36 protein-coding genes (1 of these 36 running past the window's edge) are annotated in these 57,671 nt (G+C 62.7%); 21 read left to right on the top strand and 15 right to left on the bottom strand.

Features of this window, described 5'->3' with window-relative positions; genetic code table 11:
• The 3 genes from sov to IEW17_RS14030 form a co-directional block, all read left to right on the top strand.
• A protein-coding gene (sov, locus tag IEW17_RS14040) for a T9SS outer membrane translocon Sov/SprA (protein ID WP_229749005.1) crosses the window boundary here: on the top strand, nucleotides 1-5,750 show its 3' portion. It extends 1,828 nt beyond the left edge of the window; only the last 5,750 of its 7,578 coding nucleotides appear in the window; the start codon falls outside the window, past its left edge; it ends in the stop codon at nucleotides 5,748-5,750.
• Nucleotides 5,751-5,903: 153 nt separating this feature from the next.
• The gene (gene gcvH / locus IEW17_RS14035; protein WP_188562683.1) at nucleotides 5,904-6,284 is read left to right on the top strand and encodes a glycine cleavage system protein GcvH; all 381 of its coding nucleotides are present in this window, start codon (nucleotides 5,904-5,906) and stop codon (nucleotides 6,282-6,284) included.
• A 64-nt stretch (nucleotides 6,285-6,348) separates the two neighbouring features.
• Nucleotides 6,349-8,103 carry a VanZ family protein gene (locus IEW17_RS14030; protein WP_188562682.1) on the top strand — a complete coding sequence of 585 codons (1,755 nt, stop codon included), beginning with the start codon at nucleotides 6,349-6,351 and terminating at the stop codon, nucleotides 8,101-8,103.
• A 66-nt stretch (nucleotides 8,104-8,169) separates the two neighbouring features.
• On the opposite strand, the gene IEW17_RS14025 is transcribed toward IEW17_RS14030, so the two are convergent.
• Entirely contained in the window at nucleotides 8,170-8,706 is a 537-nt protein-coding gene (locus tag IEW17_RS14025) for a hypothetical protein (RefSeq protein WP_188562681.1), read from the bottom strand.
• Nucleotides 8,707-9,034: 328 nt separating this feature from the next.
• Complete coding sequence (locus IEW17_RS14020; RefSeq protein WP_188562680.1) at nucleotides 9,035-9,934, bottom strand: YicC/YloC family endoribonuclease; 900 nt, start codon at nucleotides 9,932-9,934, stop codon at nucleotides 9,035-9,037.
• 319 nt (nucleotides 9,935-10,253) lie between these two features.
• Here IEW17_RS14020 and IEW17_RS14015 point away from each other — a divergent pair, with 319 nt between their 5' ends.
• The 4 genes from IEW17_RS14015 (at nucleotide 10,254) to IEW17_RS14000 (ending at nucleotide 17,672) form a co-directional block, all read left to right on the top strand.
• Nucleotides 10,254-13,103 (top strand): TonB-dependent receptor, encoded by a 2,850-nt coding sequence (locus tag IEW17_RS14015; RefSeq protein WP_188562679.1) that lies wholly within the window; start codon nucleotides 10,254-10,256, stop codon nucleotides 13,101-13,103.
• Between the two features lie 130 nt (nucleotides 13,104-13,233).
• Nucleotides 13,234-14,961 carry a T9SS type A sorting domain-containing protein gene (locus IEW17_RS14010; RefSeq protein ID WP_188562678.1) on the top strand — a complete coding sequence of 576 codons (1,728 nt, stop codon included), beginning with the start codon at nucleotides 13,234-13,236 and terminating at the stop codon, nucleotides 14,959-14,961.
• A gap of 175 nt (nucleotides 14,962-15,136) precedes the next feature.
• On the top strand, nucleotides 15,137-16,330 hold the full coding sequence (locus IEW17_RS14005) for a glycosyltransferase (RefSeq protein WP_229749006.1): 1,194 nt from the start codon (nucleotides 15,137-15,139) through the stop codon (nucleotides 16,328-16,330).
• Between the two features lie 61 nt (nucleotides 16,331-16,391).
• Nucleotides 16,392-17,672: a lipopolysaccharide biosynthesis protein gene (locus IEW17_RS14000; protein WP_188562676.1), complete on the top strand. Its 1,281-nt coding sequence runs from the start codon at nucleotides 16,392-16,394 to the stop codon at nucleotides 17,670-17,672.
• A 205-nt stretch (nucleotides 17,673-17,877) separates the two neighbouring features.
• Here the strand turns inward: IEW17_RS14000 and IEW17_RS13995 are convergent, their stop codons facing one another.
• Nucleotides 17,878-21,231, bottom strand: a complete 3,354-nt coding sequence (locus tag IEW17_RS13995) for a DUF7948 domain-containing protein (protein WP_188562675.1) — start codon at nucleotides 21,229-21,231, stop codon at nucleotides 17,878-17,880.
• Nucleotides 21,232-21,397: 166 nt separating this feature from the next.
• Entirely contained in the window at nucleotides 21,398-24,940 is a 3,543-nt protein-coding gene (locus IEW17_RS13990) for a DUF7948 domain-containing protein (RefSeq protein ID WP_188562674.1), read from the bottom strand.
• A 211-nt stretch (nucleotides 24,941-25,151) separates the two neighbouring features.
• Between IEW17_RS13990 and IEW17_RS13985 the strand changes: the two genes are divergently transcribed.
• From IEW17_RS13985 to IEW17_RS13975, 3 genes are all read left to right on the top strand, one after another.
• Nucleotides 25,152-26,330, top strand: coding sequence for an endonuclease/exonuclease/phosphatase family protein (locus tag IEW17_RS13985; RefSeq protein ID WP_188562673.1), 1,179 nt, complete (start codon nucleotides 25,152-25,154; stop codon nucleotides 26,328-26,330).
• A gap of 149 nt (nucleotides 26,331-26,479) precedes the next feature.
• On the top strand, nucleotides 26,480-27,970 hold the full coding sequence (gene cysS, locus IEW17_RS13980; protein WP_188562672.1) for a cysteine--tRNA ligase: 1,491 nt from the start codon (nucleotides 26,480-26,482) through the stop codon (nucleotides 27,968-27,970).
• 112 nt (nucleotides 27,971-28,082) lie between these two features.
• Nucleotides 28,083-29,120: a M28 family peptidase gene (locus tag IEW17_RS13975; protein WP_188562671.1), complete on the top strand. Its 1,038-nt coding sequence runs from the start codon at nucleotides 28,083-28,085 to the stop codon at nucleotides 29,118-29,120.
• 86 nt (nucleotides 29,121-29,206) lie between these two features.
• Here the strand turns inward: IEW17_RS13975 and IEW17_RS13970 are convergent, their stop codons facing one another.
• Nucleotides 29,207-30,109 (bottom strand): S66 peptidase family protein, encoded by a 903-nt coding sequence (locus IEW17_RS13970; protein ID WP_188562670.1) that lies wholly within the window; start codon nucleotides 30,107-30,109, stop codon nucleotides 29,207-29,209.
• A 145-nt stretch (nucleotides 30,110-30,254) separates the two neighbouring features.
• On the opposite strand from IEW17_RS13970, the gene IEW17_RS13965 reads away from it, so the two are divergent.
• Nucleotides 30,255-30,431: a hypothetical protein gene (locus IEW17_RS13965; protein WP_188562669.1), complete on the top strand. Its 177-nt coding sequence runs from the start codon at nucleotides 30,255-30,257 to the stop codon at nucleotides 30,429-30,431.
• A gap of 127 nt (nucleotides 30,432-30,558) precedes the next feature.
• On the opposite strand, the gene IEW17_RS13960 is transcribed toward IEW17_RS13965, so the two are convergent.
• Complete coding sequence (locus tag IEW17_RS13960) at nucleotides 30,559-30,840, bottom strand: LysM peptidoglycan-binding domain-containing protein (protein WP_188562668.1); 282 nt, start codon at nucleotides 30,838-30,840, stop codon at nucleotides 30,559-30,561.
• Nucleotides 30,841-31,034: 194 nt separating this feature from the next.
• Here IEW17_RS13960 and IEW17_RS13955 point away from each other — a divergent pair, with 194 nt between their 5' ends.
• The 3 genes from IEW17_RS13955 (at nucleotide 31,035) to IEW17_RS13945 (ending at nucleotide 34,171) form a co-directional block, all read left to right on the top strand.
• Nucleotides 31,035-31,454 carry a hypothetical protein gene (locus IEW17_RS13955; protein WP_188562667.1) on the top strand — a complete coding sequence of 140 codons (420 nt, stop codon included), beginning with the start codon at nucleotides 31,035-31,037 and terminating at the stop codon, nucleotides 31,452-31,454.
• Nucleotides 31,455-31,608: 154 nt separating this feature from the next.
• Nucleotides 31,609-32,526, top strand: a complete 918-nt coding sequence (locus tag IEW17_RS13950; RefSeq protein WP_188562666.1) for an erythromycin esterase family protein — start codon at nucleotides 31,609-31,611, stop codon at nucleotides 32,524-32,526.
• Complete coding sequence (locus tag IEW17_RS13945; RefSeq protein WP_188562665.1) at nucleotides 32,516-34,171, top strand: carboxypeptidase-like regulatory domain-containing protein; 1,656 nt, start codon at nucleotides 32,516-32,518, stop codon at nucleotides 34,169-34,171. Before IEW17_RS13950 ends, IEW17_RS13945 begins: the two co-directional genes overlap by 11 nt.
• Nucleotides 34,172-34,365: 194 nt before the next feature.
• On the opposite strand, the gene IEW17_RS13940 is transcribed toward IEW17_RS13945, so the two are convergent.
• Together IEW17_RS13940 and IEW17_RS13935 are read right to left on the bottom strand one after the other, a co-directional pair.
• The gene (locus tag IEW17_RS13940) at nucleotides 34,366-35,445 is read right to left on the bottom strand and encodes a lysylphosphatidylglycerol synthase transmembrane domain-containing protein (protein ID WP_188562664.1); all 1,080 of its coding nucleotides are present in this window, start codon (nucleotides 35,443-35,445) and stop codon (nucleotides 34,366-34,368) included.
• 83 nt (nucleotides 35,446-35,528) lie between these two features.
• Nucleotides 35,529-38,480, bottom strand: a complete 2,952-nt coding sequence (locus IEW17_RS13935) for a TonB-dependent receptor domain-containing protein (protein ID WP_262891834.1) — start codon at nucleotides 38,478-38,480, stop codon at nucleotides 35,529-35,531.
• Nucleotides 38,481-38,790: 310 nt separating this feature from the next.
• Here IEW17_RS13935 and dxs point away from each other — a divergent pair, with 310 nt between their 5' ends.
• Nucleotides 38,791-40,737, top strand: coding sequence for a 1-deoxy-D-xylulose-5-phosphate synthase (gene dxs, locus IEW17_RS13930; protein ID WP_188562663.1), 1,947 nt, complete (start codon nucleotides 38,791-38,793; stop codon nucleotides 40,735-40,737).
• A 246-nt stretch (nucleotides 40,738-40,983) separates the two neighbouring features.
• Here dxs and IEW17_RS13925 read toward each other — a convergent pair whose 3' ends face one another.
• Complete coding sequence (locus IEW17_RS13925) at nucleotides 40,984-41,337, bottom strand: ASCH/PUA domain-containing protein (protein WP_188562662.1); 354 nt, start codon at nucleotides 41,335-41,337, stop codon at nucleotides 40,984-40,986.
• 425 nt (nucleotides 41,338-41,762) lie between these two features.
• Here IEW17_RS13925 and IEW17_RS13920 point away from each other — a divergent pair, with 425 nt between their 5' ends.
• On the top strand, nucleotides 41,763-42,809 hold the full coding sequence (locus tag IEW17_RS13920) for an aldose epimerase family protein (RefSeq protein ID WP_188562661.1): 1,047 nt from the start codon (nucleotides 41,763-41,765) through the stop codon (nucleotides 42,807-42,809).
• 130 nt (nucleotides 42,810-42,939) lie between these two features.
• Here the strand turns inward: IEW17_RS13920 and IEW17_RS13915 are convergent, their stop codons facing one another.
• Nucleotides 42,940-45,765, bottom strand: a complete 2,826-nt coding sequence (locus IEW17_RS13915; RefSeq protein ID WP_188562660.1) for a bifunctional transaldolase/phosoglucose isomerase — start codon at nucleotides 45,763-45,765, stop codon at nucleotides 42,940-42,942.
• Between the two features lie 174 nt (nucleotides 45,766-45,939).
• Between IEW17_RS13915 and IEW17_RS13910 the strand changes: the two genes are divergently transcribed.
• The gene (locus tag IEW17_RS13910) at nucleotides 45,940-46,707 is read left to right on the top strand and encodes an alpha/beta fold hydrolase (protein ID WP_188562659.1); all 768 of its coding nucleotides are present in this window, start codon (nucleotides 45,940-45,942) and stop codon (nucleotides 46,705-46,707) included.
• A 44-nt stretch (nucleotides 46,708-46,751) separates the two neighbouring features.
• On the opposite strand, the gene IEW17_RS13905 is transcribed toward IEW17_RS13910, so the two are convergent.
• The 3 genes from IEW17_RS13905 to IEW17_RS13895 all read right to left on the bottom strand — a co-directional run bounded on the left by IEW17_RS13905 (nucleotide 46,752) and on the right by IEW17_RS13895 (nucleotide 50,808).
• Complete coding sequence (locus IEW17_RS13905) at nucleotides 46,752-47,204, bottom strand: hypothetical protein (protein WP_188562658.1); 453 nt, start codon at nucleotides 47,202-47,204, stop codon at nucleotides 46,752-46,754.
• A gap of 237 nt (nucleotides 47,205-47,441) precedes the next feature.
• Entirely contained in the window at nucleotides 47,442-48,011 is a 570-nt protein-coding gene (locus IEW17_RS13900; protein WP_188562657.1) for a DUF1800 family protein, read from the bottom strand.
• A gap of 202 nt (nucleotides 48,012-48,213) precedes the next feature.
• Complete coding sequence (locus IEW17_RS13895; protein ID WP_188562656.1) at nucleotides 48,214-50,808, bottom strand: lamin tail domain-containing protein; 2,595 nt, start codon at nucleotides 50,806-50,808, stop codon at nucleotides 48,214-48,216.
• A 171-nt stretch (nucleotides 50,809-50,979) separates the two neighbouring features.
• On the opposite strand from IEW17_RS13895, the gene IEW17_RS13890 reads away from it, so the two are divergent.
• From IEW17_RS13890 to IEW17_RS13880, 3 genes are all read left to right on the top strand, one after another.
• Entirely contained in the window at nucleotides 50,980-51,981 is a 1,002-nt protein-coding gene (locus tag IEW17_RS13890) for an aspartate-semialdehyde dehydrogenase (protein WP_188562655.1), read from the top strand.
• Between the two features lie 46 nt (nucleotides 51,982-52,027).
• A complete protein-coding gene (locus IEW17_RS13885) occupies nucleotides 52,028-53,998 on the top strand; it encodes a carboxypeptidase-like regulatory domain-containing protein (RefSeq protein WP_188562654.1) in 1,971 nt (656 codons plus the stop codon).
• A 188-nt stretch (nucleotides 53,999-54,186) separates the two neighbouring features.
• On the top strand, nucleotides 54,187-54,795 hold the full coding sequence (locus IEW17_RS13880) for a DNA-3-methyladenine glycosylase (protein ID WP_188562653.1): 609 nt from the start codon (nucleotides 54,187-54,189) through the stop codon (nucleotides 54,793-54,795).
• Nucleotides 54,796-54,874: 79 nt separating this feature from the next.
• Here the strand turns inward: IEW17_RS13880 and IEW17_RS13875 are convergent, their stop codons facing one another.
• Together IEW17_RS13875 and IEW17_RS13870 are read right to left on the bottom strand one after the other, a co-directional pair.
• Nucleotides 54,875-55,228 (bottom strand): hypothetical protein, encoded by a 354-nt coding sequence (locus tag IEW17_RS13875; RefSeq protein WP_188562652.1) that lies wholly within the window; start codon nucleotides 55,226-55,228, stop codon nucleotides 54,875-54,877.
• Nucleotides 55,229-55,359: 131 nt separating this feature from the next.
• Complete coding sequence (locus IEW17_RS13870) at nucleotides 55,360-55,821, bottom strand: GNAT family N-acetyltransferase (RefSeq protein WP_188562651.1); 462 nt, start codon at nucleotides 55,819-55,821, stop codon at nucleotides 55,360-55,362.
• Nucleotides 55,822-55,946: 125 nt separating this feature from the next.
• On the opposite strand from IEW17_RS13870, the gene IEW17_RS13865 reads away from it, so the two are divergent.
• On the top strand, nucleotides 55,947-57,362 hold the full coding sequence (locus tag IEW17_RS13865) for a PQQ-dependent sugar dehydrogenase (RefSeq protein ID WP_188562650.1): 1,416 nt from the start codon (nucleotides 55,947-55,949) through the stop codon (nucleotides 57,360-57,362).
• The last annotated feature ends 309 nt before the right edge of the window (nucleotides 57,363-57,671 follow it).

Raw genomic sequence — 57,671 nt, 5'->3', positions numbered from 1 at the left:
TGGGCCTGGACCGCGTGAATCCCAACAACGACCGCAACCCGGACGGCAACTTTGACTATTTCCCCGGCGTGACGATTGACCCGGAATTGGGCAAAATCATTTTTCCGACCGTGCAGCCGTTTGGCTCTTTCCTGCAAAGCCAGCTCGCGGGCGAACCGGATTTGATAGCCAAGTATGTGTACTCGGAGCTGTATGACCAGACTCAGAGCGACGCCCAGCAGCGCCAGGAAAAGGACAAGTTTTTTCTGCGCGGGCGCTTTCAGGGCGGGGCCGGGTCCGACGAAATCAGCTTGCCGGGCATCGGCATTGCGCAGGGCTCGGTGCGGGTGCGCTCGGGCTCGACGCTGCTCACGGAGGGCGTGGACTACCAGGTGTTCTACGACCAGGCCAAGGTAAAAATCCTCAATCCGGCCTACCTCAACTCGGCCAACGAGCTGCGGGTGGAGTTTGAAAAAAACGCCCTGGTGCAGGTGCAGCCCCGCCGGATGGTGGGCGTGCGCCTCGACTACAAGCTGAACAGTGACGTGACCATCGGCGGCACGGCCCTGAGCCTGCTGGAGCGGCAGGCCCCCGGTATCAACCGCGTCAACATTGGCGATGAGCCGGGCAACAACACCATCGTGGGCCTCGACGGCAGCATTCGGAAAGACAGCCGGGTGCTGACCAAGTACCTCGACATGCTGCCCTTCGTCTCGACGAAGGAGATTTCGACCATTGCTTTCAGCGGGGAGTTTGCTAGGCTGCTGCCGGGCCGCTCGCGGCTGGGCAACGGCGAGGACGGCGTGTCGTACATCGACGACTTTGAAAATGCCCGCACGCCCTACACGCTGGGCGGGCTGGCGTCTATTCCGGCCTGGCGGCTGGCCTCCACGCCGCTGCCCATCGGGGGTAGTACGGCCGTGGGCCTGGGCTACAACTACCAGCGCGCTAAGCTGGCCTGGTACACCGTGGACCAGAGCTACTACACCGGCGGCCCCAGCGTGCCGGGCAACATTGGCGCGGCCGACCTGACGAACCACTACACCCGCGGCGTGAAGCGCGACGAGGTATTCCCGAATAAGGACTTGGGCGCGACCGGCAACGGCTACGAATACACCTTCGACATGGCCTACTTCCCGGGCGAGCGGGGGCCGTACAACTACAACCCGAGAATCGACGCGGCGGGCAAGAAATTCACGGGTACCGAGCGGCCCCAGGACAAGTTTGGCGGCATCAGCCGGGCCATCACCTTCGATACCGACTTCGACAACGCCAACATCGAGTACCTGGAATTCTGGATGATGGACCCGTTCATCAAAACCACTACGGACCGAGGTAACGTCTTCGATTCCGACGGCAACAACCAGCCCAACACCACGGGCGGCGACCTCATCATCAACCTCGGCAACGTGAGCGAGGACGCCCTGAAGGACAACAACCAGCACGAGTTTGAGAACGGCCTGCCCGTGCCCGGCACCGACAGCACGGGCCAGACCCGCCGCACGCCGTATGGCCTAGTCACGCGCCAGCAGTTCCTCACCGATGCCTTCAATGCTGCTCCCGGCGCACGCACGGCCCAGGACGTGGGCCTCGACGGCGTGAACAACGACGCCGAGCGGGTACAGGCCGCCCGGTCCAACGGCTATGGTCCCGCCTTCGCGAACCTGCCCGACCCTTCGGCCGATGACTTCCGCCACCACCTCGATGCGAGCTATGGGCAGACCAACGCCAAGATTCTGGGCCGCTACAAGAATTACAACGGCTACGAGGGTAACTCGGCCGAAAACAGCCAACTCAGCTCCACGGCCTTTCCCGATAAGGAGGACCTGAACCGCGACAACGTGGTGCAGGAAGTGGAGCGCTACTACGAGTACCGCCTGCGCCTCGGGGCCACGCCCGGTGCGCTGCAAGTGGGCCAGAACTTCATCATCGATAAGGTGACGAACAAGGACCAGCGCACCAGCGGCGACGAAGTGACGTGGTACCAGTTCCGCATTCCGATTCGGGAAGGCTACCGGCTGCGCGGCACCACCCAGGAGTTCGGCTTCAAGAACATCCGCTTCCTGCGCATGTACATGACCGGCTGGGAGCAGCCCGTGGTGGTGCGCCTGGTGCAGCCGCAGTTCGTGGCCAACCAGTGGCGCCGCTTCCTGCCCAGCATCACCGACCCGCGCCTGGGCACCGTTATCGGCCAGCTGACCGATGCCGACGCCTTTAATATTTCGACGGTGAGCGTGGAGGAAAACGGCCTAGCCGTCGCCTCCGGCACGGGTAAAATCCCCTACGTGTCGCCCCCCGGCATTCTGCGCGACCAGGAATACGGCAGCAGCAGCACCTCGCGCCTGCAAAACGAGCAGAGCCTGCGCCTGTCGGTGACCAACCTGCGCGATGGCTACGCCAAGGCTGCCTACAAGAATATTACCATCAACATGCTGCGCTACAAGCGCCTGCGCCTATTTCTGCACGGTGATAGCGACGACCCCACTACCATGAACGGCGACGTGCAGGCCTTTCTGCGCATCGGCACCGACTATACCCAGAATTACTACCAGTACTCGCTGCCGCTGATTTTGACCCGCGCTGGTGACACCGGCGTGAACCAGGTGTGGCCCGATGCCAATCGGCTCGACGTTTCGTTTCAGGATTTCATTGATGCCAAGGCCGAGCGCAACAAGCGCAGCCCCATCAATTACCTGGTGCCCTACATCAAAACCTTGCCCAGCGGGGCCACCATCACGGTGGTCGGCAACCCCGACTTTTCGGCGGTGCAGGGCGTGATGCTGGGCATTCTCAACCCTGTCACCGACGGTTCGGACCCCAGTACCAGCGCCAAAACCGTGAGCTTGTGGGCCGATGAGCTGCGGGTGTTCGACTTTGAGCAGCAGGCCGGCTACGCCGCCACGGCTCGTCTCAATGTGAAGATGGCCGATATCGCCAATATCACGGCCACCGGCAGCTACACCAGCGTGGGCTTTGGCGGCCTGCAGGACAAGGTGCAGCAGCGCTCGATTGACGACGTGTTCCGCGGCGACCTCAACGCCACCGTGGCCCTGGAGAAGTTCTTGCCCCCGCAGATGAACCTGCGCGTGCCCGTGCTGCTGCAGCTGGGCCACGAAAGCCGCTCGCCCCTCTACGACCCCCTCGACCCCGACACCAAGCTGAAGCAGAGCCTGGAGAAGTTTAAGAATGCGGCCGGCGAAACCGATGTGACGGCCCAAACCGGGTACCGCAACAAGGTTATCGACCAGACCACCAGCCGCAGCATCGCGGTGCTGAACGTGCGCAAGGAGCGCGGCACGCCCAAGCCCGGCGCTCCGCCCCGCACGGCCAAGCCCTGGGACATTGAGAACGTGGCCGTGAGCTATTCCCTCACCGACCGCCTGCACACCGACATCCGCACCGACCGCGACTACACCAAGTCGTACACCGCCGCCGTGGCCTACGTGTACCAGACCACGCCCAAGAACTACACGCCGCTGAGCAAGTTCAAGGCCCTGGACAATCCGTACCTGAAGATTTTCCAGGAGTTGAACTTCACGCCGCTGCCTTCGCGCTTCTCGTTCCGCACCGACATTGACCGGCGCTACAACGAGCGGTTCCTGCAGCGGGTGCGGGAGCCGGGCACCGTGCCCACGCTGGCCGGCCTGCCGGTGGTGCAGAAATCCTTCTACATCAGCCGGATTTACGACTTGAAGTGGGACCTGACCAAAAGCCTGATTTTCGACTACACCGCCACCAACCGTGGCGTGGTGGACGAAGGCCGTGGCCGGACCATCGGCGACAGCCGCGAGGCCCTGGATAACCGCGACCTGCTCCGCAAAAACCTGTTGCAGGGCGGCCGGACTGTCAATTTCAACCAAGTGGCAGCCCTGACCTACCGGCTGCCGCTCGACAAATTTCCACTCACCGACTGGCTGAGTGCCGATACCCGGTACGCGGCCAATTACACCTGGCAGGCTTCGTCGGTGTCGTTGCGGGCTCCGCGCTTCCCGGTGCCCATAGGCAATGAGGCGCGGGATACCCTCACCAACGAAATCAAGCTGGGCAACACCATTCAGAACAACCGGGAAATCAGCGCCAACGGCCGCATCGACCTGGTGAAGCTGTACAACAAGGTGAAGTTTCTCAACATCATTAACAACGCCCCGGCTCCGAATGCCCGGCCCCGCGCCGACCTCACGAACCCCAACCGCATCGGCGAGGAAACTGGTCGCCCGCAAGCCGCTGCCGCCACCGACACCACCCGCGAAAAGAACCGCTTCGTGAAAGCCGTGCTCCGCTCGCTGATGACGGCCCGCTCGCTCAACTTTACCTACATCCGCTCTCAGGGTACGCTGCTACCCGGCTACCTGCCCAAAACCAATATTTTCGGCCTCGACCACGACCTGTCGGCCCCCGGCCTGCCGTTCATTCTGGGTGAGCAGCCCGAGCTGGCCGGCCTCTACAACCGGGCCATCGACAACGGCTGGTACACCAACAGCAGCGAATACCTGAACACGCCGCTGAGCTCGCTGCTCACCCAAACCATCACGCTGCGTACGGCCCTGGAGCCGTTCCGGGGCTTCAACATTCAGGTGGATGCCCGCCAGCAGCTGGCTCGCAACCGGGAAGTTTACTACCGCAACCTGCTCGACAAGGACTCCTTGACAATAACCCCGGACCCGCTCCGGCCGGGCCGCTTCCTGCTGGCCCCGCCGCGGCTGCTGGGCACCGGCTCGTTCCAGACCTCGACCATCACCATTCAAACCCTGTTTGGCGACCTCGGGGCCAACGGCGAAACGTCGCGGGCCTTCGAGCAATTCGTGAAAAACCGCAGCTTCGTGCGCCAGAGCCTGACAGCGGCCAACACCAACCCCAGCAACCCTGGTAACCTCGGCAGCCCTACCCCCAGCGGCCCCAGAGGCAGCTACGGCTTCAACTCGCAGGAAGTGCTGGTGCAGAGCTTCGTCGACGCCTATCACGGCCGGTCGTCGGACGGGTACAAGGCCAAGAAGTTCGACCCGTTTGCCATGCTGCCGCTGCCCAACTGGACCGTCAGCTACAACGGCTTTTCTGACCTGCCCTTGGTGAAGAAGTACTTCTCGTCCTTCACCTTCAACCACGCCTACCTCTCTACCTACAGCGTGGGCAGCTACACCACCGCCACCGACTACGAGCGCGAGCCCGACTTCACCGACCCTGGTGCGCCCTATCTGCTGAGCTCCGCTACCCGGCAGTTTCTGCCTTACTACGTGGTGGGCCAGGTGAGCATTGCCGAGCGCCTTTCGCCGCTCGTCGGCATCAATTTCCAGACTGTGAGCCGGGCCACCGGCCGCCTCGAATACCGCACCGACCGCACCGTGGTGCTGAACACCACTAACGCCCAGGTAACCGAGCTCTACACCCAGGAAATCGTGGTGGGCTTCGGCTATGCCACCAACAGCCTCAAGCTGCCCTTCCGCATCGGCGGCGAGCAGCGCGTGCTCAAGAACAACCTCACCGCCCGCCTCGACCTGAGCATCCGCGACAACATCACCATCCAGCGCAGTATTCTCGATGTGGTGGAGCCCACCAGCCCCACCGACCTTGGCAAAGAAGGCCGCGCCCAGGGTCAGATTACCAACGGCTCGAAAACCTTCCAGCTGCGCCCCACCATCGATTACCTGCTCAATACCCGCCTCAACCTGCAGCTCTACTACAGCCAGACCATCACCACGCCGCGCATCAGCAACGCCTTCCGTAACGCTACGTCCGAAGGTGGCGTGCAGCTCCGCTACAGCCTCACGCAGTAGTAATCATGAGTTAGGAGTGATGAATTATGGGTTAGTAATGGAGAATTATGGAGCGGAGAAGTTTGTCGTTTCTACTTTTGAGGTACCGCCGCAGTTGGTCACCGGTCCAACTCAACTCGTAACTCATCATTCACAACTCATAACTTCTTCAAGATGAACCTGCCCGCCACCCTGCACTACACCAAGGACCATGAATGGATTCGCGTCGAAGGCGACGTGGCCTTTATCGGTATCACCGACCACGCTCAGAAGGAGTTGGGCGACATCGTGTACGTCGACATTGACACCCTCGACAAAGACGTCGCTCAGCACGCCGTGTTTGGCACCGTGGAGGCCGTAAAAACGGTTTCGGACCTGTTCAGCCCCATAACCGGCACCGTGCTGGAAATAAACGACAAGCTGGCCGATGCTCCCGAAACCGTGAATTCGGACCCGTACGGCGACGGCTGGATGGTGAAAATCTCCATCGCCAAGCCCGAGGAGCTGAAAGAGCTGCTGACTGCTGAAGCCTACGGCGAGCTGGTCGGCGCGTAATAATTAACTGGGTGAGGCATAAGCTTCGGCTTGTGCGCCATTCGTCACGCACAAGCCGAAGCTTATGCCTCACCCACTCCGGCCCCGCCGGTCTTACGCTGCCCTGCCTTTGCTGTGGGCGGCCCTGGTGCTGGTGCTCACCCTCACCCCGGCTGCCGATATGCCCATCACGCCCGTTTGGGAGCTGCTGTCTTTCGACACGGCGGCCCATGCGGGCGTGTTTGTCGTTTTGGCGGGGCTGAGCTGGTTTTCGTTGCGCCGCCAAACCCGCTGGCCCCTTTTGGCTCGGTACGCCGGAGCAATTGCTCTATTGGCCAGCATCTTGTTCGGTGGGCTGATTGAGGTGTTGCAGCACACCATGCACCTGGGTCGTCACGGTGATTGGACTGATTTGCTGAGCGACGCCATTGGGGCGGCGCTGGCGGTGGGCGGGGCCACGCTGTGGGCCGCCCGCTACAAGCCGCACCAGTTGCCCGTTGCGTCTTTGTTGCTGCTGGGAATGCTGCTGGCCACGCCCAACGCCCAAGCCCAAGACCTGCCCCGCGCCCGGCGCACCATTGAAAGACTAGCCGCGCCGCAGATGTACGGGCGCGGCTACGTGCAGCAAGGCGAACGTATCGCGGCCAATTATCTGCGCGACCGGCTTAAAGCACTGAAAATTGAGCCGTTGGCCGCGGACTACATACAGCCATTTACGCTGGACGTAAATACGTTTCCGGGGAGCATGTCGCTGGAGCTTAGTCAGAGCCGGGTACCGCAATTTGGACGCCGTAGCCGGCTGCGAGCGGGCCAGGACTTTATTGCAGCACCCAATTCAGGTGGTGGGCAACTGCCCATTGGCCAAGTGTTGTGCTACTTGGATAGTGCGACAGTTGTTACCCCTGACCGGCTGGCGTATTTTCTGCAATTCACTCGCAAAACACCGTGGAGCGTCGTGCTACTTGACCCCTACGTACAGCAGCCGGCACGTCTGCCCGCCCGGCTTCGCAGTCGGCTTGATTCCGCTGCGGCTATCATCAGCGTGGTACCCAAGCTCACCGCTTCGCTGGCTTCCACAGCCGGCTCTGTCATCCGCATCGAAGCGTTGCCGCACCCAATGCTACAGCCGGCAGAACGCAACAAGCCCAGTTTAGCTGCTTCCTCGGCCGGTATGGCGATAGACGCCCAGCTCCAGCGCAACTACCAAACCCAGAACCTCGCAGCTATCATCCGCGGCACGGCGCAGCCCGATTCCTTCCTCGTCGTATCGGCTCACTACGACCACCTGGGCATGATGGGCCGCCGCACTTACTTCCCTGGGGCCAACGACAATGCCAGCGGCGTGGCCTTGCTCCTGGAACTGGCCGCCCACTACGCCCGCCCCGAAAACTGGCCCGCTTTTTCCGTCGTGTTCCTGCTATTCGGGGCCGAGGAAGCTGGTTTGGTCGGTTCGCGCTACTTTGTGGCGCACCCGCTGGTACCGCTCAAAAGCATCAAATTCCTGGTTAACCTTGACCTGCTGGGTACCGGCGAAGAGGGAGCGACCATCGTCAACGGCCGCGTATTTGAAGCGCCCTACCGTCGCCTGCTAGCCCTTAATAACGCCCACCATTACCTGCCCGCCCTGGGGGCCCGTGGCCGCGCCGCCAACTCCGACCACTTTCCCTTTTCTGAAGCGGGCGTGCCGGCCTTCTTTATGTACACCCGCGGCGGCAGCCCGGCTTACCACGACGTAAACGACAAGCCGGCCGCATTGTCGCTGGCCGGTTTTGCGGGAGCCTTTGGGCTGGTGCGCGATTTTCTGGGCGAGCTGGGGGCCGCGCCGGTCGCAAAAAAATAGTCGGTGGCCGAACCTGCGTTCAACCACCGACCACTAAATAATATAATGTTAATTACCTGGTGCTAATTAGCCTTTGGCTTTCAGCGAGAGCATGATTTGCTTGGCAATGGGCTCCCACTCGGGCTTCTGACGGTCGGCGCAGTTGAAGGTGCAAATCATCAGTTTGCCTTCCACGTCGGTGAAGAACACCAGCGTGTAGACTTCGTGGCCCATTTCAGGCTTCATGAATTCGAGGTAGCCCACCTTGCGGTTGTTGATGTTCTTTACGCCATCGCCGAACCAGGTGGCGTCCTTGTACTGCTTGTGGTAAGTCTTGCCAAACGAGGCGGCGTAGATGTCGACCATGTCCTGGTCCGAATCGTTGTCGCTGTAATTGAAGGCGAGGGTGATGAGGTTGTTGTTAGTGAAGATGACGCTGGGGCGGCTCTGGGCTTTGGCGTAGGCAAAGTCCATCTGCTGCTCGCTCATTACTTCAAAGCCCTTGGGAATCAGAATTTCCACCCGCTCGCTGAGCACGCGTTTTTTTATCAGTTCAATTTCGGATGCAGGACGTGCTGCCGTAAGTAACAGTCCCAGGATACAGAGTAAAAATGTAGTTTTCATGCCTAATGGGGATAAAAGGTGGGTAACTAAGTCTTCTTGATGAGCCCAAGTTAGATACAATATTTAGTTTTCCAACTTTCGAACAACAAATATTGCGAATCTTTTTGATACTGCCGAAGAAGCAGTGCTTAATAAGTCAATAAAGTCTTAGTATTCCGCAAGTTGGGAAGATTAAGCTATGAGCATTGACCCAAATATAAAATCGTAGTCAAGCAGTGGCATGCAGATGTTTGATTGCGAATTTTAATCAGATAGTGCAAAATCATGCCAAGAATTCTGAAAAATTAGCAATCCTCCAGTCGCCGGCGAGCGGGTGGTTGGCCGGGTACTAGAGGATATTATTTAATTGTTCTTTTATTTTTTCCAGCTCTTCTTTCATGCCCACCACCAGGTGTTGCACGGTGGCATCGTTGGCCTTGGAGCCGATGGTGTTGATTTCACGGCCGATTTCCTGGGCCAGGAACCCTAGCTTCTTGCCCACGGCCTCATCGGGCTGCAGCACGGCCTGCTGGAAGTAGGCCAGGTGGGCAGCCAGGCGCACCTTCTCCTCGGCGATATCCAGCTTTTCGATATAGTACAGCACTTCCTGCTCGAAGCGGGTGGTATTGAACTGCTCGTGGCCGGTGAGCTCGGCCAGGTGGGCGGTGAGGCGCTGGCGCACGTGCTCGATGCGGGCGGGGTCGTGCTGCTCTACGGCAGCCAGCTGCTGCCGGATGGTGTCCAGGTAGCCCAGGATTTCGGTGGTGAGGGTGCGGCCTTCGTCTTGCCGGAACTGCTGCATGGCCGCCAGCGCCTCGGCCAGCAGCGGCTGTAGTTCTACCCAGGTTACGTCTTCGGCCAGGGGCTCTGCCTCGCGGGCCTCCGAAGCGCTGGGAATAACGCCGGGTAGGCGCAGAGCCGCTAGTAAAGTGTCTTCGCCGGTGGTGAGGCCCAGGCTTTGGGCAATGGCTAGCAGCTCGTGGTAGGCCGCCACGAGGGCTTCCTTGTTAAGCGCCGTGGCGGTGCGGGTGACGACGGGCCGCGCAAAATCCAGGTTCAGGTTGATTTTGCCGCGCAGCAGGGCTTTAGCTACGGTGTTGCGCACTTCCAGCTCGTGGGCCTGCAGGAACCGGGGCAGGCGTAGCGTGAGGTCGAAGGTTTTGGAGTTGACGGACTTTAGCTCGACGGTGGCGGTGTAGCTGTCGGTTTCGCGGTGGGCCTGGCCGTAGCCGGTCATGGATAGAAGCATCGGGGAATCAATTAACGGGTATCAAGAGGCCGGGGAACAGCGCGCCGCGCGGGGCGGTGCCTTGCTCATTGGCACTGTAAAGGAACGGCATTGCCGGGAACCGGGCCCGGAGCCACTGCCAGCAGCTGGGTGGTGGCCTCGAAACCCCATGATTCCGAGGCCACTGGACCAACCCGAATTTTGAAAAAGGCCGCAAAAGTAGTCCCTCCAGTCGGTGTTGGAAACAGGTGGAACGGGCAGTAACAATAACATAATCATCCGGCTATTTTGTCATAATAGAGCCCCGGTACTTTTGTACTGTAAAACCAACTTTCGTTGTATGCGCTTTGCCCTACTAGGATTTTTATTGTTGTGGATGAATATGCTGGCCTTCGGTCAGCAGGGGACACTATCCGGAAAAGTGACGGATAAAAAGACCAGCGAGGGCGTTATCGGCGCTACGGTGCTGGTGACCGGCACCATCCAGGCGGCCCCCGTGAACGTGGACGGCAGCTACACCCTGCCGCTGGAGCCGGGCACCTATGACATCACGATGACCTACGTGGGCTACAAGCCGCTCACCTTCCCGGGCATCGTGGTGAAAAGCGGCGCAACGACCACCCTCAACGGCCTGATGGAGGAAAGCGCTACCAGCCTGACCGAAGTAACCGTGACCGGCGTGAAGCAGACCGGTACCGAAGTGGCCCTGATTCAGGACCTGCGCCGAAGCGAAGTGGTGGTGAGTGGCATGAGCAACGACCAAATCGTGAAAACCCTGGACCGCGACGCCGCCGAAGTGGTGAAGCGCATTCCGGGCGTCACCATCCAAAACAACAACTTCATCGTGATTCGCGGCCTGGCCGAGCGCTACAACACGGTGCTGCTCAACGATGCGCTCACGCCGAGCGCCGAGACGGACACCCGCTCGTTCTCGTTCGACATCCTGCCCAGCTCGGTGATAGACCGGGTGCTGATTTTCAAGTCGGGCTCGCCGGAGCTGCAGGGCGAGTTTGGCGGTGGCATCGTGAAGGTGTACACCAAGAATTCGGTGCTGGAAAACAGCACTTCGCTGAGCGTTTCGGGCTGGGCGCGCAGCACCAATACTTTTAAAGACGGCTTCCTGAGCACCAACCACAGCTCGACCGACCTGCTGGGCTTCGACAACGGGCAGCGTACCATTCCCGGGCTGCTGAGCAACCTGACCCGCGAAACCACCAGCACCACGGCCCCGCAGCTGGCCGATGGCCGCGCTAGCCTGCGCAACGAGTTTCTGCCGCGCTCCATCACCTCGCGGCCCGATATGCGCTTTTCGTTGGGCATCAACCGCAAGTTTGAAATCGGGAAGGTGTACGTGAGCAACGTAACGTCCATTTCGTACTCCAACACCCAGGAGCAGTACACGTCGGAGCGCCAGCGCTACGATTTCTACGACCCTAAATTTCCGGACCTGATGCCCCTGCCCCAGTTTCGCTATCAGGACAATCGTTCGCTGTCGGCGGTGCGGCTGGGCGTGATTCATAACTACCAAGTGCGGCTCAACGACCGCAACCGCCTGGAGTTCCGCAACTTTTTCAACCAGTACGGCACCGACGAGGTAGTGAACCGCCGCGGCCCCAACTACAGCGAAGCACCGGATGGCAACGAGCATAACGACTACAGCCTGCACTACCAGAGCCGCAGCATTTACTCGGGCCAGCTGGGCGGCACCCACGAGGTGGGACCCGCCAACCGCACCACCCTCACCTGGGCGGGCGGCTACAACTACGTGAACCGCAGCGAGCCCGACTACCGCCAAAACCAGCAAACCCGCGCCTACAACCCCAGCAAGCCCGGCGACCTCAACCCGGCCCCTTTCGAGGTACAAGTAAATAGCGTGCCCCAAACCAGTTCGCGCTTCTACGCCACGCTGAACGAGAACACCTACATGGCCAGCGGCCAGGCCGAGCACCGCTTCACGGGCCGCGACACGCTCAGCGCCAACCTCTACAAGCTGCGGGTGGGCTTCTACACCGAGCAGAAGAAGCGCAACTACGACAGCCGGATTTTCAACTACACCCGCGCCCGCAACTTCGACCCCGCCATCGGCAGCCAGCCGCTGGCCACCATTTTCAACTCCGAAAACCTGAACACCACCACGGGTTTCGTGCTGAAAGAAAACACAAACGACTTCGACCGATACACCGGCGAAAACACCCTGGCTGCCGGCTACGTGGGCGGCGTGGCCCCGCTGTCGGACAAGTTTAACCTGACCGGTGGGGTGCGCGTGGAATACAACCGCAAGTCCCTGGATTCGCCGGGCTCAAAGAAGCCCTACGAAGAGAAACGGACGTTCGTGCTGCCGTCGCTCAATGCGACGTATAATTTCGACGAGCGCAACCTGCTGCGGGCCGGCGGCAGCATTTCGGTGAACCGGCCCGAGTTCCGGGAAGTGGCCCGGTACACGTACTACGATTTCAGTAACAACTTCTTCATCACGGGAAATGACTCGTTGCGCACGGCCAAAATCTATAATGCCGACCTGCGCTACGAATTCTACCCCACTCGTTCGGAGATGATTTCGGTGGGGGTGTTCTACAAGCATTTCACCGACGCTATCGAACAGATGACCACCTCGATAACCGGCAGTGATATGTACCTGGGCTTTCAAAATGCCCCCAAAGCCTACGACCTCGGCGTGGAAGTGGAAGCCCGCAAGTCGCTGGTGGGGCTCACCGAAAACCCCTTTCTGGAGCGCATCTCGTTTATCCTGAACGCCTCGCTGATTAAGAGCCGCGTGCAGGTGGACACCGCCGCCCGCGGCAACACAAACTTTGCCCTCACCGACCGGCCTTTGCAAGGGCAGTCGCCCTACGTGGTGAACGCCGGGGTGTTCTATCAGGACGACGCCAACCACTGGCAGGTGTCGGCGCAGTACAACGTCATCGGGCCGCGCATCTCCTTCGTGGGCGACAAGCTCAACAACCCGTCCATCATCGAGCTGCCCCGCCACGTGGTGGACCTGGCCGTGACCAAGGGCATCGGTACGCACTTCGAAGTGCGCGCCGGGGTGCAAAACCTGCTGAACCAGCTGGTGCGCCAGAACTACGACTTTGACCGCAACGGCAAAATCAACGGCATCGAAAACGAAGCCTCGTTCAACCGCTACCGCCGCGGTACCTACTCTACGCTGGGCCTGACCTACCGCTTTTAACGAGCCTTCGTAACAATTTCTTAAACGAAGACAGACAATATGATAACGGCCACCGGGTTCCGGTGGCCGTTCTATTTTCGGACCTTTGCAGCATCAATTTCCGCTGCTCATTTCCACCCCCTTGTCGCATATGAAAAAGATTATACTCCCGGCCCTGCTCGCTCTGGCCAGCCTCGCCGCCCACGCCCAAACGCCTTGCCCGGCCGCCGGTGCCGTTATATCCATCGGCCTCGGCAGCACGGTTACGTCGGGCGTTGAAATCACCTCCAACACGACCTGGACCAGCAACAACATCTACCTGCTCGACGGCTTCGTGTACGTGAACAGCGGTGTGACCCTGACCATCCAGCCGGGCACCATCATCAAGGGTAGCCTGTCCAACAAGGGTGCTCTCATCATTCGGCAGGGCGGCATGCTCATCGCTGATGGCACGCCCACGCAACCCATCGTCTTCACTTCGAACCAGCCCGCCGGTTCGCGGGCTCCCGGCGACTGGGGCGGCCTCATCATCGTGGGCCGGGCCCCGGCCAACCTGCCGGCCGTCACCAACGTGGAAGGCGGCGTGGTTGCCACCTTCGGCGGCCCTTCGGCTAACCAGCCGGCCGATAACTCCGGCATCATCCGTTACGTGCGCATTGAGTACCCCGGCGTGGCCTTCCTGCCCAACAGCGAAATCAACGGATTGACGCTGTGCGGCGTGGGCTCGGGCACCACCATCGACCACGTCCAGGTGACGGGCTCGGGCGACGACTCGTTTGAGTGGTTCGGCGGCACCGTGAATGCCAAGTACCTGATTTCCCTGGCCGGCACCGACGATGACTTCGACACCGACAATGGCTACTCGGGCCGGGTGCAGTACGGCCTCAGCCTGCGCGACCCGCGCCGCGGCGACATCGCCACGGGCGGTGTGTCCAACGGCTTCGAGAGCGACAATGATGCCACCGGCACCAACAACGCCCCGCAGACCTCGGCCGTGTTCGCCAACATGAGCGTGTTTATGCCCACCACGCCGGCCGCCGCCACCCCATTCGCCAACGCCAACGCCGCCCTGATTCGCCGCAATTCGGCTCAGAGCATTTTCAACTCGGTGTTCGCTGGTCGTCCCTTCGGCCTGGAGCTGAACAGCGGTGCGAGTGGCAACACCCAGAGCAACGCCCAGTCGGGTTTGCTGGCTTTCCAAAACAACGTGCTGGCCGGCTACAGCCCCCGCGCGGCCCGCGCCACGGGCGGTGCCCTTGCCGGCTTCAGCATCAACGCCTTTGTGGGGGCCAATAACGACACCACCCGCACCGTGGCCGGCCTGGGCCTGAATGCTGACAACTTCGCTTTCGAAAGCAACTGCCCGGCCAACCGGCAGTGCGCACCTGCGTTCAACCTGCCCGCTGCTTCGCTGCTGAACACCGGCGCGGCCTTCACCAATGCCAAACTGACTGGTGCCGGCAACGGCGGTCCGAACAGCACCTTCGACGTGGTGACCTACCGCGGTGCCTTCGGGGCTACCAACTGGGCTACTGGCTGGGTGAATTTTAACCCCCAGATTACTTGCTACAACGTGGCCGGCCAGACGCTGGCGACCCGCGAAGTGGCTAACGCCCCGCTGCAAGCCCTCTCCGTGTCGCCGAACCCCACCGACGGTGCTGCCGCCACGCTGGGCTTCGACGTGACCCGCGCCACTACCGCCACCGTGCGCGTGGTGGACATGATGGGCCGCCAGGTAGCCACCGTGCTGAACGCCGGTAAGCTGGCCGCCGGCCCGCAGCGCCTGAGCCTGCCCGCTACGCTCGCTCCCGGCGTGTATGTGGCCACGGTAGCCACCGGCGATACCGTGCAATCGGTCCGCTTTGTAGTAACCAAGTAATTCGCTGTTATTGAATAGCTTATCAAATAGAAGTGTTTTTGGTATTGGTTATGAGCCTGCCCCCTGCAAGGGGCAGGCTTTTTTTATGGATTGCGGTCACTCAAGGCCCAAGCGCAGCCAAAGCCGTAATTTGGCAGGAATTCTTCATTTCCTAATCGTCCTTTCTTTCGTGAAAATGCTCCGCGTGCTGATGCTGCCCAAGTGGTACCCGCACCGCTACGACGACCAGGACGGGGACTTTGTGGGCCGGCACGTGGCGGCCATCGCGGCCCACGGCGGTGCGGACGTAGCCGTGCTGTTTGCCGCCGTGGCCCGCGGGCCGCTGCCGGGCCTGATTGAGGCGGAGGAGGATTTCGTCGGGCCCTGGCCCACGTTGCGCTACTACTACCGCGCCGCCCCCACCGGCCTCGCTTTCATCGATAAGCCGCTGAAGCTGCTGCTGTATTTCTGGTGCCTGCGGCGCGGCTACCGGCGGCTGCGGCAGCACTGGGACGGGGCCGCGCCCGATGTGGTGCACGTGCACGTGCTGCTGCGCACGGGCTTGTTTGCGTGGGCGCTGCAAGCCGTGCGCGGCATCCCGTTCATCATCACCGAGCACTGGACGCTGTATTTGCCCCTGCGGGCGGGTGGTATCTCGGGGCTGCGGCGGGTGCTCACGCGGGCCGTGGTGCGGCGGGCGGCGGCGCTGCACACCGTGTCGGGCGGCTTGCGCGATGCCATGGCGGCGCTGGGCTTCGTGAATAAAAATTCCATCGTCATCGCCAACGTAGTGGATACCGCGCTTTTTCGGCCCGCCGTTTTGGCCCCTCTGCCAGCTCACTTTTCGCTGTTGCACGTTTCTGCTTTCAACGACGAGGTGAAGAACCTCTCGGGCGTGATGCGGGTGGTGGCGCGGCTGCGGGCCAGTTGGCCCGGTCTGCGCCTGCGCATTGCCGGCTACGGCCCCGATGAGCAGCCGCTACGCGCCTACGCCGCCCAACTGGGCCTGCTGGCTGATGGCACGGTGGTCTTCCTCGGCAAGCTGGCGCACGCGGCCGTGGCTGCCGAAATGGCCCAAGCTACCGCGCTGGTTTCCTTCAGCCGGGCCGAAACCTTTGGCTGCGTGCTGCTGGAAGCGCGGGCCTGCGGCTGCCCCGTGGTAGCCCCCCGCACCGGCGGCGTACCCGAGCTTTTTCAACCCGAAAACACCTTCGGCCTGCTGGTAACCCCCGACGACGAGCCTGGTCTGGAAGCCGCCCTGACGGCCGTGCTCAGCGGCACTGTCACCTTCGATGCCGCCCGGCTGCGGGCCGATGCCGCCGCCCGCTGCGCCCCGGCGGCCGTGGGCCAGGCATTCGGGGCCGTGTACCGGCAGGTGCTGAAAGGTTGAACGCAAACTTCTCTCCTTGGTGAGGAGGGGAGTTTGCCGTTCTTTGCCGGCAGTTTCTCCCATGATAAAACGCATACTTCAGCATTTCGCGGCGCGGGTCCTCACGGCGGGGTTGGGCTTTGCGGTGGTGTGGCTCACGGCGCGGTACCTGGGGGCGGCGGGGCGCGGGCAGGTCAGCCTGTTTTTCACCGATATGTCGGGGCTGGTGCTGCTCTCGGGGCTGGTGGGGGGCTCGTCGCTGATATATTTGGTGCCGCGGCGCAACGTGTGGCACCTGCTGCCGCCCGCCTATGCCTGGGCCGCGCTGGTGAGTGGGCTGGGCGCGGGCGCAATAGCCTTGCTGCGCCCCGTGAGCCTGGAATACGTGCTGCACCTGGGTGCCGTGGCGCTGGTGCAGGTGCTGCTCTCCATCAACCTGTTTCTGCTGCTGGGGCGTAAGCGCGAGCGCGACTACAACGTGCTCACCACCGTGCAGGCGGCCCTGCTGGCCCTGGCGCTGGGGGTAGCGTTTGCCGGGGTGCAGTGGCTCGATATTCGGGCGTATTACTACGCCAACTACGTGGCGTATGGGCTGCCGTGGCTCATCAGCACCGCGTTGCTGCTGCGTTTGCCCGATGCCCGAAAGTTGCGGCTAAGTGGTGCTAACCGCGCCCGCCGCTACGCCGCCGCCCGCGAGCTGGCCCGCCACAGCCGGGGCGCGCACCTGTCCAACCTGCTCACCTTCGCCAACTACCGCTTCGGCTACTACGCCGTGGCCTACCTGGCCGATGCCCGGGCGCTGGGCATTCTCTCGGTGGGCGTGGCCCTGGCCGAGGCCATTTGGATGATTCCGCGCAGCACGGCGCTCATTCAATACGTGGCCCTGGTGAACGCGGCCGACAAGCGTGAACAGACGTACGCCGCCCTGCGCGGCAGTCGCCTCACGCTGCTGGCCACGGCCGGGGCCGTGCTGGCGCTGGCCGCCGTGCCGGCGGCGTGGTTGGTGGCCATCTTCGGCCCAGAATTCGGAGCGGCGCACAGCGTTATCCTGGCGTTGGCCCCCGGTATTTTTATCAACGGAGTGGGCATGCAGGCCAGCGGGTATTTCAGCGGCACGGCCCGCTACCGGGTGAATAACCAGGCCGCGCTGCTGGGCCTGGCCGTCACGGCTCCGGTGTGCCTGCTGCTGGTGCCGCGTTTGGGCATGGTGGGTGCGGCGCTGGGCATGTCGGCTTCTTACGCAGCTAGTGTGGCGTACCTGGGCTGGCACTACTGTCGCGCCACCGGGGCTACCTGGGCCGACTTGCTGCCCGGCCCGGCCGATGTGCGCTGGGCTTTTGGAAAATTGAGAATTAAGAATTGATAGAAGACTTACGCACTCCTTCCCACCGATTATCTCTCGCAGTGTCTCGCAGTGTTCAAATTTGCTCGATAATGCGAGACACTGCGGTTTTAACACTGCGAGACACTGCGTGAAAGGTCATTCAACTACTTTGCGCAAGTCCTGTGATAATTAAAAAGAAGAAGGGCGCTTTGCAATGACCCGCGCCCTTCTTCTCAAAAGCCCATTACCGCACCACTTCCACCCAGCCTTTCACCCGGTGGCCATCGGGGTAGGAGAGGAGATAGTAGTACACGCCATCGGGCTGGCCGACGGCGGCCCATTCGTCGTGATAAGTGGGCGAATCGAACACCTGCTGCCCCCAACGGGAAAATACCTGTAGGCGCGGGGTACAGTCGGGCCCAATTTTGAAAGTTGGGTTCTGGTCATCGCCGTTGGGCGTGATGATGTTGGGGATTTTGTGCTGCTTCACTTCCACCACCGGCGCGTTGGCCTGGGCTTCGCAGCGGCCGGAGTTGTAGCGCACCCGCACGCGGGGCTGGTAGGTGCCGGGTATGGTGTAGGTATGCGTGGGGCTGTTTTCCGTGGTTTGGCTGCCATCGCCAAAATCCCAGACCACCGCCAGGCTCGGCAGGCCGCTGATGCCACCCAGGCTGAAACGCACCGTGAGCGGAGCCAGGCGGGTTTCGGGACAAGCCACCGGCACCCAAGTCGGCAGTAAAACCGGCGTCGGGACTACTGTTATTTGCCGGGTAGCCGCGTTGCTGCCCCCGCAGCCCGCAGAGGTCACGGTGTAGGTTAGGGTGAGCGTGCCGGTAAAGTTGACGGGCGACGTGAACACAAAGCCCGTGGCCACGCTGCCGCTCACGCCAATTCCGCTGAAGGTGCCACCGGCCGGCGTGCCACGCAATGCAAATGACTGGCCTGCATTACTGCACAGCGTGGTGTCGGCCCCGGCCGTTACCGTCGGCACCACGGTCACGCGGCGGGTGTCCACGGTGGTGCACAGGCCGGTATTCACCACGGTGTAGGTAAGCACGTTCGTCCCCACCAAAGCCGCCGATGGCGTGAACACGAAGCCCGTGGCCACGCTGCCGCTCACGCCCGGCCCGGCCCACACGCCGCCCGCGGGGCTGCCCACCAGCGCCAGCGGGCCGGCCGATACGCACACCGTCTGGCCCGGTCCGGCGTTGGCAATGTTGGGCTGGAAGTTGAACACAAAAGCCGCATTGTTGCAGCCTGCCGCCGCTGGGGAGTTGCTGTTATTAACGGTAGAATAGGTGTTCGCACCGGGTGGAATGGGAAAGCCGGTGCGCGAAAAGCACGAGCACACCGCCTGGTACACCACGCCGCGCGGGTCGAAGCGCGAGGTGCCACCGTCCACGTGCTCGCCCCCGCTGTTGGGGTCGGGGTTGCCGTAATACGTGCCGTAGGTGAGGGCCGTGAGGCCGGCCGAGAACTGCGCCAGGTAGAAGTCGCTGCCATCGGTGACGGACTGGGCCGCGTCGGTGGTGAGGGGCAGGCGGTCGGTGCTGCCGTTGCCACTTAGGTAGGGCGAAGAGGCGATGGCCCCGCCGGTCCAGCCGTTCACTTGCCCGCCCCAGCCGCACACGTACACCCGGTCGCAGCGGTCGACGAGGAAGGCGGTGGGGTCGAGGGCCACCCGGCCGGCATTGGCCGGGTCGGTGCTGCCGAAGGCGGTGGCCAGCAGGCTCTGGCCCAGGTTGGCATCCAGCTTCTGAATAAACTGGGTGCCGCCCGGCGTGCTAAACAAGCCGAGCGTGGCCGGAAACTGCCCCAGCGTCTGGCCCAGCAGGTACACGCCGCCATCGGTGCCGAGCTGCAGGAAATACGCCTGGTCGTAGGCGGCCGTGCCCACGTAGCTGGCCCGCAGCAGCGCCGTGCCATTGGCCGCGATGCGCACCGCAAAGCCGTCCACGTTGCCGGGCCGGGTGGTGCGGTAGGCCCCGGTAGTCACCGGAAAGTTGGCGCTGAGCGTACCGCCGGCCACGTACACGTCCCCGCTAGTAGGTTCTATCTGAATGGAATACGCGGCATCGGCCCCGGAGCCGCCCAAGTAGCTGCCCCAGTTCAGGGCCGTGAGGCCAGGCGTGAGCTTGCACACCACTCCGTCGGAAGTACCGCCCCGGTAGGCGCTGGCAAAGCCCCGCGCCACCGGAAAATTGGCCGAAGTCGTGTGCGAGGCGATGTACACGTTATCGGCCGCGTCCACCAGAATGTCGCCCCGAAACGGGTCGCCGTAGTTGTGGGGTAGTTGCGGCGTGGGGCTAGACGACGACAGGTTGGGGTCGAGCGGCAGCAGGCCGTCATTGCCGGAGCCGCCCAGGTAGGTCGAGCCCACCAGCGCCGCGCCGTTGGCCGCCAGCCGCGTAATCACCAGGTCCGAGCCGTTGGGCGAGTCGTAGGGCGCGCCGTAGCCGAGCGGAGCCGTGCCGCTGCCACCCCCGAACGTGCGCTGCAAAGCGCCGGCCGAAGTGGGGTAATTGAGCGAGCCCGACGAGCCCAGCACCAGCAGTTCACCCTGATTATTGACCACCAGGCTGTGCGGAAAATCGGCGCTGCCGCCGCCCAGGTAGGTGGCCCACACCCGCGCCGCCGGCCCGTTCGCGCTGGTGTTGTACTTGATAATGGCGATGTCAATCAGCGCTGCAAAGGACGTTTGAAACGCGCCCGGGCTGACGGGGTAGCCGGGCCCGAACGCAATGCCGCCCGAGTAGAGGTTGCCCTGCGCATCGTACGTCGCCGTGAACCCCCAGTTGTCGGCCACCGAGCCGGAGTAGGTCGAAAACACCACCACCGGGTCGATGGTGAGCGGCCGGGTGGTATCGTACTTACCCAGCGCGAAATGCACCAGCTTGCCCGTCAGCACGTAGCGGCAGGCCACGGGCTGGCGCTGGCCGGCGGCCGTGGCCTGCCAGGCTACGGGCGCGCGCTCCGTCACGGTGCCCACGCTGGTGCCCACCAGCAGGTTGCCGGCCGCGTCCACGGCCAGGCTTTCGGCCCCGTCGTGCCGCAGGCCGATGGCGGCCGGGTTGGCCCCGGGCGCCAGCTCAAAGTCGTATTCCAGGTGCTGGTCGGCGCTTTCGTACACGCGGGCCTGCACGCCGGGCCACAAGCCGGCGTAGTGCAGCGTGCGGAAGCTGCGCACATCGGCGGCCCAGCGCCGTGCGTCGTTGCCCAGGAAATAGCTGCGGTGCTCGGCAGTGGGCGTTTCGGCCGTGATGGTGGCCGGCCGGGCTCCCTCAAAGTGCAGGGTGAAGGCGTGGCCGCGCACGGCCTGCGCGGGCGGGGGCATGCCGGGGCGGGGGCGGCCCTGGTGGCCGGTTTGGGCCGGCCCGCCGTTGGCCAGCAGGGCAAAGGTCAGCCCGTCGCTTTCGGCAAAAAGCCGGCCGCCGGGCAACGGGGCCATGTAGCGGGCGGGCGTATCCCACTGGCCTTTGTTCTCAATAAATTCGAGGGTGTGATTGGCTGGCCTGGGGTGCTCACTGGCTTGGGCAAAGGCACGGGGAATAACCAGCAGCAATAGTGCGGTGGCCAGGTAGGGTAGGGGTAGCTTCATCGGAATAGTGGAAAGAAATCAGAGCAACGCAAAATACCATCGAGTGAGTTGAATTACGGCTCAATCAACGGATTCATAAAAGACACAGAGCCCCGAAAGCCCGTCGAGCCGCGCAGAGGAGCGCCCGACGAGCTTTCTGAGGCTAGCTGAATAGTCTATTCACCCGTTAGCGGCGCACCTCCACCCAGCCCTTCACGCGGCGGTCGTCGGCATCGCGCAGCAGGTAATAGTAAATACCATCGGCCAGGCCCGCGGCGTCCCAGTTGTTGTGGTAGTCATCGGTCTGGTACACGCGCTGGCCCCAGCGCGAATACACTTCCAGCGAAGCCGGGCGGCAGCTGAAGCGTGGCTGAAAAGTCTGGTTGTCGGCATCGCCGTTGGGCGTAATGATGTTGGGTACGAAAACTTCCCCCACTTCAATCGGGGCAAAGCCCGTCACCACTTCGCAGTTGGCATAGCGGGCCGTAAGCTGAATGCGGTAGGAGCCCGGCCGCTCGTAGCGGTGCGTGGGCGTAGCCAACTCGCTGATGGGGCTGCCGTCGCCAAAATCCCAGCGGTAGGTGGCCGTTGGGCTCAGCAGTACGGGCGTGAGCGGGCAGTCGAAGGGCGCTAGGCCGGCGTACTGCGGGGCGGCGGCGCACACGGGCAGGTTCAGGCCCACGTTTTGGTTGGAGGTGGGGGCCAGCGTGACGGTGCGCGTGGCGGTGGCCTGGCAGGGGCCCTGGTTCACGGTGTAGGTGAGAGAGAAAAGCCCGCCGCGGTTATTGGTGTTCGGGGGCGTGAAAAAGCCGCCAAGCGTCACGCCCGTCCCGCTCCAGGTGCCGCCGGCCGGCGCGAAGCCGCGCAGCTGAAACGGCTGCCGCAGGTCGGCGCAAAGCGTGGTATCTCTTCCGGCCCGGAGGGTGGGCGGGCGGCCCACCGTCACCTGCTGGCTGATGGTGCCGCAGCCCAGGGAGTCGGACACGGAGTAGGTGAGCGTGTGCACGCCCGCGCCGGCCGCGGCCGGGTCGAAACGCCCCCCCGCCACGCCGGGGCCAGCAAACGTGCCCCCCGCCGGTGTAGCCGCCAGCGTCACAGCCCCCAGCGTGGTGCATTGCGGCGATACCGGCGCAAATACCGGCACCACGGGCGGGGCCACCACGTAGCGCACGGCCTTGGTGCTCTGGCAGGTGCCGGTGGCCGCCACCGTGTAGCTTAGCCCGTACTGGCCCGGGCCCACGGCGGCGGGCACAAAGCGGTAGCCCCCGCCCGCCACGGCCTGCACGCCCGGCCCGGCCCACACGCCGCCCGCCGGGCTGCCGCCCAGCGTTATGGGTCCGCCGTCCACGCACACAAAGCGGCGGGGGCCGGGGTCGGCAATTATCATCTCAAAATTCATTTTGAAGGCCCCGTTGTTGCAGTTCGAGCTGCCGTTGCGGGTGGTGTAGGTGCCCGCGCCCGGCGGAACGGGGAAGCCTTGCGAGTTGCAGCTGGCGCACACGGCCTGGTAGGCCACGCCGCGCTTGTCGAAGCGTGAGGTGCCGCCGTCCACGTGTTCGGGGCCGCCGCCGTTTTGCCCGAAAAAGGTGGCGTACTCCAGGGTTCTCATGCCGGCTCCAAACTGGGCCAGGTAGAAATCGGAGCCGTCGGTGGTGCGCTGCAGGGCGGAAGCCGTCACGGGCAAGCCGTTGGTGGTGCCCCCCAGCCACTGCCCGTTCAGGTAGTTGTCCTGCCCGCCCCAGCCGCTCACGTACACCCGCTCGCAGTCGTCGACCAGGAAAGCGGTGGGTACCAGGTTGGGGCCGTTGTTGGCCCCGCCCCGCTGGCCAAAAGCCGTATTGTATAGGCTGGCGGTCAGGTCCGGGTTCAGCTTCTGAATAAACTGTGGGCCGCTCGCGTTGCCGTACAGGCCGGGCGTGATGGGTAGCGTGCCCAGCGTCTGACCCAGCAGATAGGCGTTGCCGGTCGCATCGAGCTGCAGAAACTGGGCCTGGTCGTAGGCGCTGGTGCCGAGGAAGGTGGCGCGTTCCAGCGTGCGGCCGTCGGCGCTGATGCGGGCCGCGAAGCCGTCGGTGCTGCCGCCCTGGTAGCTGGTGCGGTAGGCCCCGGCCGTGGCCGGAAAATTGGTCGACATGGTGCCGCCGCACACGTACACCCGGCCCTGCGCATCGCGCTGCACCGAGTAGGCCGCCTCCCCGCTATTCCCGCCGAGCAGGCCCGCCCAGGTCACGGCATTCAGGGCCGGGGCCAGTTTGCACACCAGGGCATCGGAAGCGCCGCCCCGGTACGTGCCGTTGAAGCCCAGCCCCACGCCGGGGAAGTTATTGGAGCTGGTAGCCGCCGCGACGTACACATTGCCCGAGTTATCGAGCAGCACGTCGCTGCGAAACGGGTCGCCGTAGTTGGCCGAGATGGCATCGGGCTGCGTCAGTACGCCGTCGTTGCCAGCGCCGCCCAGGTAGGTGCTGGCCAGCAGGGCGCTGCCGTTGGCGCTGAAGCGGCTCACTATCAAGTCCGAGCCGTTGGGCATGAGGTAGTAGCTCGGGCTGCCGACGCCCACCCGAAACGGATTCAGGGCCGAGCCGCCCCCAAAATTGCGCTGCACCGCGCCGGTCGTGGTGGGGTAGTTGAGCGATGAGGTGCTGCCCATCACCACCAGCTCATTCTGCGCGTTCACCTCCAGGCTGTGCGGAAAGTCGGCCTCGTTGCCGCCCAGGTAGGTGGCCCACACCCGCGCCGCCGCGCCGGTAGTCGCGGTGTTGTATTTGATAAGGGCAATGTCGACCAAGCTGCTGAAGGTGGTGCGAAAAGCGCCTGGCGTGGCCGGAAAAGAGCCCCCCGTATTGAACGCAATACCCCCCGAATACATGTTGCCCGCCTCGTCGTAAGTCGCCGTGAACCCCCAGTTATCGGCCGTCGAGCCGGTTAGGGTCGAGAACTGCACGGTGGGGTCGATGGTGAGCGCCCGCGACTTATCGTAAGTCCCCAGCGCGAAGCTGATGGTGTTGCCCCGCAGCACGTAGCGGCAGGCCACGGGCTGGCGCTGGCCGCCGGCCGAGAGCTGCCAGGCCTGCGGGGCCAGCTCCGTGGTAGTGCCCACCGTGGTTTTGATGACGAGGTTGCCGGCTGCGTCCAGGGCCAGGGCGGCGGCTCCGTCGTAGCGCAGGGCCACGCGGGCGGGGTTGGCGCGGGGGGCCAGCAGCACGTCGTATTCCAGGTGCTGGGTGGCGTTTTCGTACAGCGTCAGGGCTATGCCCGGCCAGAGCTCTTCGTAGCGCAGCTGGCGGAAAGCCCCCACGTGGCTGGCCCAGCGGGTTTCGTCCTTGCCCACAAAGTAGTTGCGTTCGCCGGCCGTGGGCACGCTGGCCGTGAGGCGGGCGCGGGCACTGGCTTTCTCAAAATGCACGGTGTAGGCGTGGCCCGCAATGCCTTCGGCTTGGGCGGCCGGGCTGGTGGCTGGGGCCGCGCCGCCGTGGTGGTGGCGGAGCGCGGCGGGGTCCAGAAAGCTATACGTGAGGGCATCGGCCTGCACAAACAGGCAGCCGGCGGGCAGGGCCGCTTCGTAGCGCACCCGGCTATCCCACTGGCCTTTGTTTTGAATGAATTCCAGGCTGGGCGAGCGGGGCACCACGGTGGCTGGCCGCGCCGCCTGCGCGGAAATGGCCAGTAGCGCCAAGCCGGGCAGCAGCGTCAGCCAAGGCCGGTATAATGAGCGGAAACGTGTAGACATACGAAGGCCGGGAAAGCAGAAATAGGTGGAAAGACGAACTGCTGAAAGAGCCCGCAGGCTGGCAAAAAGCCCCAAGGCGAACGAAGTTACGGGTCCACAAAAATCAAACCACGCCCCTCGCCAAATCCGCTGACTTTAAAGATAAATAAACCCGGTCCGCCGTGGCCTCACCGCCGTGCCGCTACCTTTGCGCTTCCCCCTTGCTTGTGTTGTGCGCCGCTCTTTTGCCTTTAAAATCACGTTGCTGACCCTGGCCTGGCTGCTGCTGGCCATTGCTTGCCAGCAGGTGCCGGCCAAGGTATTCTGGCCCGTGGTGTTTGGGGCGCTCACCACGCCGGTAGCCTTGGGGTGCACGGCGCTGCTGGCTCTATACTGGCTGCGCCGCAACTGGCGGGTGGCCCTGCTGCCCGTGGTGGCGCTGGCCCTGACGTGGCCGCAGGTGCAGCGCGGGCTGGCCCTGCATGCCCCGATTGGTGAGAAAGTCAGAACAAAGAATCAGGAATTGGGCGGTGGCAAAACGCTTCGTTCCACATTTTTTGCTTCTCCTCCGAACACGGTGAGCCTGTTATCGGCCAATGTGCGCATTTTCAACGTGTACGCCCAGCTGCGCGACCCTGATTTTGCCTCATCCACTGGCTTTATCCGCTGGCTGGCCGAGAGCCCGGCCGACGTGCTCTGCCTGCAGGAATACTATAACGAGCCGGGCGGTTCGAAAGAAGACGGCAGCGTGTTCCGGTCCGAGCGCGCCCTGGGCCGGGCCAACGGCCGCCACTCCTTCGTGTCCACCACGCTCACCAACGCCATCGGGGCCGAGTTCGGGATGGCCATTTTCTCGCGCTTCGTGATTGTGCGGCGCGGCGTGATTCCCTTCGGCAAGCTCTCGCAGAACCACGCCATGTGGGCCGACCTGGCCCGCCCCGCCGCCCGCACCGGCCGCAGCCGCCCCGACACCATCCGGGTGTTCAACCTGCACCTGCAAAGCATGTCCATGGCCGATGCCGACATTGCCATGGCCACCGAAAGCCGCGCCGGCCTCCGTCAGAAAGCCCCCAACCTACTGCGCCGCTTCCGCAACGGGGCCGTGGCCCGGGGCGCGCAGGTCGATACCGTGCTGGCCCGCATCGCCCGCTCGCCCTACCCCGTGCTGCTGGCCGGCGACCTCAACGACCTACCCTACTCCTACACCTACGACCAGCTGGCCGACGAGCTCCAGAACGCCTGGGCTACCGTGGGCCTGGGCCCCGGCTTCACCTACAATGGCCGCCTGCCCGGCCTGCGCATCGACCAGCAGTTTGCCGGCCCGCAGTGGCAGGTGCGCGGCTGCCGGGTGCATCGGGAAATCAATTGGAGCGACCATTTCCCCGTCGAAGCAGTTTATCGGCTCCGGTAGGGGCGGGGTAGCGCCCTGCGGCGGATGAAACTTGAGCCGCTCAATTAGTGCTTCGGGCTGAAACATCTTGCTGCGCTGACCCAAACACCCAAATGTTTTGTTGGGCCGGGCCAGCCGCCGCACGCCGCCCGGCCCGCTACCTTTGCAGCATGTCGCTCACGCTCTACAACACGCTTACCCGCAAGAAAGAAGAATTCCAGCCCGTGCACCCGCCCCAGGTGGGCGTGTACCTGTGCGGCCCGACCGTGTATAGCGAGGCGCACCTGGGCAATGCCCGGGGCCCGGTGGTGTTCGATGTGCTCACGCGCTACCTGCGCCACCTGGGCTACCAGGTGCGCTACGTGCGCAACGTGACCGATGTGGGCCACCTCGAAAACGACGCCGACACCGGCGAGGACAAGATGGAGAAAGCCGCCCGCGCGGCCCGCATCGAGCCCATGCAGGTGGCCCAGCACTTCGTGAACCGCTACCGCCAGCACATGCTGGCCCTGGGTTGCCTGCCGCCCGACATCGAGCCCCAGGCCAGCGGCCACATCATCGAGCAGCTGCAGGTGATTGAGGAAATCATCGCCAACGGCCTGGCCTACGAGGTCAACGGCTCGGTGTATTTCGACGTGCCCAAGTACAATGAAACCCAGCGCTACGGCAAGCTCTCGAACCGCAGCATTGAGGACCAGCTGGCCGGCACCCGCACCAACCTGGAGGGCCAGCGCGAAAAGCGCAGCCCGCTGGACTTTGCGCTTTGGAAGCAGGCCTCGCCCGAGCACATTATGCGCTGGCCTTCGCCCTGGGGCGAGGGCTTCCCCGGCTGGCACCTGGAGTGCTCGGCCATGAGCCGCAAGTACCTCGGCGACCTGTCCGACATCCACGGCGGCGGTTTGGACCTCATGTTTCCGCACCACGAGTGCGAAATTGCGCAGAGCCAGGGCAGCCACGCCCACACCGACGAGGCGCGCATCTGGATGCACAACAACATGATAACCGTGAACGGCACCAAGATGAGCAAGAGCCTGGGCAACTTCGTGCTGCTGGGCGATATGTTCGCGGGACCCACCGGCCCGCTGGCGTACGGCTACTCGCCTATGGTGGTGCGCTTCTTTCTGATGCAGGCCCACTACCGCTCGCCCGTGGACGTGAGCGACGACGCCCTGCAAGCCGCCCGCAAAGGCTACCGCAAGCTGATGAACGGCCTGCGCCTGCTCGACAAGCTGGTGGCCAGCGCCGCCGCCTCGGCCGGCACGCCCGAAGCCGACGCCCAGCTCCTGACCCTGGCTGCCAAGCCCGCCGAGTTCCTCAACGACGACCTGAACACGCCCCGCGCCCTGGCCGCCCTCTTCGACCTGCTCAAGCGCTTCAATACGTTGGTGGCTACCCCGGCCGCCCTGGCCGAAGTAGGCGCCGAGGCCCTGGCCACCGCCACCGCCCGCTACCGCACCTTCGTGCAGGACGTGCTGGGCCTGCACGACGAGCCCCGCGCCAACGCCGAGCAGCTGCTGGAGCTCACGCTGGGCTTCTATTCCGAAGCCAAAGCCGACAAAGCCTACGACAAGGTCGACGTTATCCGGGCCGCCCTCAAAAGCCAGGGCATCGTGATAAAAGACACCAAGGCCGGCGTGGAGTGGGCCTACAGCGAGGAGTAACTTGCTGTTATTTATTTCCGACAAAATCAGCCACAAACGCTAGGCTCCCCCTCTCCACGGGAGAGGGGGCCGGGGGGTGAGGTTCACCCTTCCGCGCCGCATTTACCGCCGCATGAACTTCCGCTCCTTCCGCCTGCCCCTCGCCGCGCTCACCGGCCTCCTCTTCCTCACCGGCTGCCCGGATAAAAAGTCCGCCGAAACTGCTGACAGCGGTACGCCGGCCGCGTCGGCCTTGCCCAGGGCTCCGGTCTTCAACGCTGATTCTGCCTACGCCTTTACGGCCAAGCAAGTAGCGTTTGGCCCGCGTGTGCCCAATTCCAAGGCGCACGTTGCCACCGGAAACTGGTTGGTGGCCAAACTGAAAGGCTACGGCCTGAAGGTGATGGAGCAGCCCTTCGAGGCCATGACGTTTGACGGCACCAACATCCGCGCCCGCAACATCATCGCGCAGTACCAGCCCACGGCGGCCCGCCGGGTAGCCATCTTCGGCCACTGGGACACCCGGCCGTTTGCCGACGATGAAAAGGACCCCAAAAAGAAAAATGCCCCCATGGACGGCGCTTCCGACGGGGCCAGCGCCGTAGCCGTGGCCCTGGAAATGGCCCGCGTGCTCAGCCAGCAGCCCGACTCGCTGGCCCCCAACGTGGGCGTCGACTTCATTTTCTTCGATGCCGAAGACTGGGGCCATGACGACACGACGCAGGCCGACCTCAAGAATCAGCTCGACGGCAGCGGCACCGATTCGTGGTGCCTGGGCTCGCAGTATTGGGCCAAAAATCTGCTGCCTGCTAACTATAAGGCCGAATACGGCGTGCTGCTCGATATGGTAGGGGCCAAGGGCGGCACCTTCACCCGCGAAGGTCTTTCGCGTTCGAACGCCCGCGGCCCGCTCGACAAAATCTGGAACACGGCCACCCGACTGGGCTACAGTGACTTTTTTCTGTACAAAGACACTGATAGCATCACCGATGACCATGTGTACACCAATCAGGCTGGTATTCCCACCCTCGACATCTACGACCACCCCACTTACGGTACCAGTTTCTTCCCGGCCTACCACCACGCCACCACCGACAACATGAGCATCATTGACCGCAAAACGCTGAAAGCCGTGGGTCAGACCATGGTGCAGTCGCTGTACGTGGAGTAGGTTTCATTCCTACTTGCGGGCTTATCAAAAGAGGCTGATGGAGCAATCCATCGGCCTCTTTTGATAAGCCCGCAAACCCGGGTTATTTAGTTCAGAAGCGCGCCGCTGCCGTCCACGGCCAGCCGCACGGTTTGGCCCACTACCAACGCCACGTTTTCCGCCTCGTGGCCGATGGGGAAGCCGTAGGCCACCGGAAAATCGTATAGCCGGGCGTAGGAATCGATGATTTCCGCCGTCGTGGTGCCGAAGGGAATGGTGTTGTCGCGCATATCGGAGAAGTGGCCCACCACCAGCCCGGCCAGGCCCGCCAACTGCCCGCTACGGTGCAGGTGCAGCATCATGCGGTCGATGTGGTAGAGGTATTCGTCCAGGTCTTCGAGAAATAAAATCCGGCCCGCGAAGCTGGCCTGTGAGGCCGTGCTCGTAATGGTGTGCAGCAAGCTCAGGTTGCCGCCCACCAGCGCGCCGGTGGCCGTGCCGGGCCGGTTGAGTGGGTGCGCGGGCGCTTCAATGAGCTGTGCAGCTTCGCCAAATAGTGCCCGCCGCAGGCTTTCCAACGCCATTTCGCCGCCCGCTTGGTGGAACAGCACCGGCATCACGCCGTGAATGCTGGCGTGGCCCAGGGCCAGCAGGTGGGTATTGAGCACCGTAATATCAGAGAAGCCGGCGACCCACTTGGGATGGGCACTGAAGCCAGTGAAATCGAGGCCGTCCACGATGCGGGCGGTGCCGTAGCCGCCCCGAGCGCACAGGATGGCCCGGATGCTGGGGTCGTCGAGCTGCTGCTGGAAGTCGCGGCGGCGCAAGGTGTCGTCGCCCGCAAACTGGTGGTGGTCGCCGGCAATGCTTTCGCCCAGCACCACTTCCAGGCCCCAGGCAGTGAGGGTTTCGATGGCGGGAGCCAGCTCGGCGGCGCTGATTTTGCGGGCGGGGCTGACCAGGGCCACGCGCTGGCCGGCGCGCAAAGCGGGCGGAAATTGAATCGACATAAAGGGAAGCGACAAAACGGGACTGCAAATAACGCAGGCCGTAACTCCAGAAGCGCAGCTCCGGGGAGTCCGTCCTGCCGGTTTTGCGTCAGTTAGAAAGTCGGATTCCTCGTTGCGGCCCGCTATTTTCCTTTCCGCGTCATTTATGAAAACAGCTTTTCTCCTGCTTGCTGGCCTGCTGATGCGGGGCCTGCAACCTGCTACGGCCCAAATTGACACCACCAATGCTCGTTACTGCCGGCCCGTTTTCCCAACCATGACCGTGACGCCGAACATGCCCTACACTCCCCGTACGTGGCCCAAGCGCGTAGCTGGTTGGTAAGCCAGGCCAGCGCCTTTGCTACACTCGATACGGCAGTCTTTGCGCGGCTAAATCCGACCCGTCCAGACGCAAAAAAGCCACCCCGAAACAGAGTGGCTTTTCTCACCTTTTTTCTGCAAAAAAGTACCTAGAGACTAGGTAGGGTCAACACCTGGCCCACTTCAATGAAGTCAGGGTTGTTGCCGATGAGGACCTTGTTGGCCTCGTATATCTGGTGCCACTTGGCGGCGTCGCCGTAGTGGTGCTTGGCTATTTTTGAGAGGGAATCCCCACTGACTACGGTATACGAGTCGCCAGCGGTTTCCGGTTTGGCGCTACCGAAGAAATCGGTGCCACCAGCCGCGGGCTTGGCTGCGGGCTCTACGGGCTTTTGCTCGCCTTTGTCGCTAATAAAATCGAAGAGTCCCATGGATTCGCTAAAGTTAAAGAGTCAGATGAGAAATGAATGCCGCCGAAAACGCTATTTAGCGGCCCGGCCGGGTTGCTATACGGACAAGTACAGGCGAGGTTTCGTTGTAAACTCTTTTGCGTCCGGGCCGTAAGCCGACGGGTCCGCACTCTGCGCGCCGCCGTTCCGTTCCTTCACCATTACCCCTTGCGCTCATGAAACTCCAGTCCCTTTTCCCGTTCCGTTACTTTGCCAGCCTGCTGCTGCTTGTGTCGCTGTTTGCCGCTTCGTGCAGCAACGACAAAGGCAAAGTGGAAGGCGTGAACATGCTGTACGGCGCCGATAGCAAGGTGTGGAAAACGCACAAAGAAACCGACACCGCCGGCGACAAAGTGAAGCAGACCGATGCCCAGAAGCAGGAGGAGCTGCGCATTTTCGCCAACGGCACCTACAACATGACGGGCACGGACGGCGCAGTATCAGGCAAGTACACGTTCGACCAGGCTGGTAAAACCATCACCCTAATTCCCGACGTGGGCACCACCAGCAACACCTTCGCCGTGGAAACCCTCACCGACGACAAGCTCACGCTGAAGTCGGCCGACGGCGCGGCCCTGATGCTCGAAGCTCAGTAATCCAGGAATCAGTATTTTTGAAAGGCTCCGAACCACTCTGGTTCGGAGCCTTTTTTTGTGGTTCGTGTCTGGTTTCAGAAATGGTAAATAGCGGTAGCTTGCGGCTTCAAACAGCCTGCCAGAGCAGGTTTTCTTTCGATTCCTGCCACCGCTTATGCTGCCTGGCCTCAAAGCCCGACTTGTTATTTTATTGATGGGCGGCCTGCTGAGCCCGGCCCGCGCCCAAACGCCGGCCCCGCTGCCAACGCACGCCGTGCGCAGCATCGCGGCCACCGATACTGACTTTCGGGACCTGGAATTTCTGGCCCGGGAAATTGGCTCGGCGCGGGTGGTGATGCTGGGCGAACCCAGCCACGGCGAAGGCAACGTGTTTGAGGCGAAAATCCGACTGATGCGCTTTTTGCAGCAGCGGATGGGGTTCACTACAGTGGCGTTTGAGAGCGGATTCTACGATTTGCACAAAGCCCAGCAGGAGCTGGAGGCGGGCAAGTCGACGCAGGAAGCGCTGGTCAACAGCGTGTTTCCCATCTGGACGGGGGCGCAGGAGTTTCAAGCCGTGCTGCCGCTCATCGGCAAAGGCAAGCTGCGCGTGGCCGGCTTCGACCCGCAGCTGACCGGCGAGTACAGCGGCGATTTGGTGGACGAGCTGCAGGCGTTTTTGGCCGTTGAAAAGGGCGATATGGCGCTGAATTACGACTATTTGGATGAAGTCATCAGCTTCATGGGCGAGCATCATACTTTTCTGCCCACCGCCAAGCTGGCCGATTTTGAGCAGGAGTTGGGCAAGGCTGCGCGCCTCACCGACAAGGCTGCCGCCGGCTCCGCGCCCAAGCGCCGCGCCGAAGCCGCGTTCTGGCAGCAGTGCCTGCGCAGCCTGCTGGCCCAGGCCCGCAACTACGCCATCAACGACCCGGGCGGTAAAAGCGAAACCGAGTTCAAGGCCAAAGACAGTAACCCGCGCGATGCCGGCATGGCCGATAACCTGCTATGGTACCTGAAGCAGCACCCCCAGGAAAAGGTGATTTGCTGGGCCGCCCTGCCGCACCTGGCTAACAAAGGAGGTGCTGGATGATGCCGAGATGAAGGACTACCGGCCGATGGGCCGCGCCGTAAAAGCGGCGTTGGGTGCCGACCAAGTGTATATTCTCGGCACGCTGGGCGGCAGCGGCACCTACGGCTTTATGTTTCAGGAGCCCAAGCCGGTGCCCGCGCCCGCCACCGGCTCGCTCGAAGCCGAGCTGCTGGCCCAGCCCGCCGACTACGCCTTTGTGAGCCTGAAGCACGACGCGCCGGGTCGGCGGCTGACGACCTATGCCTTCGATTACAGGCCCTTCGCCGGCCCGTGGAGCGAGGTAGTGGATGGGTTTCTGTTTTTGCGGAGTGTGAATCCGCCACACTGGGCCACGGCCGGCGGGGAAGTACGTCCGGTCACCGCCGACACGGCGGCCGTGGCCCGCACCGCGCCCAGCGTGCTCAACCCCGCCACCCGCCCGCAACGGGTGCGTACGGGAGTGGCGGCGGCGGCCGGAACTACCGTGCGCGGCGTGGTGCTCGACAAGAAAACCGGCCGTCCCGTGCCTTACGCCTCGGTATCGGTGCCGGGCCAGGGCGTGGGCACGGTGGCTGATGGCGCGGGTCGGTTCTCGCTGTCCGGTGCCGGGCTGGGCGTGGTGCAAATCAGCAGTGTGGGCTACGCCACTGTGAGCGTGAGGCCTGACGCAGGTGGCGCGCCGCTCACGGTGCGGCTGGTGCCGGCGGCATACGAGCTGCAAAGCGTGCAGGTGCGCGGCGAGAGTCTGGACCCGCGCAAGATTATGAAAAAAGTACTGGCGGCGCTGCCCAAGAATTACGAGCAGGCAGATTACTTGGCGGAGGTGTACACCCACCGCCGGTTGAGCAATTTCGATACGCTGCGCTATGAGGCGGAATACGTGAGCCAGGTGTTTGAGCCGGCCGGTCACCGCGACTTCAATGGCGGCTTTCTGATGATGGGGCCAATGGAGCAGCACCGTGTGCGGGAGGCGCGGGTGCTGCTTCAACCGAAAAAGACTATGCGCTATCGCGACCTGATGGTTGGTGGCCAGGGTTTTGTTTCGGCGGCGGCCGACCCGGTGCGGATATCGCCACTCTTCAAAACGGGCCGGTGGCGCAAGTACGATTTGCATCTCGACAGCGTGCAGCAAGCGGGTGCGGAGACTATTTACGTCATCCGCTTCGCCGTCAAACGCGCTACCCACCGAAGTACGGGTTCTTCACTGACATCGAGCTATTCGGGCCGGTTTTATGTGCAGCAGCGCGATTACGCCGTGGTGCGCTACGAGGCGCTGTGGCAAACCGACACCGTGACCTACAACGCGGTGGCGCACAAATACATGGGGCGGCATAATAGAATTTCGGCTTTGTACAACACTATTTATACCGACAGCCGCACCGACCACACGGTTTGCTACGCGCGGTCAGCGAATGGGCGCTACCACGTGGCCAGCAGCGTTGCGCAGGGGGTGAAAGCAGGTCGGATTCTGGGCCAGGCACCCTACCATCACCAAACGCTGTGCGAGGAATATTTTACGGCGCTGCCCGCAACTACTCCGCTCCTGCCCCTGAACCCAAAATTAGACCCGCGCATGGCAGAAAGCGAGATATTCCAGCTACTGCAATACCCCGACCACCACCCCGAATTCTGGCAAACATATCAGCGGCCGACTGCCGGACAATAAGTTACACTCGTTGCAAATCACTTCGTGACGGGAGTCAAAAGTTAAGGAGCTGTTTGAGTTAATAAAACGGTCATGCTGAGCTTGTCGAAGCATCTCTACCGCTTCGTTGCACCGGCCCAAGCGAAGCGGTAGAGATGCTTCGACAAGCTCAGCATGACCGTTTCAGAATGATTTTAGCTAACTCAAACGGCTTCTTAGCTTTTAACTCCCTTCCGAAATACCCGCGCCACCCAGCGCGGCAAAAACACGCTGCCCAGCACCAGGTACAGGTAGTACGTGACCACCCGATAGAGCAGTACCATGAAGCTGGTGAGCGTGGCCGTGCCGATAAACTTGCCGAAAAACGTGGGAAACGCGCCCTCCACAATGCCCGCGCCGCCGGGCGTGATAGCCAGCAGCAGCAGTACTTTGTAGGTGAGGTTGCGGGCGAAAATGAACAGGAACGTGTCGGTATCCATTGGCACGAAGGCGGCAATGAGGCAGCCGATGACCAGGTAGCGGGCCGTCCAGACGAAGAACGTGCTGGCTGCGGCGCGCCACCAGTAAATGAATGGGTTGCCGCGCAGCTGCACCGAGGCATCCATCATTTCCTGGCCGTGCTGGTAGGCCCGGCGCTGCCCGCGCCGCAACAGCCGCCACGAAAACAGCCGCACCAATAGCCGCCGCACCGACCGGGGATTGACGAAAATGGCGTAGAGCATCAGCCCGGCGTAGGCCGAAACAAAGACGTAGCTAATCACAAACGCCACCCGCAGCGTGGCAATGAAGCCGCCCTGCAAGGCTTCGTGCGGGTAGAGCCCGGCCCCCGCAATGAGCACCACCAGCGGCACCATGATGACGTAGTACAGGTTGTCCATCAGGGCCGTAACCATGACATAGGCCATGGACTTACCCAGCGTGATGCCTTCTTTGTTCAGAATAAACGACGCCACCGCCGTGCCGCCCACCGCCGAGGGCAGCACGCAGGAGGCAAACTCCCAAATCATAATCACGTCGAGGCTCTGGCGGTAGTTCAGCTCGCGCTCGGCAATGTTCCGGATGCGGTAGATGTAGCCAAAATCGCGGGCCAGCAGCACCAGCAGCGTAATGAGCAGCCACTCCCATTTGGCGTGGGCCAGCGGAGCCAGGCCGCCCGGCTTGTAGCTGCGCCAAAACATGAAGCCCACCACGCTCAGCCCGATAACGACGGGCAGAATGAGCCGCGAAGGCTGCAGCCGCTGCAAAAAATGCGCATCGTCGTCGTCAGGCAGGTTGGGGAACGTCTTATCGGGCATCGTGAACAGGGGAGTGGCTAAACAAAAGTAGGGTGCGGGGTACGACCCTGCACCCTACTAGGCTTTCTAACCCTAATCAGGCATTATGGTCGGCCGCCGGGGCTGCCGGCGGGCGTGGTGCCACCCGGCGTAGTCGTGCCCGGCGAGGGCGCGTTGGCTGGCGCATTGATGAGGTTGCCGGCCGGGGCAGCGGGGCGCTGGCCGGTAGAGTCAGCCGGCTGCACGGCTGGGGCTGGGGTGCCGGGTAGGGCCGTGGGCTGGGTTTTGGTCGAGTCGCGAGCGGGGGCTGGCTGCATCCCCGGCGCCACCACGGGAGCGGTGCCGGCGGGTGCGCCAGGGTAGCCGCCGGGGCGGGCACCGGGGGGGGCGGGCACCGCACTGGCTCCGGGAGTGCCGGCTGGTCGGCTGCCGGGTGCGCCAGCCGGGCGGCCACCGCCACCGGCCGGGGCTCCGCCACCACCTGCGGGAGCACCGCCGCCGCCACCGCCGCCAATATCACCGCCGCCGCCGTCACCTTTGAGGTCGTCGTTGTTGATGCTCTTGCTGCGGCGGGGGCGTTGGTCCACCGTGAGCTTGCCGATGCGGTAGCTCACGTTCACCTTGAAGCTCAGGTTGCGCAGCAGGTTGCGGCTGGTTTGGTCGATGAGGGGCGAGGTTACGTTATTGCGGATGACGATGCCGGAGGCGGAAAAGAAGTTCTCGGCTCCGAAGCCGATGCTGCCGCGCTTCTCGGCAAAGTCGCGCTTCACGCTGAGGCTGTACACGCCAAAGCCGCTTTGGTCGCCCTGCAGCTGCACTTGGTTGCCCCGGTAAAAAACAAAGGCCTGCAGGCCCCACACCGGCGTGAAGTTGTAGGAGCCAAACACCCGGCCGCTCAACACGAAGCCCTCGTTGGCGGCGTTAAAATTGCGGTCGGGGACGTTGTTGGTGAGGGTGACGTAGTAGAAATCGGTGCCGGCGTTCAGGCTGAGCTTGCCGTTGTTGATGTTGGCGAACAGACTGCCGCCGTAGGCGTTCTGCCGGCCGATGTTGGCGTAGCTGGTTTGCACCGTGTCGAGGCCGCGCACCGTGCGCAGGGCCTCAATAGAGCCGGTGGTGTTGCGCACGAAGGAGCTGAAGTTCAGGTTCAGGCGCTTGTAGGCCGTGCTGTAGCCTAGCTCGAAGTTGTTGGTGTATTCGGGGTCCAGCGTAGGGTTGCCGAAGCTGATGTTCTTCGGGTTCTGGGCGTTAATGTTGGGGTTCAGAAACTGCAGCGAGGGGCGTTGAATTCGCTTGTTGTACGCCAGCTTCAGCACGTTGCCGTTCGAGAGCTTGCGCGAGAAGTTCACGCTGGGCACCAGCACATCGTAATCGGGAATATTGACGGGCGTGGTAGAACTAGCAAAATCGGCGCTGATGATGGTGTATTCGTAGCGCAGGCCCGGCTTCAGGGTGAAGCCCTTGGGCAGCCCCAAGGTGTAAGCCACGTAGGCGGCCGTCACGTTCTGGCGGTAGGTAAACACGTTGTTGGAACTCAGCAGGCCCACCGTGGGCCGCACTTCGCCGTTGGCCCCGAAGGACGTGGTGGCATAATCGGAATTGACGCGGCGCAGAATATTCTTCGCGCCCATCTCCAGAATTTGGGTTTTGCTGATGGGGTTCTGGTAATCCAGCTGCGCCGTGTATTCCTCGTTGTAGCTCGGGTTATCGTTCACGATACGGCGGGTCAAGCTGTTCGCATCGGTCGTGCTCAATACATTGTTGGTGAAGCTATTGGTGCGGTCGTTGCGGCTGAATAAGGTCAGGATGCTGAACTCGTGCTGCGGCTTCTCAAAGTTGTGCGTGTAGTTCAGGCTGGCATCCACGGTGCCCGACAGGTCCTTCGAGAACGTGTCGCGCCGGTCGCTGCTGATAGGGTTGCCCGTGGCAACATTGCCCTGGTAGCTGGTGCGCAGCAGGCCATCCTGGTAGTTCTGGCTGCTGCGGGTACCGTAGGCTACCGAGGCCTGCAGGGAGTTGAATTTATCGATATCGTAGTCCCAGCCCAGGGTGTAGCGCCCGAAAATGCTCCGCTGACGCGTATCGGCCGATTGCAGCGTGGTCGTGGCCCTCTGAGGGTCGAGGATACTGCGCGTCACCTGCGTGTTCGAAAACTCGCCCGGCACGTTGTACTGCGCCCGTCCGAAGCCGCCCAGCGAGAAGCCCATTTTGCCGGTGCGCAGGCCGCCGTTCAGGCTCAGGTTGCTGCTCCGGACGCCCACGCTCAGGTCTACGCCCAGCGTAGCGCCGCGCAGGTTGTTCTGCTTGGTAATGATGTTGATGATGCCGCCCGAGCCTTCGGCATCGTACTTGGCCGAGGGCGAGGTGATGACCTCCACCGTCTTAATCTGGTCGGCCGGAATCTGCTTCAGCGCGTCGGCAATGCTGTTGGCCGCGATGGTCGAAGGCTTGTTGTTAATGAGCACCCGAATGTTGGAGCTGCCGCGCAGGCTCACGTTGCCGTCCAGGTCCACGCTCAGCAACGGCACGCGCTTGAGCACGTCGGTGGCGTCGCCGCCGCGGGCCGTCTGGTCGTTTTCGGCGTTGTACACCGTGCGGTCCACCCGCTCCTCGATGATGGCCTTTTGGCCGGTCACCACTACTTCGCCCAGCTTCTGGGCCGTGGCCGCCAGCGCTACCGTTCCCAGGGCCACGGCCCCGCCGGCGGGCACGGTCACGCCGGGGCGCTCCTCGTTCTTATAACCCAGGAAACTCACCTGCACCGTGTAGGTGCCGGCCGGAATGCCGGGCAGCACAAACTTACCGTCGTCGCCGCACACGCCGCCATTCACCACTTTGCCCGTGCCCGTTTCCAGCACGGCCACCGTGGCGTACGACACGGGTTTGCCGGTGGCCGCGTCGGTCACGGTGCCGGTTACGCGGCCGGCCGCGGCGCGGGGCACGGCGTTCAGAACGGCCGGCCGGCTGCCGGCCGGGGCTTGCTGACCCGAAACCAAGTGGCTGATGCCCAACAGGGCCGATAGCAAAACGGCATTAGCCGGTAGTTTTTGTTTCATACAATTCATAACGGCCAAAGTGCCATAATCTTGACTGGAGGTTGCATCGGGCCTGCGGCTTTAAAAGAGGTCGACCAAGTGCTTAACCAGTAATCCGCCCAATCGGCTCACCGATGCGCAAAGGTCCGTTGCAAAGCCGCGCGCGCTGTTATTAACTAGATTATCAAGCTCAAATCCCCGACCAAGACCCCGATTCTGTCGCTGCCCAGCAACCGCACTTCGCCTGTGGTCGTACCTTTGTGCCAGCCCGATAATCTTTTAGCGGGTCAGGCGGTTACACCCCGTCACCCATCACCCCACGCCTGCCCTGATGATAGTTGAACCCGGCCCGCTCCTGGCGGCGATTGACTCGCCCGACGACCTCAAAAAGCTCGCCCCCGAGCAGTTAGTCCAACTCAGCACCGAGCTGCGCGAGTTTATTATTGACTCGGTGAGCATTTACGGCGGTCACTTCGGGGCTTCCCTGGGCGTGGTTGAGCTGACGGTGGCGTTGCACTACGTCTTCAATACGCCGCACGACCAGCTGATTTGGGACGTGGGCCACCAGGCTTACGGTCACAAAATTCTCACCGGCCGCCGCGAGCAGTTCCCCACTAACCGCCGCTACCACGGCATGTCTGGCTTTCCCAAGCGCAGCGAAAGCGAGTACGATGCCTTCGGCGTGGGCCACAGCAGCACCAGCATCGGGGCGGCACTGGGTATGGCCGTGGCCTCGGACTACAAGGGCGAATTTGACCGCCAGCACATTGCCGTCATCGGCGACGGCGCCATGACGGGCGGCATGGCCTTTGAGGCCCTCAACCAGGCCGGCGTGGTGAATTCCAACCTGCTGGTTATCCTCAACGACAACTGCATGAGCATCGACCCCAACGTGGGCGCGCTCAAAGAATACCTTACCGACATCACCACCTCCCGCACTTACAACAAGGTGCGTGACGAGTTGTGGAATGTGCTCGGCAAGCTCTCCAAATTCGGCCCCAACCCCCAGCAGATTGCCCGCAAAGTAGAGGCTGCCATGAAGGCCACGCTGCTCAAGCAAAGCAACCTGTTTGAGGCGCTGAAATTCCGCTACTTCGGCCCCGTGGATGGCCATGACGTGCAGCACCTCGCCACCATTCTCAACGACCTGAAATCCATTCCCGGCCCCAAGCTGCTGCACTGCGTCACGGTGAAAGGCAAGGGCTACGCGCTGGCCGAAAAAGACCAGACGCTATGGCACTTCCCGGGCTTGTTCGACAAAATCACCGGCGAAATCTCGAAGAAAACGCCCGATAAACCCCAGCCGCCCAAGTACCAGGACGTGTTCGGCCACACGCTGCTGGAACTGGCCCAGGCCAACGACAAAATCATGGGCGTGACGCCGGCCATGCCCTCGGGCTCGTCGCTGAACATCATGATGGAAGCCCTGCCCGCCCGCACGTTCGACGTGGGCATTGCCGAGCAGCACGCCGTGACGTTCTCGGCCGGCCTGGCCACGCAGGGACTGGTGCCGTTTTGCAACATCTATTCCACGTTCATGCAGCGCGGCTATGACCAAGTGATTCACGACGTGGCCCTGCAAAACCTGCACGTAGTGTTTTGTCTTGACCGCGCCGGTTTCGTGGGCGCCGACGGCCCCACCCACCACGGCTGCTACGACCTGGCCTACATGCGCTGCATCCCCAACATCGTGGTATCGGCCCCGATGAACGAGCAGGAGCTGCGCAACCTGATGTACACCGCCCAGCTGCCCGAAAATGCTGGCCCCTTCAGCATCCGCTACCCGCGCGGTGAGGGCGTGATGCCGCAGTGGCGCACGCCGCTACAGCGCGTGGCCATCGGCACGGGCCGCGTGGTGCGCGAGGGCGAAGAAGGTGGCGTGGCCATCCTCAGCATCGGCCACATCGGCAACTACGCCGTACGCGCCACCGATACCCTGGCCGCCGAAGGCCTCGACGCCGGCCACTACGACATGCGCTTCTGCAAGCCGCTGGACGAGGAAATGCTCCGCGACATCGCCCGCCGCTACCGCGCCATCGTGACCGTGGAAGACGGCTGCCTGCCCGGCGGCTTCGGCTCGGCCGTGCTCGAATTCCTGACGGACCACGGGATTAACATGCCCGTGCGCCGCCTCGGCATTCCCGACCGCGTGGTGGAGCATGGCACCCAGGATGAGCTCTACAAAGAGTGCGGCTTCGATGCGGCGGGCATTGCCCAGGCCGTGCGCGAGTTGAGCGCCAAAGTGACGGCGGTGACCTTGGAAACGGTGCTGCGGTAGGTGGATAGTTAGAAGACTTGTTCCCTAATAGGAAACACTGAGAAAAATTAGCGGTCATGCTGAGCTTGTCGAAGCATCTCTACCGCATCGTTTGGGTGTCGTTCGGTAGAGATGCTTCGACAAGCTCAGCATGACGTTTTATATATACGTTTGCTAATTTAGGAACAAGTCTAGATTTCTAAACAACCCAAAAAAGCTCTGCAATCAATGTTGCAGAGCTTTTTTGTGAGTCATTGATTCAGATTATTACCAGAGGCGGATGTCAGTGATGCCGCTGGGTATCGGGGGCTGGTCGCTGAAGCCCAGCACGCACCAGCCGGGCTCGATGCCGAACACTCCCCCTTGCAGTACGTAGCTCACCCAGCGGGTGAGGGTGCGGCCGGTGTGCTGCTCGGTTTCCAGCTCCACTTCCCGGAGCAGCAGTTCATCGCCGAGCTGGAAGTTGCGGTCGTTTTCGCGCACGTCGAAAGGCTTGTTGCCGGCCTGCACGGCGGCAAAGCAGCCGGGCCAGATTCTAAGCTCGTGATTTTGGTGCTGCGCGGGGTTCAGGGTTTGGAACTGCGGAATAAATTGCTCGGGTGATAGTACGGTCGTGCTCATGATAGTAGTTGTTTAGCGAGAAGGCACCCAGTGCTGTGGGGCCTGCCCAACCGGAGCCGGGACTTGGGTAGCGGATATCGGAATAGATTAAAGATAGGGGAAAGATAATAGACCTATTTTGGTCCAAGAGTGCTTAACAATAAGGAAATCAGAGTAGTTCATTGGCTTTTTGCTGTGCTGAAACTGACGACGCAGCCTGCCAAGCGCCTCGAATTCAGCTTCCTCAATCGATTGAATGGACTGCATTCGTTCTTTTTGAAATCGGGGCCGATGCGCCAGTAAACGCTGCTGCGCCGGCTTCAATTGAAGCCCTCATGAAGAATGGGGCTACTAATAAAATAACGTAGCTGACCAGCGCCCCGGCCCTGCGTATCTACTTTCGAGTTGATTTACGCCGCTTCATTCCTCCTAACCTTTCCGCGCCCATGCCTACCGTTACCTCCTTCGGCCGTACCATCGATGGCACTGAAGTTCATCTTTTCACCCTGCGCAACGCCAGCGGAGCCATTGCCACCATCAGCAACTACGGCGGCACGCTCACCAGCCTGCTGGTGCCGGATAGAAACGGGCAGCTGGGCGACGTAGTGCTGGGTTTTGAGGACGTGAGCGGCTACCAAAGCCCGGCGTTCCGGCAGGCCAATCCCTACTTCGGCGCGCTGATTGGCCGCTACGGGAACCGCATTGCCAAGGGCCGGTTTACGCTCGATGGCAAGGCCTGCCAACTCGCCACCAACAACGGTCCCAATGCCCTGCACGGCGGCACCGTGGGCTTCGACCAGCGCATTTGGCAAGCCACGCTCGGCACTGCTGCCGCCGGCGAAACCCTGACGCTGACCTACCACAGCCCCGACGGTGAAGAAGGCTACCCCGGCAACCTGACCGTGACCGTGGTCTACACCCTCACCGCCGACAACGCCCTGCGCTTAGTCTACAGCGCTACCACTGACCACGCCACGCCCCTCAACCTCACCAATCACGCCTACTTCAACCTCAGCCACGGCACGGAAAAGGATATTCTGGGCCATGAGCTGACCCTGGCCGCCGACCGCTACACCGTAGTCGACGCTACCTTGATTCCGACCGGCGAGCTGCGGCCCGTGGCCAACACGCCGTTTGATTTCACGGGGCCCCACGTCATTGGCGAGCGAATAGCGCAGGTGCCCGGCGGTTACGACCATAACTTCGTGCTGAATGATGGGCTGCAGGTAGCTGCCAGCGTGTACGACCCCGCTTCCGGCCGCACAATGGCAGTCATGACTGACCAGCCGGGCGTTCAGCTCTACACCGGCAATTTCCTTGATGGCAGCCTCACGGGCAAGCGCGGCACCGTGTACGGCCCGCACGCCGGCTTCTGCCTCGAAACCCAGCACTTCCCCGATTCGCCCAACCAACTCGGTTTTCCCGATACCATTTTGCGGCCGGGCAAGACGTTCCAATCCACCACGGTTTACCAGTTTACGGTTCGGAATTAAGCGTCTGTCATTGCAAGCGGAGTGAAGCAATCCGTCCTGCCCTCAGCGACTAACCTAGTAATGTAAAAAGCCTCGATACTGTGCAGTACCGAGGCTTTTTGCTTGAAAAGTATCTGGTTTTACAGGCCCGCTACCCCAACTTCGGCAGGGCGGCCAGCAGGGTTTTCAGACCCTGTTCGGCATTGCTGCCGAGGTGCACGCGCAAGGTGCGGCGGTTGTAGCTCTGCAAGGCCTCCAAATCGCCCAAAGCCTGGGCATTTTTGAAGGTGCCGAAGGTGTAGGAACGGCCGGGCAGGGCTAAATCCTGCGGATTATCGTCGGTGAACTGCACGAACAGGCCCGTGTCGGGGCCGCCTTTGTGGTACTGGCCGGTGCTGTGCAGGAAGCGTGGCCCGTAGCCCGACGTGGTGGCGATGTGCAGCTGCTGCTGCACCCGCAGGCGCAGCTCCTGCAGGCTGGCGCTCACGGCGGGGCTTTCGGTGAGGTAGGCTTGCAGGCAGAGGAAATCGCCGGGCTTGGTTTGGGCGAAGAAGGCTTGCAGCACCTCGGCGGCGTTGTTGCCGCCCACGGCCGCGTAGTAGTCCACGCCGTTTTCGCGGGCCACGGGCTGGGTTTTTTCGGGCAGGCTGCCTTGAGTTTCCACTACCTTCATCAGGCCATCGGTGGCCGTTTTAGCGGCTTGCACGTTGGGCTGGTCGAAGGGATTGATGCCGAACACGGCACTGGCCACGGCCGTGGCCACTTCCCAGCGGTAAAACTCCGCGCCCAAATTCAGCGCATCCTGCATCAGAATGGTAATGACCGGATGGCCCGCCTGCTGTAGCTGCCGCAGCTTGTCGGTGTTGGCGGCATCGGCTTGGCCCTGGTAGCCCATGTACACAAACACGCGGTCGGAGCCATAGATGCTCACGTCGCCCAGCGGCTCGCTGGCTACGGGTAAAATGCCTTTGCCTTCCTTGCCGGTGCTTTCGGCGATGAGCTGCTCGAGCCACAGGCCCAAGTCGGCCAGGGCATCAGGCACGACGAGCGTGAGCTTGTCGCGGCCCTGCTCGGCCAGCACGCCCAGCGCGGCACCCAGCTCCAGGCCGGGGTTGTGGGCCACCGGGCCGTAGGCACCGCAGGCGCGCATCATGCGCACGGCGCGGGCCAGCATTTCGCCGATGGGCAGGCCGTAGAGGGCCGCTGGCACTAGGCCGAAGTAGGAGAGGGCCGAGAATCGGCCGCCCACTTCCGAGAAGTTGAGGAAAATGCGGCGGTAGCCCTGGGCCGTGGCCGCAGTCACGAATTTGGAGCCGGGGTCGGTGATGGCCACGAAGTTTTCGCCGGCCTTATCGCCTTTCAGCTCCTTTAGCTTGGCGTAGAAATAATCGCCGAAAGCCAGCGGCTCGGCCGTGGTGCCCGATTTGCTGGCCACGATGAACAGCGTGTCGGCCAGCGGCACGGCGGCCTCAATCTCACGCACGGTGCCGGGGTCGGTGGTGTCGAGCACCGACATCGGCAGGCCGCTGGCGCCCTGCTCAAACGCGGCCTTGAACACGATGGGAGCCATGGTGCTGCCGCCCATGCCCATCACCACCACGTGCTTGAAGCCGGCGGCTTTCACCTCGTGCACGAACTGCTCGATTTCGGCCACGCGGCCCACCATCGTTTCGGCCACGCGCAGCCAGCCCATGAAGCTGCGAATGCTGGCTTGGCCGGCCTCGTCCTGCACCCATAGGTCGGCTTTTTTATCCCAGAACCCAGCGGTGAAATCCTGCTGATTCAGGGCCTGAATCTTGGCATCCACGGCGGCTTGGTACTGGCCCAGCTGCATGGTGGCCGCGGCCACGGTGCCGGTGAGGGCCTGCTGGCGCTTGCTGTTGATGGATTCCATCAGCTTGCCGAAGGGCTCGTTGAATTTCTTGGCCCCGTCCACTTCTAAGTGGTTGGTCAGCTCTTCCAGGTTCAGGCCCAACTCGGGCAGGCGACGCAGCACTTCTTGCGCCTTATCCAAGCCGTCTTCGAGGCGGACTTTGGGCTGACCCTTGGTCCGGAAAATGTCCAGTGTTTCCACCGGCACGGTGTTCACGGTATGCGGCCCGATGAGGTTCTCGACGTACTTCAGGTCGTCGTATTTCGGGTTTTTGTTGCCGGTGCTGGCCCACAGCAGGCGCTGGGTTTCGGCCCCTTGGGCTTGCAGCGCGGCCCAGCGCGGACCGGCGAAAATCCCCTTGTAAACCTGATAAGCCTGCTTGGCGCTGGCCAGGGCTACTTCGCCCACCATACTTTGCGCCAGGGTGCCTTTCTCGCCGCCTTCAGCTACCATCTTTTCGAGCTGCGGGTCAATCAGCACATCGATGCGGCTGAGGAAGAAGCTGGCCACTGAGTCGATACGCGCCAGGGGCAGGCCGGCGGTGGCACGGTCTTCGAGGCCGGCCAAAAACGCTTCGGCTACCAACTTGTAGCGCTCCACGCTGAAAATCAGCGTCACGTTCACGTTCACACCTTCGGCAATCAGGCGGCGGATGGCGGGCAGGCCTTCCAGCGTGGCCGGCACTTTTATCATCACGTTGGGGCGGTTCACGGCGTGCCATAGCTCCAGGCCTTCGGTGATGGTGCCTTCGGTGTCGTTCACCAGCGTGGGCGATACTTCGAGGCTCACGTAGCCGTCGGAGCCGTGGTCGGGGCCGTCGTAGAGGGGCCGAAACAGGTCGCAGGCGTGCTGCACGTCGGCCACGGCCAGACTGGTGTAGATTTCGTCGGTGGTTTTGCCCTGCAGGGCCAGCGCGGCAATGGCCGCGTCGTAGTCGGTGCTGTCGCCGATGGCTTTGGCAAAAATGGCCGGGTTGGAGGTGACGCCGCGCAGGGCTTCGTCAGAAATGCGGCGCTGCAACTTGCCGTCAATCAATATCGGGCGGCTGATAAAATCCAGCCACAGGCTTTGGTCGAACTGGCGGATGTCAACGAGAGGATTCATAGAAAGACAGTTGGTTCAGGAGCCCAAAGGTCTGGCAAGAATGGCGTTGTTTTCAACTGCAACCGGGGAATTGTAAACCGAGAGTCCAAAAAGGCCGCCTTGGTCTTGGTAAGCAGAGCAACCGCGCCCGCTCATGACACGGGCGGATGAGGTGCTGGCGCTACTTTTGCCGCCATGTCTGTTACGCCCAACCTGCCTACTATCGTTTTCCTCCACGGCTTTGCCGAAAGCCGCGAGGTCTGGACTGATTTCACCCGCGCCTTTCCCGATGGCTACCGCCTGCTGGTACCCAACCTGCTCGGCCACGGCACCAATCTGGCCTCCGTGCCTGATTTTTCAATGGAAGCCCAGGCCCGCCACGTCATCGACTACCTCAACCAAAAAGGCTGCCCCGAGCCGGCGCTGCTGGTCTGCCACAGTATGGGCGGCTACGTGGCCCTGGCCCTGGCCGAGCGCTGGCCCCAGCGCGTGGCCGGCCTCGCGCTCATCAACTCCACGGCCTTAGCCGATACCGACGAGAAGCGCCAGAACCGCGAGAAAAACATCGGCTTCGTGGAAAAATACGGGGTGGCCAAGTTCATGGAATCGTTCGTGCGCCCGCTTTTTGCGCCGTCGAACCGCGACAAGCTGACCGAGGCGCGGGGCTTGCTCGAAGAAATTGGCAAGGCCACGCCCGTAACTACCATCATCGGAGCCCTACGCGGCATGGCTGCCCGCCCCGAGCGCACCAAAGTGCTGGCCACCGCCAAGTTCCCGGTGCTGATGGTGGCCGGTAAGCACGATGTAGCCGTGCCTTTCGACGATGCCGTGCGCCAGGCCGCGCTGCCCGCCGAGGGCCACGCGCTGTTTCTGGAGGGCAGCGGCCACCAGGCATATCTGGAGCAGCCCGAGCAAACCCGTCAGGCCGTGCTGGCGCTGGCGGCAGCGGTGTTTGGCGGTTAAGCACGTACCGCCACGGGGTGGGGCATTGGGCCGTCGTTAAAGTCCTACTTCTTCACAAACCGAAATTCATGCCGGTCGCTGCCATTGACGAAGGCATACCACAACGTTTGGTCGTCGAGCTTCTGAATCTCATAGTATGAAGAGGATACGCTGCCGGTGGTCCGGGTAATCTTCACGCTGCTGACGCCCGAAACGTTGATTCGGTTCTTCTCTTTGTCGTATTTCCAAGTACCCGTCTGCGATTGAGCCTGGTTATTCTCGTCAACGTAGGAGCGGGAATGAGCTTCAGGTTTTGCGTAGGACTCCTCATAGTTCTTTATTACCAGTTGAGAAGTTTCGTCCACGCCGTTGCGCAGGTACTGGGTCAGTCGCCAGCCGGTAGCGATAACATCCTCAGGGGTACGTACGGGTTCAACTTTTTCTTTGCTGCAATTGGTTAGGGAAACCAGCAGCAGCAGCACAAACAGTAAGCGCCCGTACTTTAGGGTAATTGACATACAAAAAACAAGTAAAGTGAAATCATGAGTGCTAAAATGAGCAACTGCTTAATTAGCAGCTAAAGAGAAGAATTGTTTTGCAAAAAACAGCGGACGATAAAATCTTTTTAGTTAAAAATCTTTGGTCGGACTTGTTCTTGCCCACGGCTCCGGCCGCCGTGCTTAGGATAGCAAAAGCGGTGCTTTTACATCTGCTTGGCGGCTGATTTCAAGACTGCAAGCGGTAGGGTAATTCATCTACACCAGCCCGTGCATTCGCTCAAAGCCGGTGCCCAGAATAGCCGTGTCGTCGGCCCCCAGCCAGTCTTTGAGCACGCTGGCGCAGATGCTACGGAAGTTGACTTGGTGGTGCAGGTCGCCCTGGTCGAGATTCACAGGGTCAGGCGCGGCGTTGGGCTGGCGCACGCGGCAGGCAAAGTGCCCGTGCCAGAACAGCGTCATTTTCTCGCGCAGCTGCGCCGGTGAGGCCGCCAGGCGGTCCATCCAAGCCGTGCTCATGTTGCTGAAGGCCTCCCGCAGGCCTTGGTTCTGCATCTTGTGCTGCTCGGGCGTGAGTTCGGCGCGGCGCAGGCGCGGTACGGTTGCGGCCGGCGTGCCAGCCAGCGCGGGCTGATTGGGCGTGGTCATCACCATACCCTGCGGGTCGGCGTAGCTCAGACCGGGACCGACGAGCGGCTCGTACTTCTCCGAATCGTGGAGCAGCTGCCGCAGGGCTTTGCGTGGGCTGAGGCCGGCGGCCACGTCCTGCGGGCGCGGCCCGAAGCCGGCCCGCCAGTAGAGGTGTTGAAGTTGCCGGGAGCTATTCATGCCTTTTCAGACGCGAGCCAGCGGGTGGGGTTTAATAGTGGAGCTGGTCAGCATGCGCGTCAGCACGTCATGTCGAGCGCAGCCGAGATATCTCGCGGGCCGTCACTACTTCAATCTTTTCAAACAAATGATTTGCTGCTGACCGCGAGATGCTTCGGCTGCGCTCAGCATGACGTGCTGTTTGCTGCGTATTTGCTTTTGGTTAAAACCGCGCACCCAGCACGACCGTCTTCTTATACTCGCGCTTCTCGCCGCCGCTGGGGCGGAATAATTCGACCAGCAGAATGTAGTAGCCCACGGCGGCTTTGCGGCCTCTATCATCCACGCCGTCCCACTGCACGAAGCCGTTGGTGGGCAGGGTTTCGTTGCGAACAAGGCGGCGCGTGAGCCGGCCCAGGGCATCATACACCGTCACGGAAGCCGCGTAGCCGGCCTGGTCGAGGTGGAAATTGAGGGTGGCGAAGTCCTGCTGGCCGTCGTCGTCGGGGGTGAAGATTTCCGGGGTCACGGTCAGCTCCTGGTTGCCGCCGAGTTCGTCCTGGGCCTGCGAGTTGGGCCGGCCGGGCGTGGCGTAGCCCACCGTGCCGGCCGCCGAATGGAAGTTGCTGCCGGTGCTGGGCCCACTGGCGCGGATGCGCTCCAACGACACGCCCTCCTGCGTGGCCAGTAAGCTCAGATGCAGGCTTTTGGAATAGGGCAGCTGGTCCAGCTTCACGTCGCGGCCGTCGAGCAGCCGCACCGTGTCCACGTCGGCGAAGGTGGGCAGGGCACCTACTTCAATCAAGTTAGCGGGGTCGTGGCTGGTGGGGTACTGGGCCTGCACGCTGGCTACGTTGGGAGTGAAAGCCAGCAGCTGGCCGGGGCCCAGCACCAGCGGGCCACTGGTGAGTTGGGTGGCCGTGGCGTTGCCGTTCACGCGGCCCCGCAAAAACTGCCAGCCTTGTAGGCTAATAAATTTGTTGCTGCGATTGATGATTTCCACAAACCGTACCGCTCCCACGCGGGGATTGAACAGCAGCTCATTAATCACTACATCGCCGCTCACTGCCGCCTCGGGCAGGGCAAACGTAGCCGACTGCAACGGGCCGCTGGCATTGCCGGCGCAGTCGGTGGCCGTTTGCACGGCCAGCGTGAGCGGGCGGCTGGCGGTCAGCGGCGTGGCCAGGGTCAGGTCGACCTGCCGGAAATCGGGCGCAACGGGCGCGGCCCGCGTGATGGCGGTGGCCGGCGTCAGCGCGTAGCGGCTCAGGGTGGCGGCTGCGGTGCTGTCGAGTTTTTCGGAGAAGTAGACCCGTACGGTGGTGGCATTCAGGGCCACGGCGCGGAGCAGGGCGGGGGCTTTGGCGTCGGGATTGACGGCGCGCACCGAGTTGGCGCGGGCGGGCGTGCCGCCGATGGGGTCGGTGCTGACGGTCCAGTTTTCGGCCCCGGCGCAGTAGTTGTTGGTATCAATCATTTCCAGGCTCCAGCCGCCTTCTTTTTTGCGGGCGTCGCGATACCAGGAATCGGAATAAGTGACTTCAAACAGCGTGCGGCCATCGCGGGCGCGCAGCACCAGCTGGTCACTGCCGTTGCTGAGCGAAGGGAAGTTCGTGGGGCCGTACACCTTGCCGTAGCCAGCGAATTGCAGCACCCGCGTACTGCCGCACACGATGGCGTACTGGCCCGGCAGTAGGCGGGCGGTATCGGGCAGCATGGCTACCGTGGTGGTGCCGCCTTTGCCCAGCCGCACGCCGTTCAGGCTGATAACCTTGGTGGCGCTGCGGTTGTAAATCTCAATATATTCCGACAGCGGCAGGCTCACCTGCGGGGTTTCGTCGGCAAAAATCTCGGTAATGACCAAGTCGCCGACCTGCGGGGCCACGGGCGGCCCGGCAAACGCGGCCGTGAGCGGCCCCGCCGCCACGTTGCCGAAAAGGTCGGCCATGTTGCGTACTTCCACCGCATTGCCAGTAGCAAAATCCGTGGCGAAGGTGAGGCGCACTACCGCCGGGTTGTTGCTGAGCACCTGGGCCGCCGTGGGCCCCGCGCCGCTTTGCAGGCGGTAGTTGGCCAGCGTGGTGGCGCTGGCCGGGGCCACCGTTTCGTTGAACGCCACGTTCACCTGGCGCGAATCGAGCGGTACGGCGCGCAGCAGGAGTGGGGCCGTGGCATCGGTCACGGCAAAGTCATCGAAGTAAAAATTGCGGTTGTTGGCGGCTGAGTAAACCAGCGATACACCCATGGCTGCGCTGCGTTGGTAAGTAGCATCGATGGGCTGGGCGGCTTCGGTCACGAAGGTGCGGCCCCCGGTGAGGTCGCGCTCCAGGGTCCAGCGGTTGGCGGTGGTGCGGGTCACGCGCACGCGCACCAAGTTGTTGGTGATGCTGGCCAGCGTGCCGTTCAGGCCATCGATGACGAGGACGGCGGCGCGGGTCGAGTCTTTGCGGAACAGGCTTACCTCATCATCGGTGCCGCCGAGGCGCACGAAGTAGCCCGAGTTATTGGAGTTTTTGAGGTCGGTTTGGGAGGCCATCAGCCACACATCGGCGAGGTTGCCGGAACTGGTGGCCAGCTTGAGGTTGGCCCAGAATTCCCACACGGTGCCGGTGCTGGCCTGGCAGGGCGTGCTGAGCTGGAGCCCGGTGCCGGTTACGGCCGGGCCGTTGCTTTGCAGCTGCTGCGCCGTTACCTGGAAGCTGGGCGCGTCACCGGCCCAGGCAGGGTTGGTGGTAAAGTTGCCGTCGGTGAAATCTTCGCGCAGCTGGGCGCTGGCCAGCAGGGGCAAAAAGAAGAGCAGCAGTAGCAGTTGCTTCATTTGAATAACAAGGGAGTCTTAGCTGTGCCCAATGTAAGCCCATTAGAGTGATATTTCGTGCTTTCGCCGCTGCCTGGGCCGTTTGAGGGGCATTGAGTGATGGATTGGGGCGTTCCTGCCGACCTTTGCGCCGGATGGCATCGTGGATGACCGTTCTAATTTCTCAGTTCTATGAAACTTGCCATTGTGGGTGCCACCGGCCTGGTGGGCACTGAAGTGCTGAAAGTGCTGGCCGAGCGCCACTTTCCCCTGACCGAGTTATTGCCCGTGGCCTCTGCCAAATCGGTGGGCCAGCTCGTGGAGTATCAAGGCAAACAATACCCCGTGGTGAGCATGGACGAGGCCATTGCGGCCCGCCCCGACATCGCCATTTTCTCGGCCGGTGGCTCGGTGAGCAAGGAGCACGCCCCGCGCTTCGCCGCCGTGGGCACCACCGTTATCGACAATTCCTCGGCCTGGCGCATGGACCCCACCAAGAAGCTGGTGGTACCCGAGCTAAACGCCGATACACTCACGGCCGACGATAAAATCATTGCCAATCCTAACTGCTCTACCATTCAGATGGTGGTGGCTTTGAATGATTTGCACAAGAAGTACCGGGTGCGTCGCATCGTGGTGAGCACCTACCAGAGCGTGACCGGCACCGGCAAAAAAGCCGTGGACCAGCTCCTGGAAGAGCGCGCCGGCCAACCGGCCAGCAACCCCGCTTACCCGCACCCCATCGACCTGAACGTGCTGCCCCACATCGACGTGTTCGAGCCCAGCGGCTACACCAAGGAGGAGCTAAAGATGGTGAACGAGACCAGGAAAATCATGGGCGACGACAGCATCCGGGTCACGGCTACCTGCGTGCGTATTCCGGTGATGGGCGGGCATTCCGAGTCCATCAACGTAGAGTTTGCCGAGGAATTTGATATGGCCGAGGTGCGCGATATTCTGACCAACACGCCCGGCGTGGAGCTGGTGGACAACCCCGCCCAGAACCAATATCCGATGCCCAAGGACAGCCACGGCCGCGACGCCGTGCTGGTAGGCCGCCTGCGCCGCGACGAAACTCAGCCCAAAACCCTCAATATGTGGGTGGTGGCCGATAACCTACGCAAAGGGGCCGCCACCAATGCCGTGCAGATTGCCGAGTATCTGGTGAGTAAGCAGGTGCTGGTGCACGGCTAATCCGTAGAAGCTGCCGTTGGTATTTTGTGCCTTCAAGACCGTTGTTATGCGCTGTTTGCTGCTGATTTGGCTGGTTTTGTTGGCAGGTCCGGCTTTGAGCCAGGCCCCGGCCGTACTGCGCGGGCAGGTAGTAGATGCCGAAACCCACCAGCCCATTCCAAACGCGCAGGTGGGCGTGGCCGATAACCGCCTCGGCACCAGCACCAACGACGACGGGCGCTTTGTCCTGGCCATTCCGCCCGCCTACCAGCAGGCGCGGCTGGAAGTGGCGCTGCTGGGCTACCGGAAGCATAGCCAGGCGCTGCCGCCGCTGCCGGGGCCGGAACTGCGCATTGAGCTGCGAATCAGCCCGGCGGCGCTGGGCGAGGTGCAGGTAACGGCCTCGGTAGTGGGCATTGTGCGCGAGGCGGTGGCCCGCATCCCGCGCAATTACCCGGTGCGGCCCACGCAGCTCACGGGCTTCTACCGCGAGTCGGACAATGAGCCCGACGGCCGGCCGCGCTACCTCGTCGAAGGCCTGCTCACGGTGTTCAAGCCGGGCTACCAGCAGCGGGGTGATGACGGAGAAATCCGCATTCAGCAGTCGCGCAAAGTGGATTTGCGGCCCGCCGGGCAACTCGTGCGGATTGACTGGGCGGGTGGGCCGTTCATCACGCAGTACGGGGATTTCGTGCACCGCCGCGCCCAGTTTATCGACCTGAAGCACCTGCGCGATTACGACTACCGCCTGGCCCCGGGCAGCAGCTACGCCGGCCGGCCGGTATTCGTGGTAGTCTTCGGTCCCCGGGCGGGCAACCGCCGCGCCGATTTTGCCGGGCAGATGTACATCGACCAGGATACCTACGCCTTTCTGGGGGCCGAGTGGCACTACACCGCCGCGGGCCTGGGCCGCTCCCCCAACCGGGCCGACTCGCGCAGCCTGCGGGTGGCCTACCAGCCCTACGCCGGCCGCTGGCACCTGAAAACCGTGTGGTGGCAAACCCGGGCCCGCTTACCCATCGGGCCGCCGCTCAATTACTTTGGCGAATTCCTGACCACGGCCATTGATACCGCGCAGGCGGCCCGGCCCGATTACGTGGAGCGGGCGCAGTACCACGACGTGTTTCTGCGCAACGCTGTGGCCTACGACTCGGCTTTCTGGCAGGGCACCACCACGCTGCTGCCGCCCGAAAGCCTGCGTAAAGCCCTGCTCGACCAGCAGCGCCAGCAGCGGGCCGACTCGCTGTTTCGGCCCACGACTCCCAGCGCAGCGGCCGGGACAGCGCCCGGGCCCGCAGAACCGACCCAGCAGCCGGACAATCCCTTGGGCCGGTTCTTCAGCCGCTTTCGCTACGGGGCTTCGGTAGGAGCGTGGCCGCTGGCCGTGGCGCGGGCCGAGCTGGCGGTGGCGTATGCGCCAGCGGGCTACCGCTTCGGCGCGCAAACCACGGCCCTTATCACCGACCAGGCGCTAACGGGCTGGTCACGCGTTGAATACCAGTATGAGTTAACCCGTGAACTAACCGTGACCCTGGCCACGCAGTACGTGTTTCGGCAGTTTAGCGGCCGTGGCTGGGCGGCTGGCCTCAGCTACCAGCACAACCTGCGGCCCCGTCACCGGCCGCTTTACGGTCGGGTCGGGTTGGCCTACACCTGCCAAACGGTGGGCCGCCAACTGGGCACCTTCACCAACCCCGACGACGGCCTGCGCGTGGCCGGCACCAACCTGGGAGCCGACCGGCTGAGCCTGCGCCTGCAAACCCAAGCCGATGCCCTGCAACCCACGCTGGGCCTGGGTTTGGAATTAAGCCACAAGTTTGAGCTGGTGGCCGATGCCAGTTACCTGCTGCCGCTGCGCACCCGCACCCAATTGGAAATAGCCGAGGAGAGTGGGTTTTTCCTCACCCGCAGCAGCGCCACCGTCGATTTGCCCGCCGCCGACGTAAGCCTGCGCGTAAACGGCCAGCCCGGCAGCACCCTGCCCTGGCGGCAGCAGCACTGGCTGCTGAGTGTCGGTTTGCTGTACCGGCTGCGGTAGGTTAGTCCGCACCACCGAAGGCATTTAGATAATTCGATTATCGTCTGTCATCCTGAGCGTAGCGAAGGACCTTCTCCCAACTGCTCAGTTTGCTGTGAATCCAGTCGGCGTAGGATTGATAAGGTCCTTCGCTGTGCTCAGGATGACAAACTTTTTGAATTACTAAACCGATTCACCACCCATTACCCATGCCCGCCAAGCTTCCTCCCGCCTTTTTCCAGCGCGCCGATGTGCTGGCCATTGCCCGCGACTTGCTGGGCAAGCACCTCTACACGCACGTTGATGGTGTCCTCACCGCCGGCCGCGTGGTCGAAACCGAGGCCTACCGCCACGAGGGCGACCATTCTCTCACGCTGCATTTGCAGCGCAAGCGTCACCAGGCCCAGGGGCTGCACGTACCCGGTGGCCTCGCCTACATCTACACCGTGTATAACCGGCACGCGCTGTTCAACATCGCCACGCACGATGCCGCCCACCCCGATGCCGTGCTGATTCGGGCCGTGGAGCCCACCGTTGGGGTAGCTGAAATGTTGCGTCGGCGGGGGCTGGTCCAGCCGGCGCGGGCCCTCACGGCCGGGCCCGGCGTGCTCAGCCAGGCGCTGGGCATCACGCCGGCCCTCACCGGCTTGCCCGTCACCGGCGAGGTGCTCTGGTTTGAGGACCACGGTGAGGTGGTGGCCCCAGCCGACATTGTGGCCAGCGCGCGGGTGGGCCTGGCCTACGCCGGCCCCGAAGCGGCGGGCCTGCCCTGGCGCTTCCGGCTAATGGGCAGCAAGTGGACCAGTCCGGCGAAATGAAGTGGCGGGCTGGCAACGGTTGGCGCAGGGGCAAGCCCTGCCGGGTACGACCCCGCCCCTACGCCGGCCAAGATGCACGTTACTTTTTGGTGAAGCCCAGGGCGAGCACCGCCTGCAAATCGGCGGGTTGCACCGCGCCTTCCAGCACCAGGCCCGTGGGGCAGGTGCAGGCGGCGCAGACAACGCCGCTATTTTTGACGCTGGCTTGAGGTTGGTACAGGGTCAGGTTCTGTTGGGCCAGGTAGGCCTGGGCCGCCGCCGCGAGCTGCTGGGGGCCTGAGGCCTGACCCCAGCGGTCGGCACATTGCGTCTGGGCGTATTGCACCCCCACCAGCCCGGGTCCGGGGTTCTTTTTTTCGCTGGTGCAACTCACCGTTGCCAGGGCGCCCAGGCCGCTGAGTAACCAGGCAGCAAATCGGGGGAATGGGGTCATGGGAAGGGGAATAAAGGGTTTTGTTGTCATGACCGGCAACGCCGCCTGCGGGTTGCTCACTGCCTTTTTTTATTTGGCTTCAACTGCTGCCCGGTCTAGGTAAACAGCGGTTTCAACAAACCAATATTCCCTCAACTTCCTCCCCCGTAGGGATTAACCTGCTTTATTTCCAGCCAGCGGTCGGGCCTATCTAGGGGCTCGTAGCCGAAGCGTTGGTAGAGGGTGTGGGCATCGAAGGTGGCGAGGAGGTGGCGGCGCAGGTTTTGCAGGTCGGGGTGGGCCAGCATCTGCTTCACCAGCCACTTGGAGAGGCCCTGGCTGCGGTGTTCGGGCAGCACAAACACGTCGCAGAGCCAGGCAAACGTGGCCCGGTCCGTCACCACGCGGGCAAAGGCGGCCTGCTGGCCATCGGGAGCATAAATCCCGAAATTCAGCGAGTTGGCAATGGCACGGTCCACCGTGGCGCGGGGAATGTGTTTGGCCCAGTAGGATTCCTCGCTCAGCCAGCGGTGAATTCGGTCAATATCAAGCAGCTGCGGGTCGGTGCTGAGGGTGTAGCCGGTGGGGTGGGTGGCAGTGAAAGCAAGAGCCATGGCAGTAACAGGGGGATAAATGCGGCCGCAAGCTACTACGGGCAGTTCGGCATCCATCCGCCGGCTGTTTTCGTTAATAAAAATTGCGTATTTTAGGTTGCTCACTCACACCACTCCCGCTCATTATGAAAACTTTACGCATTGCGATGGCCGCTTTCCTGTTGGGAGGGCTGCCGCTGGCTGCCACGGCTCAGGCCCCGGCGCTGGCCACGTTCCCGGTGGGCCCCACCACGGTCACGGCCTCGGCCCTGGCCGGCAACCTGAGCACGATTTGGGAGCTGGCCTGGGGGCCCGACAACTTCATCTGGATGACCGAGCGGGCCGGCCGCATCAGCCGCGTAAACCCCGCCACGGGCCAGGTGTCGCTGCTGCTCACGCTGCCCGATGTGACGGAGAGCAACGAAAGCGGCTTGCTGGGCCTGGTCGTGATGGAGCCCTTTCCCCTGTCCGTGCCGCCGGTGGCTACCTACTGGGTATTCGTGGTGTATAATTACACAAACCAGGGCGTGCTGAAGGAAAAGCTGGTGCGCTATAGTTACAATCCCGGGGCCACCACGCTAAGCAACCCGCTGGTGCTGCTCGGCAACATTGTGGCCACCACCAACCACAGCGGCTCGCGCCTGCTGGTGCTGCCCGACCGCACCATTCTTATGACCACCGGCGACGCGCTTGTAGCGTCCGAAGCCCAGAATCCGGCGTCGCTCAATGGTAAAATACTGCGCCTGAACCTCGAAGGGACCATTCCGGCCAACAATCCTACGCCCGGCAGCCTGGTCTACACCCTGGGCCACCGCAACCCGCAGGGCCTGGTGAGCTTGCCCAACGGCCGCATCTACAGCTCGGAGCACGGCCCCAGCAACGACGACGAAATCAACAAGATTGAAATTGGCCGGAACTACGGCTGGCCCAACGTGGAGGGCAACTGTAACCTGCCCGCCGAGGCTGCCTTCTGTGCCGCCAATAACGTGCGCGAACCGCTCACTACCTGGACGCCCACCATTGCCCCGGCCGGCTTGGCTTATTACGACCACCCCGCCATCCCCGGCTGGCGCGGCAGCCTGCTGCTGGCCGTGCTCAAAGACAGCAAGCTTGTCCAGCTCCCGCTGGATGCGGCGGGCCTCACCATTTTGCCACCTACCAATTTCCTGACTACGTTCGGCCGGCTGCGGGCCGTCTGCGTGTCGCCCCAAGGTAAGGTGTACATCGGGACCAGTAACCGCGACGGCCGCGGCAACCCCGCCGCCACCGACGACCGGATTTTAGTCCTTGAGAACCGGGCCTTTGCGCCCACCGCCACCCGGGCCGCTGCCAGCTTTGCCTTCGACCTGTTTCCGAATCCGGCCCGCCGCCAGGCCACTGTGCGCCTGCCCGCCCCCGTCAGCCGCCTCATCGTGCGCGACTTGCTGGGCCGCCCGGTGCTCACCCAGTACCCCACCGGCCTCGATGCCACGCTGGAACTGAGCGCCCTGCGCCCCGGCAGCTATCTGGTGCAGGCCGAAGGGGTCGTCGGCACGGCCACCCGCTCGCTGGTGGTAGAGTAATGAGTGGTCAGAAACCTGATTATGAACAAAGCCCATCATGCTGAGCGTAGTCGAAGCATCTCTACCGCGCAAGCAATCAAGATTAAGTGCCCACGCATAAGTAACCGGATAAAGAAGAACGTCATTCCGAGCTTGCCGAGGAATCTCGCTCGCGCCAGTAGGCGGCGCGGATGACTCCGGCGAGATTCCTCGGCAAGCTCGGAATGACGTTCTTTTTGATTGACTACGGTTACTTATGCGCGACTACTTAAGTGGCCACGCATAAGTAACGGTGAATAATTGCGTGGTATTTTTGGCCTATGTTAGCTC

The organism is Hymenobacter frigidus (assembly GCF_014640435.1).
In the GTDB taxonomy this organism is placed as follows: Bacteria; Bacteroidota; Bacteroidia; order Cytophagales; family Hymenobacteraceae; genus Hymenobacter; species Hymenobacter frigidus.
Note: the sequence above shows the minus strand (reverse complement) of the source record. Positions and strands in the feature narration are given on the sequence as shown.

Coding starts and splice junctions, on each gene's coding strand:
- gcvH (WP_188562683.1), top strand. CDS start 5,904: ATGAACCTGCCCGCCACCCTGCACTACACCAAGGACCATGAATGGATT.
- IEW17_RS14030 (WP_188562682.1), top strand. CDS start 6,349: ATGCCTCACCCACTCCGGCCCCGCCGGTCTTACGCTGCCCTGCCTTTG.
- IEW17_RS14025 (WP_188562681.1), bottom strand. CDS start 8,706: ATGAAAACTACATTTTTACTCTGTATCCTGGGACTGTTACTTACGGCA.
- IEW17_RS14020 (WP_188562680.1), bottom strand. CDS start 9,934: ATGCTTCTATCCATGACCGGCTACGGCCAGGCCCACCGCGAAACCGAC.
- IEW17_RS14015 (WP_188562679.1), top strand. CDS start 10,254: ATGCGCTTTGCCCTACTAGGATTTTTATTGTTGTGGATGAATATGCTG.
- IEW17_RS14010 (WP_188562678.1), top strand. CDS start 13,234: ATGAAAAAGATTATACTCCCGGCCCTGCTCGCTCTGGCCAGCCTCGCC.
- IEW17_RS14005 (WP_229749006.1), top strand. CDS start 15,137: ATGCTCCGCGTGCTGATGCTGCCCAAGTGGTACCCGCACCGCTACGAC.
- IEW17_RS14000 (WP_188562676.1), top strand. CDS start 16,392: ATGATAAAACGCATACTTCAGCATTTCGCGGCGCGGGTCCTCACGGCG.
- IEW17_RS13995 (WP_188562675.1), bottom strand. CDS start 21,231: ATGAAGCTACCCCTACCCTACCTGGCCACCGCACTATTGCTGCTGGTT.
- IEW17_RS13990 (WP_188562674.1), bottom strand. CDS start 24,940: ATGTCTACACGTTTCCGCTCATTATACCGGCCTTGGCTGACGCTGCTG.
- cysS (WP_188562672.1), top strand. CDS start 26,480: ATGTCGCTCACGCTCTACAACACGCTTACCCGCAAGAAAGAAGAATTC.
- IEW17_RS13975 (WP_188562671.1), top strand. CDS start 28,083: ATGAACTTCCGCTCCTTCCGCCTGCCCCTCGCCGCGCTCACCGGCCTC.
- IEW17_RS13970 (WP_188562670.1), bottom strand. CDS start 30,109: ATGTCGATTCAATTTCCGCCCGCTTTGCGCGCCGGCCAGCGCGTGGCC.
- IEW17_RS13965 (WP_188562669.1), top strand. CDS start 30,255: ATGAAAACAGCTTTTCTCCTGCTTGCTGGCCTGCTGATGCGGGGCCTG.
- IEW17_RS13960 (WP_188562668.1), bottom strand. CDS start 30,840: ATGGGACTCTTCGATTTTATTAGCGACAAAGGCGAGCAAAAGCCCGTA.
- IEW17_RS13955 (WP_188562667.1), top strand. CDS start 31,035: ATGAAACTCCAGTCCCTTTTCCCGTTCCGTTACTTTGCCAGCCTGCTG.
- IEW17_RS13950 (WP_188562666.1), top strand. CDS start 31,609: ATGCTGCCTGGCCTCAAAGCCCGACTTGTTATTTTATTGATGGGCGGC.
- IEW17_RS13940 (WP_188562664.1), bottom strand. CDS start 35,445: ATGCCCGATAAGACGTTCCCCAACCTGCCTGACGACGACGATGCGCAT.
- IEW17_RS13935 (WP_262891834.1), bottom strand. CDS start 38,480: ATGAAACAAAAACTACCGGCTAATGCCGTTTTGCTATCGGCCCTGTTG.
- dxs (WP_188562663.1), top strand. CDS start 38,791: ATGATAGTTGAACCCGGCCCGCTCCTGGCGGCGATTGACTCGCCCGAC.
- IEW17_RS13925 (WP_188562662.1), bottom strand. CDS start 41,337: ATGAGCACGACCGTACTATCACCCGAGCAATTTATTCCGCAGTTCCAA.
- IEW17_RS13920 (WP_188562661.1), top strand. CDS start 41,763: ATGCCTACCGTTACCTCCTTCGGCCGTACCATCGATGGCACTGAAGTT.
- IEW17_RS13915 (WP_188562660.1), bottom strand. CDS start 45,765: ATGAATCCTCTCGTTGACATCCGCCAGTTCGACCAAAGCCTGTGGCTG.
- IEW17_RS13910 (WP_188562659.1), top strand. CDS start 45,940: ATGTCTGTTACGCCCAACCTGCCTACTATCGTTTTCCTCCACGGCTTT.
- IEW17_RS13905 (WP_188562658.1), bottom strand. CDS start 47,204: ATGTCAATTACCCTAAAGTACGGGCGCTTACTGTTTGTGCTGCTGCTG.
- IEW17_RS13900 (WP_188562657.1), bottom strand. CDS start 48,011: ATGAATAGCTCCCGGCAACTTCAACACCTCTACTGGCGGGCCGGCTTC.
- IEW17_RS13895 (WP_188562656.1), bottom strand. CDS start 50,808: ATGAAGCAACTGCTACTGCTGCTCTTCTTTTTGCCCCTGCTGGCCAGC.
- IEW17_RS13890 (WP_188562655.1), top strand. CDS start 50,980: ATGAAACTTGCCATTGTGGGTGCCACCGGCCTGGTGGGCACTGAAGTG.
- IEW17_RS13885 (WP_188562654.1), top strand. CDS start 52,028: ATGCGCTGTTTGCTGCTGATTTGGCTGGTTTTGTTGGCAGGTCCGGCT.
- IEW17_RS13880 (WP_188562653.1), top strand. CDS start 54,187: ATGCCCGCCAAGCTTCCTCCCGCCTTTTTCCAGCGCGCCGATGTGCTG.
- IEW17_RS13875 (WP_188562652.1), bottom strand. CDS start 55,228: ATGACCCCATTCCCCCGATTTGCTGCCTGGTTACTCAGCGGCCTGGGC.
- IEW17_RS13870 (WP_188562651.1), bottom strand. CDS start 55,821: ATGGCTCTTGCTTTCACTGCCACCCACCCCACCGGCTACACCCTCAGC.
- IEW17_RS13865 (WP_188562650.1), top strand. CDS start 55,947: ATGAAAACTTTACGCATTGCGATGGCCGCTTTCCTGTTGGGAGGGCTG.